The 57,671-nt window shown below is 51.8% G+C and carries 55 protein-coding genes (1 of these 55 running past the window's edge); 32 read left to right on the top strand and 23 right to left on the bottom strand.

The window, feature by feature from the left end:
* The 8 genes from mrdA to lipA all read left to right on the top strand — a co-directional run.
* Positions 1–189: the 3' portion of a peptidoglycan DD-transpeptidase MrdA gene (gene mrdA, locus ACJHXA_RS13790; RefSeq protein ID WP_000776191.1), read on the top strand. Its footprint begins 1,713 nt before the window's first position; 189 of the gene's 1,902 nt are visible here — the last part of the coding sequence; the start codon falls outside the window, past its left edge; the stop codon is at positions 187–189.
* Positions 190–191: 2 nt separating this feature from the next.
* The gene (gene mrdB / locus ACJHXA_RS13785; RefSeq protein WP_000131719.1) at positions 192–1,304 is read left to right on the top strand and encodes a peptidoglycan glycosyltransferase MrdB; all 1,113 of its coding nucleotides are present in this window, start codon (positions 192–194) and stop codon (positions 1,302–1,304) included.
* 10 nt (positions 1,305–1,314) lie between these two features.
* The gene (gene rlpA / locus ACJHXA_RS13780) at positions 1,315–2,403 is read left to right on the top strand and encodes an endolytic peptidoglycan transglycosylase RlpA (protein WP_001231415.1); all 1,089 of its coding nucleotides are present in this window, start codon (positions 1,315–1,317) and stop codon (positions 2,401–2,403) included.
* 139 nt (positions 2,404–2,542) lie between these two features.
* Positions 2,543–3,754, top strand: coding sequence for a D-alanyl-D-alanine carboxypeptidase DacA (gene dacA / locus ACJHXA_RS13775; RefSeq protein ID WP_001092082.1), 1,212 nt, complete (start codon positions 2,543–2,545; stop codon positions 3,752–3,754).
* A gap of 110 nt (positions 3,755–3,864) precedes the next feature.
* On the top strand, positions 3,865–4,128 hold the full coding sequence (ybeD, locus tag ACJHXA_RS13770; protein WP_000850550.1) for a DUF493 family protein YbeD: 264 nt from the start codon (positions 3,865–3,867) through the stop codon (positions 4,126–4,128).
* Positions 4,129–4,228: 100 nt separating this feature from the next.
* A complete protein-coding gene (lipB, locus tag ACJHXA_RS13765; RefSeq protein ID WP_000284027.1) occupies positions 4,229–4,870 on the top strand; it encodes a lipoyl(octanoyl) transferase LipB in 642 nt (213 codons plus the stop codon).
* Between the two features lie 258 nt (positions 4,871–5,128).
* A complete protein-coding gene (locus tag ACJHXA_RS13760; RefSeq protein ID WP_000378026.1) occupies positions 5,129–6,082 on the top strand; it encodes a YbeF family transcriptional regulator in 954 nt (317 codons plus the stop codon).
* Between the two features lie 208 nt (positions 6,083–6,290).
* Positions 6,291–7,256, top strand: a complete 966-nt coding sequence (gene lipA / locus ACJHXA_RS13755) for a lipoyl synthase (RefSeq protein ID WP_000042632.1) — start codon at positions 6,291–6,293, stop codon at positions 7,254–7,256.
* Positions 7,257–7,356: 100 nt separating this feature from the next.
* Here lipA and tatE read toward each other — a convergent pair whose 3' ends face one another.
* Both tatE and ACJHXA_RS13745 read right to left on the bottom strand, forming a co-directional pair.
* On the bottom strand, positions 7,357–7,560 hold the full coding sequence (gene tatE / locus ACJHXA_RS13750) for a twin-arginine translocase subunit TatE (protein ID WP_000503931.1): 204 nt from the start codon (positions 7,558–7,560) through the stop codon (positions 7,357–7,359).
* Between the two features lie 128 nt (positions 7,561–7,688).
* Complete coding sequence (locus ACJHXA_RS13745) at positions 7,689–8,477, bottom strand: deaminated glutathione amidase (RefSeq protein ID WP_000959109.1); 789 nt, start codon at positions 8,475–8,477, stop codon at positions 7,689–7,691.
* Between the two features lie 92 nt (positions 8,478–8,569).
* Here ACJHXA_RS13745 and crcB point away from each other — a divergent pair, with 92 nt between their 5' ends.
* Positions 8,570–8,953: a fluoride efflux transporter CrcB gene (gene crcB / locus ACJHXA_RS13740; RefSeq protein WP_000939738.1), complete on the top strand. Its 384-nt coding sequence runs from the start codon at positions 8,570–8,572 to the stop codon at positions 8,951–8,953.
* A 54-nt stretch (positions 8,954–9,007) separates the two neighbouring features.
* On the opposite strand, the gene cspE is transcribed toward crcB, so the two are convergent.
* Both cspE and pagP read right to left on the bottom strand, forming a co-directional pair.
* Complete coding sequence (cspE, locus tag ACJHXA_RS13735) at positions 9,008–9,217, bottom strand: transcription antiterminator/RNA stability regulator CspE (RefSeq protein ID WP_000034825.1); 210 nt, start codon at positions 9,215–9,217, stop codon at positions 9,008–9,010.
* Positions 9,218–9,391: 174 nt separating this feature from the next.
* Positions 9,392–9,952 carry a lipid IV(A) palmitoyltransferase PagP gene (gene pagP / locus ACJHXA_RS13730; RefSeq protein ID WP_001315328.1) on the bottom strand — a complete coding sequence of 187 codons (561 nt, stop codon included), beginning with the start codon at positions 9,950–9,952 and terminating at the stop codon, positions 9,392–9,394.
* Between the two features lie 587 nt (positions 9,953–10,539).
* Here pagP and dcuC point away from each other — a divergent pair.
* On the top strand, positions 10,540–11,925 hold the full coding sequence (gene dcuC, locus ACJHXA_RS13725; RefSeq protein ID WP_000955063.1) for an anaerobic C4-dicarboxylate transporter DcuC: 1,386 nt from the start codon (positions 10,540–10,542) through the stop codon (positions 11,923–11,925).
* Positions 11,926–11,965: 40 nt separating this feature from the next.
* On the opposite strand, the gene dpiA is transcribed toward dcuC, so the two are convergent.
* A complete protein-coding gene (gene dpiA, locus ACJHXA_RS13720) occupies positions 11,966–12,646 on the bottom strand; it encodes a two-component response regulator DpiA (RefSeq protein ID WP_000126500.1) in 681 nt (226 codons plus the stop codon).
* A complete protein-coding gene (gene dpiB, locus ACJHXA_RS13715; protein WP_001315326.1) occupies positions 12,615–14,273 on the bottom strand; it encodes a sensor histidine kinase DpiB in 1,659 nt (552 codons plus the stop codon). The genes dpiA and dpiB overlap by 32 nt, the downstream gene beginning before the upstream one ends.
* Positions 14,274–14,652: 379 nt before the next feature.
* Between dpiB and citC the strand changes: the two genes are divergently transcribed.
* From citC to yldA, 10 genes are all read left to right on the top strand, one after another.
* The gene (citC, locus tag ACJHXA_RS13710) at positions 14,653–15,711 is read left to right on the top strand and encodes a [citrate (pro-3S)-lyase] ligase (protein ID WP_000467687.1); all 1,059 of its coding nucleotides are present in this window, start codon (positions 14,653–14,655) and stop codon (positions 15,709–15,711) included.
* Positions 15,712–15,725: 14 nt separating this feature from the next.
* Positions 15,726–16,022: a citrate lyase acyl carrier protein gene (gene citD / locus ACJHXA_RS13705; protein WP_000700703.1), complete on the top strand. Its 297-nt coding sequence runs from the start codon at positions 15,726–15,728 to the stop codon at positions 16,020–16,022.
* Entirely contained in the window at positions 16,019–16,927 is a 909-nt protein-coding gene (citE, locus tag ACJHXA_RS13700; RefSeq protein ID WP_000622357.1) for a citrate (pro-3S)-lyase subunit beta, read from the top strand. Before citD ends, citE begins: the two co-directional genes overlap by 4 nt.
* A gap of 10 nt (positions 16,928–16,937) precedes the next feature.
* The gene (gene citF, locus ACJHXA_RS13695) at positions 16,938–18,470 is read left to right on the top strand and encodes a citrate lyase subunit alpha (RefSeq protein ID WP_000192245.1); all 1,533 of its coding nucleotides are present in this window, start codon (positions 16,938–16,940) and stop codon (positions 18,468–18,470) included.
* Between the two features lie 3 nt (positions 18,471–18,473).
* Positions 18,474–19,025 (top strand): citrate lyase holo-[acyl-carrier protein] synthase, encoded by a 552-nt coding sequence (gene citX / locus ACJHXA_RS13690; RefSeq protein WP_000550424.1) that lies wholly within the window; start codon positions 18,474–18,476, stop codon positions 19,023–19,025.
* The gene (gene citG, locus ACJHXA_RS13685; protein ID WP_000062459.1) at positions 19,000–19,878 is read left to right on the top strand and encodes a triphosphoribosyl-dephospho-CoA synthase CitG; all 879 of its coding nucleotides are present in this window, start codon (positions 19,000–19,002) and stop codon (positions 19,876–19,878) included. Before citX ends, citG begins: the two co-directional genes overlap by 26 nt.
* 50 nt (positions 19,879–19,928) lie before the next feature.
* On the top strand, positions 19,929–21,392 hold the full coding sequence (gene citT / locus ACJHXA_RS13680) for a citrate/succinate antiporter CitT (protein ID WP_000050323.1): 1,464 nt from the start codon (positions 19,929–19,931) through the stop codon (positions 21,390–21,392).
* A 113-nt stretch (positions 21,393–21,505) separates the two neighbouring features.
* Positions 21,506–22,312 (top strand): ribonuclease I, encoded by an 807-nt coding sequence (rna, locus tag ACJHXA_RS13675; RefSeq protein ID WP_000643398.1) that lies wholly within the window; start codon positions 21,506–21,508, stop codon positions 22,310–22,312.
* A 229-nt stretch (positions 22,313–22,541) separates the two neighbouring features.
* Entirely contained in the window at positions 22,542–22,952 is a 411-nt protein-coding gene (gene rnk / locus ACJHXA_RS13670; RefSeq protein ID WP_000089731.1) for a nucleoside diphosphate kinase regulator, read from the top strand.
* Positions 22,953–23,089: 137 nt separating this feature from the next.
* On the top strand, positions 23,090–23,179 hold the full coding sequence (gene yldA / locus ACJHXA_RS13665; protein ID WP_000796528.1) for a small membrane protein YldA: 90 nt from the start codon (positions 23,090–23,092) through the stop codon (positions 23,177–23,179).
* Positions 23,180–23,182: 3 nt separating this feature from the next.
* Here the strand turns inward: yldA and ACJHXA_RS13660 are convergent, their stop codons facing one another.
* Entirely contained in the window at positions 23,183–24,421 is a 1,239-nt protein-coding gene (locus tag ACJHXA_RS13660; RefSeq protein ID WP_000646150.1) for a zinc-dependent alcohol dehydrogenase, read from the bottom strand.
* 220 nt (positions 24,422–24,641) lie between these two features.
* Here ACJHXA_RS13660 and uspG point away from each other — a divergent pair, with 220 nt between their 5' ends.
* Complete coding sequence (uspG, locus tag ACJHXA_RS13655) at positions 24,642–25,070, top strand: universal stress protein UspG (protein WP_000278505.1); 429 nt, start codon at positions 24,642–24,644, stop codon at positions 25,068–25,070.
* A 120-nt stretch (positions 25,071–25,190) separates the two neighbouring features.
* Here the strand turns inward: uspG and ahpF are convergent, their stop codons facing one another.
* Together ahpF and ahpC are read right to left on the bottom strand one after the other, a co-directional pair.
* Positions 25,191–26,756: an alkyl hydroperoxide reductase subunit F gene (gene ahpF, locus ACJHXA_RS13650; protein WP_000887629.1), complete on the bottom strand. Its 1,566-nt coding sequence runs from the start codon at positions 26,754–26,756 to the stop codon at positions 25,191–25,193.
* Positions 26,757–26,884: 128 nt separating this feature from the next.
* On the bottom strand, positions 26,885–27,448 hold the full coding sequence (gene ahpC, locus ACJHXA_RS13645; RefSeq protein ID WP_000052796.1) for an alkyl hydroperoxide reductase subunit C: 564 nt from the start codon (positions 27,446–27,448) through the stop codon (positions 26,885–26,887).
* A gap of 371 nt (positions 27,449–27,819) precedes the next feature.
* Between ahpC and dsbG the strand changes: the two genes are divergently transcribed.
* The 4 genes from dsbG to ACJHXA_RS13625 all read left to right on the top strand — a co-directional run bounded on the left by dsbG (position 27,820) and on the right by ACJHXA_RS13625 (position 31,646).
* Positions 27,820–28,566 carry a thiol:disulfide interchange protein DsbG gene (gene dsbG, locus ACJHXA_RS13640; RefSeq protein ID WP_103262054.1) on the top strand — a complete coding sequence of 249 codons (747 nt, stop codon included), beginning with the start codon at positions 27,820–27,822 and terminating at the stop codon, positions 28,564–28,566.
* Positions 28,567–28,774: 208 nt separating this feature from the next.
* Positions 28,775–29,677: a DNA-binding transcriptional repressor CitR gene (gene citR, locus ACJHXA_RS13635; protein ID WP_000002446.1), complete on the top strand. Its 903-nt coding sequence runs from the start codon at positions 28,775–28,777 to the stop codon at positions 29,675–29,677.
* A gap of 146 nt (positions 29,678–29,823) precedes the next feature.
* Positions 29,824–31,044 (top strand): phosphoadenosine phosphosulfate reductase, encoded by a 1,221-nt coding sequence (locus ACJHXA_RS13630; protein ID WP_000029802.1) that lies wholly within the window; start codon positions 29,824–29,826, stop codon positions 31,042–31,044.
* Entirely contained in the window at positions 31,017–31,646 is a 630-nt protein-coding gene (locus ACJHXA_RS13625) for an IbrB-like domain-containing protein (RefSeq protein WP_000502941.1), read from the top strand. The genes ACJHXA_RS13630 and ACJHXA_RS13625 overlap by 28 nt, the downstream gene beginning before the upstream one ends.
* On the opposite strand, the gene ybdL is transcribed toward ACJHXA_RS13625, so the two are convergent.
* Positions 31,647–32,807 (bottom strand): methionine-oxo-acid transaminase, encoded by a 1,161-nt coding sequence (gene ybdL, locus ACJHXA_RS13620; protein ID WP_000183936.1) that lies wholly within the window; start codon positions 32,805–32,807, stop codon positions 31,647–31,649.
* 108 nt (positions 32,808–32,915) lie between these two features.
* On the opposite strand from ybdL, the gene hcxA reads away from it, so the two are divergent.
* Positions 32,916–34,004 carry a hydroxycarboxylate dehydrogenase HcxA gene (gene hcxA, locus ACJHXA_RS13615; protein ID WP_001120461.1) on the top strand — a complete coding sequence of 363 codons (1,089 nt, stop codon included), beginning with the start codon at positions 32,916–32,918 and terminating at the stop codon, positions 34,002–34,004.
* Between the two features lie 9 nt (positions 34,005–34,013).
* On the opposite strand, the gene ACJHXA_RS13610 is transcribed toward hcxA, so the two are convergent.
* From ACJHXA_RS13610 to entC, 7 genes are all read right to left on the bottom strand, one after another.
* Positions 34,014–34,211, bottom strand: a complete 198-nt coding sequence (locus ACJHXA_RS13610; RefSeq protein ID WP_000460431.1) for a YbdD/YjiX family protein — start codon at positions 34,209–34,211, stop codon at positions 34,014–34,016.
* 181 nt (positions 34,212–34,392) lie between these two features.
* Positions 34,393–36,498 carry a pyruvate/proton symporter CstA gene (gene cstA, locus ACJHXA_RS13605; RefSeq protein WP_001043157.1) on the bottom strand — a complete coding sequence of 702 codons (2,106 nt, stop codon included), beginning with the start codon at positions 36,496–36,498 and terminating at the stop codon, positions 34,393–34,395.
* Between the two features lie 180 nt (positions 36,499–36,678).
* A complete protein-coding gene (gene entH, locus ACJHXA_RS13600; protein ID WP_000637953.1) occupies positions 36,679–37,092 on the bottom strand; it encodes a proofreading thioesterase EntH in 414 nt (137 codons plus the stop codon).
* A 2-nt stretch (positions 37,093–37,094) separates the two neighbouring features.
* A complete protein-coding gene (gene entA / locus ACJHXA_RS13595) occupies positions 37,095–37,841 on the bottom strand; it encodes a 2,3-dihydro-2,3-dihydroxybenzoate dehydrogenase EntA (protein ID WP_000347633.1) in 747 nt (248 codons plus the stop codon).
* Entirely contained in the window at positions 37,841–38,698 is an 858-nt protein-coding gene (gene entB / locus ACJHXA_RS13590; RefSeq protein ID WP_001007122.1) for an enterobactin biosynthesis bifunctional isochorismatase/aryl carrier protein EntB, read from the bottom strand. Before entB ends, entA begins: the two co-directional genes overlap by 1 nt.
* Before the next feature lie 13 nt (positions 38,699–38,711).
* A complete protein-coding gene (gene entE / locus ACJHXA_RS13585; protein WP_000026805.1) occupies positions 38,712–40,322 on the bottom strand; it encodes a (2,3-dihydroxybenzoyl)adenylate synthase EntE in 1,611 nt (536 codons plus the stop codon).
* Between the two features lie 9 nt (positions 40,323–40,331).
* Positions 40,332–41,507, bottom strand: coding sequence for an isochorismate synthase EntC (gene entC / locus ACJHXA_RS13580; protein WP_001295313.1), 1,176 nt, complete (start codon positions 41,505–41,507; stop codon positions 40,332–40,334).
* A gap of 374 nt (positions 41,508–41,881) precedes the next feature.
* On the opposite strand from entC, the gene fepB reads away from it, so the two are divergent.
* The gene (fepB, locus tag ACJHXA_RS13575) at positions 41,882–42,838 is read left to right on the top strand and encodes a Fe2+-enterobactin ABC transporter substrate-binding protein (RefSeq protein WP_001234314.1); all 957 of its coding nucleotides are present in this window, start codon (positions 41,882–41,884) and stop codon (positions 42,836–42,838) included.
* 3 nt (positions 42,839–42,841) lie between these two features.
* Here fepB and entS read toward each other — a convergent pair whose 3' ends face one another.
* Positions 42,842–44,092: an enterobactin transporter EntS gene (gene entS / locus ACJHXA_RS13570; RefSeq protein ID WP_001041789.1), complete on the bottom strand. Its 1,251-nt coding sequence runs from the start codon at positions 44,090–44,092 to the stop codon at positions 42,842–42,844.
* 110 nt (positions 44,093–44,202) lie between these two features.
* On the opposite strand from entS, the gene fepD reads away from it, so the two are divergent.
* Genes fepD through fepC form a run of 3 tightly spaced genes read left to right on the top strand, consistent with a single transcriptional unit; the run spans position 44,203 to position 47,008 of the window.
* Positions 44,203–45,207, top strand: a complete 1,005-nt coding sequence (fepD, locus tag ACJHXA_RS13565) for a Fe(3+)-siderophore ABC transporter permease (RefSeq protein WP_001295314.1) — start codon at positions 44,203–44,205, stop codon at positions 45,205–45,207.
* Entirely contained in the window at positions 45,204–46,196 is a 993-nt protein-coding gene (gene fepG / locus ACJHXA_RS13560) for an iron-enterobactin ABC transporter permease (RefSeq protein WP_000640977.1), read from the top strand. The genes fepD and fepG overlap by 4 nt, the downstream gene beginning before the upstream one ends.
* Positions 46,193–47,008, top strand: a complete 816-nt coding sequence (gene fepC / locus ACJHXA_RS13555) for an iron-enterobactin ABC transporter ATP-binding protein (protein WP_000140647.1) — start codon at positions 46,193–46,195, stop codon at positions 47,006–47,008. Before fepG ends, fepC begins: the two co-directional genes overlap by 4 nt.
* On the opposite strand, the gene wzz(fepE) is transcribed toward fepC, so the two are convergent.
* The 4 genes from wzz(fepE) to fes form a co-directional block, all read right to left on the bottom strand.
* A complete protein-coding gene (gene wzz(fepE), locus ACJHXA_RS13550) occupies positions 47,005–48,138 on the bottom strand; it encodes an LPS O-antigen length regulator Wzz(fepE) (protein ID WP_000096702.1) in 1,134 nt (377 codons plus the stop codon). The two genes, fepC and wzz(fepE), sit on opposite strands and share 4 nt — an antisense overlap.
* A 215-nt stretch (positions 48,139–48,353) precedes the next feature.
* Positions 48,354–52,235 carry an enterobactin non-ribosomal peptide synthetase EntF gene (entF, locus tag ACJHXA_RS13545; protein ID WP_000077727.1) on the bottom strand — a complete coding sequence of 1,294 codons (3,882 nt, stop codon included), beginning with the start codon at positions 52,233–52,235 and terminating at the stop codon, positions 48,354–48,356.
* Complete coding sequence (ybdZ, locus tag ACJHXA_RS13540; protein ID WP_000885781.1) at positions 52,232–52,450, bottom strand: enterobactin biosynthesis protein YbdZ; 219 nt, start codon at positions 52,448–52,450, stop codon at positions 52,232–52,234. The genes entF and ybdZ overlap by 4 nt, the downstream gene beginning before the upstream one ends.
* Positions 52,451–52,452: 2 nt before the next feature.
* Positions 52,453–53,655, bottom strand: coding sequence for an enterochelin esterase (gene fes / locus ACJHXA_RS13535; RefSeq protein ID WP_000125810.1), 1,203 nt, complete (start codon positions 53,653–53,655; stop codon positions 52,453–52,455).
* A gap of 242 nt (positions 53,656–53,897) precedes the next feature.
* Here fes and fepA point away from each other — a divergent pair, with 242 nt between their 5' ends.
* Both fepA and entD read left to right on the top strand, forming a co-directional pair.
* Entirely contained in the window at positions 53,898–56,138 is a 2,241-nt protein-coding gene (fepA, locus tag ACJHXA_RS13530; protein ID WP_001034879.1) for a siderophore enterobactin receptor FepA, read from the top strand.
* Between the two features lie 174 nt (positions 56,139–56,312).
* Positions 56,313–56,933 carry an enterobactin synthase subunit EntD gene (gene entD / locus ACJHXA_RS13525; protein WP_001298903.1) on the top strand — a complete coding sequence of 207 codons (621 nt, stop codon included), beginning with the start codon at positions 56,313–56,315 and terminating at the stop codon, positions 56,931–56,933.
* A gap of 121 nt (positions 56,934–57,054) precedes the next feature.
* Here entD and hokE read toward each other — a convergent pair whose 3' ends face one another.
* Positions 57,055–57,207, bottom strand: a complete 153-nt coding sequence (hokE, locus tag ACJHXA_RS13520; RefSeq protein WP_000956465.1) for a type I toxin-antitoxin system toxin HokE — start codon at positions 57,205–57,207, stop codon at positions 57,055–57,057.
* Positions 57,208–57,671: the final 464 nt, after the last annotated feature.

The raw sequence follows: 57,671 nt of genomic DNA, 5'->3' as shown, positions 1-57,671 counted from the left end.
AAACTGATGACCGCCTTTGCGCCATACAACAATCCGCAAGTGGCTGTCGCCATGATTCTGGAGAACGGTGGTGCGGGTCCGGCGGTTGGGACACTGATGCGCCAGATCCTCGACCACATTATGCTGGGTGATAACAACACCGATCTGCCTGCGGAAAATCCAGCGGTTGCCGCAGCGGAGGACCATTAATCATGACGGATAATCCGAATAAAAAAACATTCTGGGATAAAGTCCATCTCGATCCCACAATGCTGCTGATCTTACTGGCATTGCTGGTTTACAGCGCCCTGGTTATCTGGAGCGCCAGCGGTCAGGATATTGGCATGATGGAGCGTAAAATCGGCCAAATCGCGATGGGTCTGGTCATCATGGTGGTGATGGCGCAAATTCCTCCACGCGTTTATGAAGGCTGGGCCCCCTATCTCTATATCATCTGTATTATTTTGCTGGTGGCGGTAGATGCTTTCGGTGCCATCTCTAAAGGTGCTCAACGCTGGCTGGACCTCGGTATTGTTCGTTTTCAGCCGTCGGAAATTGCCAAAATAGCCGTACCACTGATGGTTGCGCGCTTTATCAACCGCGACGTTTGCCCGCCATCGTTGAAGAACACTGGCATCGCGCTGGTGCTGATATTTATGCCCACGCTGCTGGTGGCTGCACAGCCTGACCTGGGAACATCAATCCTCGTTGCGCTTTCCGGTCTGTTTGTACTGTTCCTCTCTGGCCTTAGCTGGCGTCTGATTGGCGTCGCAGTAGTGCTGGTGGCGGCGTTCATTCCGATTCTGTGGTTCTTCCTGATGCATGATTACCAGCGCCAGCGCGTAATGATGCTCCTGGACCCGGAATCAGACCCACTCGGCGCGGGCTATCACATTATTCAGTCTAAAATTGCTATTGGCTCCGGCGGATTACGCGGCAAAGGCTGGCTGCATGGCACTCAGTCACAACTTGAATTTCTACCCGAACGCCATACCGACTTTATCTTCGCGGTACTGGCGGAAGAGCTGGGATTAGTGGGCATTCTGATTCTGCTCGCTCTCTACATTCTGCTGATCATGCGCGGGCTGTGGATAGCCGCCAGAGCGCAAACCACCTTTGGTCGCGTCATGGCTGGCGGCTTAATGCTGATATTATTCGTTTATGTCTTCGTAAATATTGGTATGGTAAGCGGTATTCTGCCGGTTGTAGGGGTTCCGCTCCCACTGGTCAGTTATGGAGGATCAGCGCTAATTGTGCTGATGGCTGGGTTCGGGATTGTAATGTCAATCCACACCCACAGGAAAATGTTGTCGAAAAGCGTGTAAGAGGTGCGCAATGCGTAAGCAGTGGCTCGGGATCTGCATCGCGGCAGGAATGCTCGCGGCATGTACAAGCGATGATGGTCAGCAACAGACGGTAAGTGTACCGCAGCCTGCGGTATGTAACGGCCCCATAGTTGAAATTAGCGGGGCGGACCCGCGTTTCGAACCACTGAACGCGACGGCAAATCAGGATTACCAGCGCGACGGTAAAAGCTACAAAATCGTGCAGGATCCGTCTCGATTTAGCCAGGCGGGACTGGCGGCAATCTATGATGCCGAACCAGGCAGTAACCTGACGGCCTCTGGCGAAGCTTTCGATCCGACACAGTTGACGGCGGCCCATCCAACGCTTCCGATCCCCAGCTACGCCAGAATCACTAACCTGGCTAACGGGCGAATGATCGTGGTGCGCATTAATGATCGCGGCCCCTACGGCAACGACCGCGTAATTTCGCTTTCTCGCGCAGCAGCTGACCGTCTTAACACGTCAAACAACACCAAAGTTCGTATCGATCCGATTATTGTCGCCCAGGATGGTTCGCTTTCTGGTCCTGGTATGGCTTGTACCACAGTCGCCAAACAGACTTACGCCCTGCCTGCACCTCCCGATTTAAGCGGTGGCGCGGGGGCAAGTTCAGTGTCTGGCCCGCAGGGTGACATTCTTCCGGTCAGTAACTCGACGCTAAAAAGCGAAGATCCGACCGGCGCGCCGGTAACCAGTAGCGGTTTCCTCGGCGCTCCAACGACCTTAGCGCCTGGTGTACTGGAAAGCAGCGAACCGACACCTGCACCACAGCCCGTTGTTACAGCTCCGTCGACAACGCCTGCAACCTCGCCTGCAATGGTGACACCGCAAGCCGCCTCGCAAAGCGCCAGCGGCAACTTTATGGTGCAAGTCGGGGCCGTTAGCGATCAGGCTCGTGCGCAACAGTACCAACAGCAACTGGGACAGAAGTTCGGCGTCCCCGGTCGCGTAACTCAAAATGGCGCGGTCTGGCGTATCCAGCTTGGCCCATTCGCCAGTAAAGCCGAAGCCAGTACCTTGCAGCAACGTTTGCAAACCGAAGCCCAATTACAGTCATTTATTACCACCGCGCAGTAGCGTAAAGCAGGCATCTGATGTGTCAATTTCTGTAAATGACGTTAACAAAGTCACGCGGAAAGTCAGATGCCTGCCGGTAGTGCATTTGCTATAGTAGGGCACTTTTTTTAATTCCATCACGGATGTCGTAGTTCAGACCATGAATACCATTTTTTCCGCTCGTATCATGAAGCGCCTGGCGCTCACCACGGCTCTTTGCACAGCCTTTATCTCTGCTGCACATGCCGATGACCTGAATATCAAAACTATGATCCCGGGTGTACCGCAGATCGATGCGGAGTCCTACATCCTGATTGACTATAACTCCGGCAAAGTGCTCGCCGAACAGAACGCAGATGTCCGCCGCGATCCTGCCAGCCTGACCAAAATGATGACCAGTTACGTTATCGGCCAGGCAATGAAAGCCGGTAAATTTAAAGAAACTGATTTAGTCACTATCGGCAACGACGCATGGGCCACCGGTAACCCGGTGTTTAAAGGTTCTTCGCTGATGTTCCTCAAACCGGGCATGCAGGTTCCGGTTTCTCAGCTGATCCGCGGTATTAACCTGCAATCGGGTAACGATGCTTGCGTCGCCATGGCCGATTTTGCCGCTGGTAGCCAGGACGCTTTTGTTGGCTTGATGAACAGCTACGTTAACGCCCTGGGCCTGAAAAACACCCACTTCCAGACGGTACATGGTCTGGATGCTGATGGTCAGTACAGCTCCGCGCGAGATATGGCGCTGATCGGCCAGGCATTGATCCGTGACGTACCGAATGAATACTCGATCTATAAAGAAAAAGAATTTACGTTTAACGGTATTCGCCAGCTGAACCGTAACGGCCTGTTATGGGATAACAGCCTGAATGTCGACGGCATCAAAACCGGACACACTGACAAAGCAGGTTACAACCTTGTTGCTTCTGCGACTGAAGGCCAGATGCGCTTGATTTCTGCGGTGATGGGCGGACGTACTTTTAAAGGCCGTGAAGCCGAAAGTAAAAAACTGCTAACCTGGGGCTTCCGTTTCTTCGAAACCGTTAACCCACTGAAAGTAGGTAAAGAGTTCGCCTCTGAACCGGTTTGGTTTGGTGATTCTGATCGCGCTTCGTTAGGGGTTGATAAAGACGTGTACCTGACCATTCCACGTGGTCGCATGAAAGATCTGAAAGCCAGCTATGTGCTGAACAGCAGTGAATTGCATGCGCCGCTGCAAAAGAATCAGGTCGTCGGAACTATCAACTTCCAGCTTGATGGCAAAACGATCGAGCAACGCCCGCTGGTTGTGTTGCAAGAAATCCCGGAAGGTAACTTCTTCGGCAAAATCATTGATTACATTAAATTAATGTTCCATCACTGGTTTGGTTAAAAATTGAACACTTGAAAGTGTAATTTCCGTCCCCATATACTAAGCATCAGTAAAAAAACTCCCGCCTTCTGGCGGGAGTTGCTATTTAATTACGTTACGCCGGAGCTGACATGAAAACCAAACTTAACGAACTGCTTGAATTCCCTACTCCTTTTACTTACAAAGTTATGGGGCAGGCGTTACCTGAGCTGGTTGATCAGGTGGTTGAAGTGGTACAGCGCCATGCGCCAGGTGACTACACCCCAACGGTAAAACCAAGCAGCAAAGGCAACTACCACTCGGTATCTATCACTATCAACGCCACTCATATCGAGCAGGTTGAAACACTGTATGAAGAACTGGGCAAAATCGATATTGTCCGCATGGTTCTGTAACTCGCTTCTCCGTTACCCGGCTCCTGGTCGGGTAACTCCCCTCTCCTCGCTGTGATATACTTTTCCCCCACTTTTACTCATTCTCCACGGAGATGCCGTTTTGTATCAGGATAAAATTCTTGTCCGCCAGCTCGGTCTTCAGCCTTACGAGCCAATCTCCCAGGCTATGCATGAATTCACCGATACCCGCGATGATAGTACCCTTGATGAAATCTGGCTGGTCGAGCACTATCCGGTATTCACCCAAGGTCAGGCAGGAAAAGCGGAGCACATTTTAATGCCGGGTGATATTCCGGTGATCCAGAGCGATCGCGGTGGGCAGGTGACTTATCACGGGCCGGGACAACAGGTGATGTATGTGTTGCTTAACCTGAAACGCCGTAAACTCGGTGTGCGTGAACTGGTGACCTTGCTTGAGCAAACAGTGGTGAATACCCTGGCTGAACTGGGTATAGAAGCGCATCCTCGGGCTGACGCGCCTGGTGTCTATGTCGGGGAAAAGAAAATTTGCTCACTGGGTTTACGAATTCGACGCGGTTGTTCATTCCACGGTCTGGCATTAAACGTCAATATGGATCTTTCACCATTTTTACGTATTAATCCTTGTGGGTATGCCGGAATGGAAATGGCTAAAATATCACAATGGAAACCCGAAGCGACGACTAATAATATTGCTCCACGTTTACTGGAAAATATTTTAGCGCTACTAAACAATCCGGACTTCGAATATATTACCGCTTAATTCCATACATCAATGGCCCAATTTACACTGGGTCATTACTCATAATACCTGCTAATGCTTTACATCTCCTTCGCGTTTGTATATTTTCTTTATCACTTGCAGAAATGCGGTGCCACGCCTTGCTCCGCAACTCACCCCATTGATTAACCTATTGAAATAGTTGATTATGGTGAGCAAAAGCGTTCCGTTCCAATTAGACATAAGATTATTGTAATTTTTTAAATATTATTTTTCCATGAATAAAATTGGAGTAAGTGCGTGGATAGTAATAATCAAATTGAACCCTGTTTAAGCAGAAAGTCGTCAGAAGGTAAACCACAAATATTTACAACCTTACGAAATATTGATCTTAACCTTCTGACTATTTTTGAAGCTGTATATGTACATAAAGGGATCGTTAATGCAGCGAAAGTGCTTAATCTGACCCCCTCGGCAATCAGTCAGTCTATTCAGAAACTGCGCGTTATATTCCCTGACCCATTGTTTATTCGCAAAGGCCAGGGTGTCACTCCTACCGCATTTGCGATGCATCTACATGAGTATATCAGTCAGGGCCTTGAGTCCATTCTTGGCGCGCTGGATATCGAAGGAAGCTATGATAAGCAACGAACGATAACTATTGCGACCACTCCCTCGGTCGGAGCCCTGGTCCTTCCTGTCATCTATCGGGCGATTAAAACTCACTATCCGCAGCTTTTACTGCGCAACCCGCCCATCAGCGACGCGGAAAACCAACTCAGTCAGTTTCAAACCGATCTCATCATCGATAACATGTTTTGCACCAATCGTACGGTGCAACATCATGTTCTGTTCACCGACAATATGGTGTTAATTTGCCGCGAGGGAAATCCACTACTCTCTTTAGAAGATGACAGAGAGACTATCGACAACGCTGCGCATGTACTTCTGTTACCGGAAGAGCAAAATTTCAGCGGTCTGCGGCAGAGAGTTCAAGAAATGTTTCCGGACCGGCAAATCAATTTCACCAGCTACAACATTTTGACAATCGCTGCACTGGTTGCCAACAGTGACATGTTAGCGATTATTCCCAGCCGTTTTTATAACCTGTTTAGCCGCTGCTGGCCGCTGGAAAAACTGCCTTTTCCGTCCTTAAATGAGGAGCAAATAGATTTCTCTATCCACTACAACAAATTCAGCCTGCGTGATCCCATCCTGCACGGAGTAATAGATGTTATCCGTAATGCATTTTGAAAAAGTATTGTTACAGCCAGATCACAGCGCAGAACGATAAAATGGCACAATCCAACAACAATTTTACATTTTCGCGACCGCTTTGGCTGCTTTCAGGTCCGTTTCAATGATATACTGCCAGTCGTTAATTCAAAAATAGTTGATAATTACAACAATCTATTGAATTGAAACGCTTTCCTTCGTAATTCGCAACTGGAACACGCACGCTATGAGTAAACCCATTGTGATGGAACGCGGTGTTAAATACCGCGATGCCGATAAGATGGCCCTTATCCCGGTTAAAAACGTGGCAACAGAGCGCGAAGCCCTGCTGCGCAAGCCGGAATGGATGAAAATCAAGCTTCCAGCGGACTCTACACGTATCCAGGGCATCAAAGCCGCAATGCGCAAAAATGGCCTGCATTCTGTCTGCGAGGAAGCCTCCTGCCCTAACCTGGCGGAATGCTTCAACCACGGCACAGCAACGTTTATGATCCTCGGCGCTATTTGTACCCGCCGTTGTCCGTTCTGTGATGTTGCCCACGGTCGCCCGGTAGCTCCTGATGCCAATGAACCAGTGAAACTGGCGCAGACCATTGCCGATATGGCGCTGCGTTATGTGGTTATCACCTCCGTTGACCGTGATGACCTGCGCGATGGCGGTGCCCAGCACTTTGCGGATTGCATTACTGCCATTCGGGAAAAAAGCCCGCAAATCAAAATTGAAACTCTGGTGCCGGATTTCCGTGGTCGTATGGATCGTGCTCTGGATATTCTGACTGCAACGCCACCAGATGTGTTCAACCATAACCTGGAAAACGTACCGCGTATTTACCGTCAGGTACGGCCTGGTGCAGATTACAACTGGTCGCTGAAGCTGCTGGAACGCTTTAAAGAAGCGCATCCGGAAATCCCGACCAAGTCTGGTCTGATGGTGGGACTGGGTGAAACCAATGAAGAAATTATTGAGGTAATGCGCGACCTGCGCCGTCATGGTGTGACGATGTTAACGCTGGGGCAATATTTGCAGCCAAGCCGCCATCACCTGCCGGTTCAACGTTACGTTAGCCCGGATGAGTTCGACGAAATGAAAGCCGAAGCGCTGGCGATGGGCTTTACCCATGCTGCATGCGGTCCGTTTGTCCGCTCTTCTTACCACGCCGATTTGCAGGCGAAAGGGATGGAAGTTAAGTAATCCTGTAATAATTACTTACATCTGTCTGATAAAAAACCCGCTTTTTGAAGCGGGTTTTTTGTATCGAACAAGATATTGAGGGAGCGTCCTGCTCGCCACGTCACTCTTTATGAGAGAGCTTTTCAGCCTGAAGATCAACGTCTGCGCCTTTTTTCGCCGCAGCATCGTCATCATTCATCGCCTTCTTGAACCCTTTAATGGCCGCTCCAAGGTCTCCGCCCAGCGTACGTAACTTCTTAGTCCCAAACAGCAGAACGACCAGCGCCGCAACTACTAGCAGTTTGGTAATACTAATCTCACCCATAGATACCTTCTTGACATATAACCGGCAACAGAACGCGCCTTAAAAACCAGAGAATATTAACGGTCATTCGACGCGCGCACACAATAGCAATCTGTAACAAGGTGAATCAAGCGCCGAGTAAAAAAACATCATAATAATTGCGGCGGCGCAAAGCGACGGTTGTTTAAGACGGGCAGTTGCGCGCGCACCTGACGCACACGTTCGGGCGTCACTTCCGCCATAATGAGTGCAGGCATTTCTGACGCTGCCGCAATGGTGACGCCAAAGGGATCTATAATCCGGCTTTGACCGATATTTTTGTTCCCGCACTCCCCCGCCGCCACCATATAACAGGTGGTATCCAGCGCACGAGCGGCAAGCAACGTTGACCAGTGATGCTCTTTGAGCGGCCCGCGAACCCAGGCGGCAGGAAGTACCAGGATTTCAGCTCCCTGTAATGCCTGTGCCAGCGCCAGCTCTGGAAAGCGTAAGTCATAACAGGTCATCAGACCGACCTTCATCCCCTCCACCTCGAGTAACGGAGCGATTTCATTACCAGCATCAACACGGCGTGATTCCTGAATGGCAAATGCATCATAGAGATGCAATTTGGCATAACGGGCGACGATGTTTCCTGCCTGTAGCGCCACCAGCATATTCCATGCGCGCCCCGGCGTTGAAGGAACATGAATCGTCAGAATTGTCGTCATCATGTTACGTTTACTTTCTCGCCGTAAACGTCCGAGGAATTCGCCTTCCAGCAGCTGTGCTGATTTAACCGATAGATCTGCATCATGATCATCGCGCGCCAGCAATGCTTCCGGCAGGACGAACAGCGATACGTCGTTTTCCGCCGCCTGCGCCATCAACGAGGCACAAATCTCAGCGTTCTTTTCCCACACAGATGTAACAGCAAACTGTCCTGCGGCAACCAGCATTGCCACCTCCTGTCAGAGTCGTAAAATTCGCCAACGACGATTATTCGGCGTTACACTTATCACTCATACAAATCAAATAGCAGGATTTTGCAGTGTTACAACTTCTTTTAGCAGTTTTTATTGGCGGTGGTACGGGAAGCGTGGCGAGATGGCTGTTAAGTATGCGATTTAACCCGCTGCATCAGGCGATTCCGTTGGGGACGCTGGCAGCAAACCTGATTGGGGCATTCATCATAGGAATGGGATTCGCATGGTTCAGCAGGATGACGAACATTGATCCAGTGTGGAAAGTATTAATCACCACCGGATTTTGTGGCGGTCTAACAACCTTCTCAACATTTTCGGCAGAAGTGGTGTTTTTGTTACAAGAGGGTCGCTTTGGCTGGGCATTACTGAACGTTTTCGTCAACCTTCTGGGGTCTTTTGCCATGACAGCACTGGCTTTCTGGCTGTTTTCGGCCTCAACCGCACACTAAAGACCAAAAAAAAACCCGCTGATTAAGCGGGTTTTGAATTCTTGCTGACGTATCTTACAGAGCGATTACGTTTGCAGCAGAAGGGCCTTTGGCACCGTTAGTGATTTCGAACTCTACGCGCTGACCTTCAGCAAGAGTTTTAAAACCATTAGTCTGGATTGCAGAGAAGTGTACGAACACGTCTTTGCTGCCGTCTTCCGGAGTAATGAAACCGAATCCTTTGGACTCATTAAACCACTTAACGTTACCTTTAATCTTAGACATCAAAATTACCTTTACATGAAAAATAGACACAAATGCTGTGTCGGTTACCAGTACACCAATTGTGGTACGCTTTGTCCAGTGCAACTTTACTAAAAAGTGATAAAAGTCGCGTTATTTTTGATGTTACTTATTTTAGCTATTGATTTTAAAGAAGTTACTAAAACTTCATTTGTCTCAAAACTGAAAGCGCATCCAGGCAAAGTACACATTGCCATTGTTGTAGGTACCCGGAATGTAGGTCATCTGAAAAGTCACTGGGCCATAACCCACGGAGGCCAATGGCAGTAGAACCGGGAGAGGGATGTAATTCCAGTTATCGCGTGCCGTTACGCCAGCGGTGAATCCCAGACCTAAATGAAAATTTTCATCCGCCAGCGGTCGCCAGGTACTTTCCCATCCGTATCCGGCAATCGGTTCCCATTTGTTCCACGAGTCCTTAAATGCCATGGCATACAGGCCATGCCAGTTTCCTTTTTCATCCCAACGCGACAGGCCAAAACCGCCACCCCACGGTCGCTCGTTATAGCGATCGGTTTTTTCTTTGTCGTAAGCGAAACGTGCATGCCAGGTGATGGCAGGAATATATAAATCATAATGTTCAGGCTGTTGCCAGGTTTGTGCAATATTTTTTCTAAACGTTGTCATCCACTCATCTGCGTTAGCAAAAACTTTACCAACGCTGATTAACTGAATAAAAACAAAGGAAAAGATAGCGACATATTTACTCACGTTCATTTGTGACCATAAAACATTTATCAAAAATCTACTACTAGCATAGCAAAGCTACAATTAACATAACCTTAATAGACCCAACATAAAGAATAATCTGAATAGCTGCTCATTTATTTCCGCTTGTTCAAGTTAAATATTTCCGCGCATCGATTAAAGATGATGCGTCGTTTTCTGCGATGGGAATAGTCAAAAAAGAAAAACCAAGTCTTTTTTGATGACAAAATGCAATCAAGGAAAAATTATTTTATTTTTTAACGAGATACAACAATCATCTTAACGAAGTATATAATATATATCGTCAACCTGTGCTCATATTAGATTATTTTTTGAGCGCACAGCCGCAGCTAACACCATTGCAATTAACAAATTTGCATCAATCCACCATCAATTTGCACACATTATTATGTGATAATTGCCAACCGCTAAATATGCGTTTTGTTATCTATGTATAAAAACAGCAACTTCAATGTCTTAATGGCAGTTTTTCTTGATTTTAATCAGCATTCATCGACAATTTATTGGGCATATTTTTTCCTTAAGCTTTAGGAATTTTTTATTATTTACTTTGGGGCCTGGAGACAGGAAAAATTATGCTGACATTCATTGAACTCCTTATTGGGGTTGTGGTTATTGTGGGTGTAGCTCGCTACATCATTAAAGGGTATTCCGCCACTGGTGTGTTATTTGTCGGTGGCCTGTTATTGCTGATTATCAGTGCCATTATGGGGCACAAAGTGTTACCGTCCAGCCAGGCTTCAACAGGCTACAGCGCCACGGATATCGTTGAATACGTTAAAATATTACTAATGAGCCGCGGCGGCGACCTCGGCATGATGATTATGATGCTGTGTGGATTTGCCGCTTACATGACCCATATCGGCGCGAATGATATGGTGGTCAAGCTGGCGTCAAAACCATTGCAGTATATTAACTCCCCTTACCTGCTGATGATTGCCGCCTATTTTGTCGCCTGTCTGATGTCTCTGGCCGTCTCTTCCGCAACCGGTCTGGGTGTTTTGCTGATGGCAACCCTATTTCCGGTGATGGTAAACGTTGGTATCAGTCGTGGCGCAGCTGCTGCCATTTGTGCCTCCCCGGCGGCGATTATTCTCGCACCGACTTCAGGGGATGTGGTGCTGGCGGCGCAAGCTTCCGAAATGTCGCTGATTGACTTCGCCTTCAAAACGACGCTGCCTATCTCAATTGCTGCAATTATCGGCATGGCGATCGCCCACTTCTTCTGGCAACGTTATCTGGATAAAAAAGAGCACATCTCTCATGAAATGTTAGATGTCAGTGAAATCACCACCACTGCTCCTGCGTTTTATGCCATTTTGCCGTTCACGCCGATCATCGGTGTACTGATTTTTGACGGTAAATGGGGTCCGCAATTACACATCATCACTATTCTGGTGATTTGTATGCTGATTGCCTCCATTCTGGAGTTCCTCCGCAGCTTTAATACCCAGAAAGTTTTCTCTGGTCTGGAAGTGGCTTATCGCGGGATGGCAGATGCGTTTGCTAACGTGGTGATGCTGCTGGTTGCCGCTGGGGTATTCGCTCAGGGGCTTAGCACCATCGGCTTTATTCAAAGTCTGATTTCTATCGCTACCTCGTTTGGTTCAGCGAGTATCATCCTGATGCTGGTATTGGTGATTCTGACCATGCTGGCGGCAGTCACGACCGGTTCAGGCAATGCGCCGTTTTATGCGTTTGTTGAGATGATCCCGAAACTGGCGCACTCTTCCGGCATTAACCCGGCGTATTTGACTATCCCGATGCTGCAGGCGTCAAACCTGGGTCGTACCCTATCACCCGTTTCTGGCGTAGTCGTTGCGGTTGCCGGGATGGCGAAAATCTCACCATTTGAAGTCGTAAAACGCACCTCGGTGCCGGTGCTTGTTGGGCTAGTGATTGTTATCGTTGCTACAGAGCTGATGGTGCCAGGAACGGCAGCAGCGGTCACAGGCAAGTAAATAGTAATGCCGGAGGCAAGTTTCCTCCGGCTTTTTCATGTCACCCACTGTGGTATATACGTTGCGGTCTGCCAACTTTGCCGTGAACAATTTCAGCAATAATCAGATGGCGGCTGGCGCAATATTCAAGATAACGCCTGGCAGTGGTGCGGCTGATGGTCAGTGCCTGCGCCACCGTTTCTGCCGTATGTTGCACACCAGGCTCTTTGAACAGTTTTCGCACCGCGTTTAGCGTCAAAGGGTCAATGCCGGTCGGTAGCTCGTCCTTAGGTTCACCGCGAGCATAAGCATTAAACATCTCATCAATTTGCTTCTGGCTGGCGCTATCAATACTTTCCAGCATATGTTTACGCTGGCGGAAACGGGTTAGCGTTTGCCCCAGCCGTTCATAGGCAATGGGCTTAATGAGATAATCAAATACACCACAACGTACGGCTTCAGACACCGTTTCCATATCGCTGGCTGCAGTGGTAAACACCACGTCGCCGGGATAATGCGCCTGCACCAGTTCATGCAGTAAATTAATCCCTCTACCGTCAGGAAGATAGTTATCGAGCAAGATTAGCCCCGGCTTAAAACGCTCGATCATCATTCGGGCCTGCGCCAGGTTTCCCGCCAGTAATATCTGACTGAATCCGGGAATGTGACGAATATATTCCGCATGCATCTCTGCCAGCGGCGTTTCGTCCTCAACGATCAATAGGGTTAATGGAGCTGTCATTAGGTTTCACTTTCGGAATATAGATTGAAAATAAGGTACCGCAGGGATCATTATCTTCGAGAGTGATAACACCACCGCAGCGCATTACGTAGCTGGCAATCAAGTACAACCCAATGCCATGTTCACCGGGCTCGTCAGCACGCGTACTGACCCCCTGCTCAAATATTTTGTCTCGTAGAGACTCTGGAACGCCGCAGCCCTGATCGGCGACTTCAATCACCACATCATCGCCTTCATCGCTGAGGAATAATTCAACGATCTTGTTTCCTTCATCGCTACGCAGGCTGGCTTCGAAGGCGTTATCAAGTAAATTGCCAACAATGGCGGCAAACTCGGTGCTATCCAGTCCTGGCGGCAGTTGCGAAAGCTGGCTACCGGGGACGATGATCATTTTTAGCCCCAGTTCGCGGGCGCGCTGCACTTTACCAAAAAGCAGCCCCGCCACCTGGCGATCGGCAAACGCCTCGCGCAGGCTGTCAATAAGCTGTTGCTGGGCCTGAGACTCCCCCTGCACCATCGCCAGCACGCGATCATACTCTTTCATCTGCAACAGACCATTGAGCGTCGACATCCAATTGAGATGCTCGTGTCGCAATGTACGAAGGCTCTCAACGTATTGTTTTATTTGCGTCAGTTGCGCATTGAGGGTGGAAATTTCGTCTTTACTACGAAAGCTGATAATGGCCCCCAGCAAATCATCACCTGAACGAATAGCTTCCCGGTTGGCAATAACGCTCAGACCGTTAAAGTTCGCCACCACATCCTGACGTTTTTCATCAATCTGTTCGGTAAAGAAATCGGCGGGCCTGACCACTTCAGCAATGGGTTTACCCAACCATTGCCGTCCAGGGGAACTCAGCCCCAGCATCTTTCTTGCGTTACGATTGATGGCGGTAATGTAACCGTGCGGATCCACCGCAATCAGCCCTTCATAAACCGAACTAAACAGCGCCTCTTGCTGACGGACCACCCGTGCGATTTGCTTTGGCTCCATGCCCATCATCTGCCGACGGATATGCGCGGCCAGGAACCACGACAGCAACATCAGAATCCCTAACAGCACGACAAACACGCCTGCCATCGGTAATAAAAACTCAGCCCGCCAGCTATCGATTTTACTCACCAGGTAGCCAATCGACACCACGCCGATGACTTTTCCATCGTCATCAAAGATTGGCGTTTTGGCGCGCATCGCCATACCCATTGACCCTTTCCCGGTAATGAAGTAGCTCTCCCCTTTCTCCAGCGCGCCCTGTTTGGTGAACTGCATAGGATAACCAATTTTCTCCGGATTAGGATGGTAAAGGCGGATCGAGTGCCGGTCGCCAATCACCACATAATCAAAATCGGTATCTCTTTGTAATTTGTTAGCGATGGTCGCCAGCCGTTTGTAGTCACGCGTTTTCACCGCAGAGATGACACTGTCATTGGAGGCAATAATTTTCGCCTGATTCATTGCCATGTCGCGTACATGAAGCGTTAAATAGTCCTCAAAACTGGCCGTAAAATATTGCGCCAGGGCTGCAATGACAAATATTGAGAACACCAGAATCAGCAAAAAGATACGCAGCGGAAATGCCAGTCTTTGGAAAAATGCAAACTGTTTATTCTCGTTAAGCTGCAACATTGTTTTCCTTGCGGGTTGTCCCGAGCCTCTTTGACGGATGTAATTAAAATGTTGAATCAAAATACATAGATATTAATTATGATCGTGGCAAATTTTATTCATTAAATCAATTAAATCACTTAAACCTGCGAGTCATTTCGTAATTACATTAATTAAAAAACTTAAAACCATTAAATAAATAAAAAACCACTAACTCTATGTGAAATAAATCAAAATTTCACGCCGAAATACTCCTTAGGATGTATAGCGAAAGGAGAAAAAGATATACCTCGATCACCCCCCTTTCTCCCAAGTGAAAATAAAAGGTTATCAGTTTGCAACATTGAACAACATTCGTTGCAAATCGATAACAACATGCACCTTCAGGATACTATTTATTATGTTCGGCAATGATATTTTCACCCGCGTAAAACGTTCAGAAAATAAAAAAATGGCGGAAATCGCCCAATTCCTGCATGAAAATGATTTGAGCGTTGACACCACAGTCGAAGTATTTATTACCGTAACCCGCGATGAAAAGCTTATCGCGTGCGGTGGAATTGCCGGAAATATTATTAAATGCGTTGCTATCAGTGAATCCGTTCGCGGTGAAGGACTGGCGCTGACATTAGCCACTGAACTGATAAACCTCGCCTATGAGCGGCACAGCACGCATCTGTTTATTTATACCAAAACCGAATACGAGGCGCTGTTCCGCCAGTGCGGTTTTTCCACGCTGACCTGCGTACCCGGCGTGATGGTGCTGATGGAAAACAGCGCCACGCGACTGAAACGCTATGCCGAATCGCTGAAAAAATTTCGTCATCCAGGGAACAAGATTGGCTGCATTGTGATGAACGCCAATCCCTTCACGAATGGTCACCGTTATCTGATTCAACAAGCTGCGGCACAGTGCGACTGGTTGCATCTGTTTTTAGTCAAAGAAGATTCTTCACGCTTCCCCTATGAAGACCGGTTGGATCTGGTGTTAAAAGGCACCGCCGATATTCCACGCCTGACTGTGCATCGCGGCTCCGAATACATCATCTCCCGCGCTACGTTCCCTTGCTACTTCATTAAAGAACAGAGCGTCATTAACCATTGTTACACCGAAATTGATCTGAAGATTTTCCGTCAGTACCTCGCTCCCGCGCTGGGTGTAACTCACCGCTTTGTCGGTACTGAACCCTTTTGTCGCGTTACCGCCCAGTACAACCAGGATATGCGCTACTGGCTGGAAACGCCGACTATCTCCGCACCGCCCATCGAACTGGTTGAAATTGAGCGGCTGCGTTACCAGGAGATGCCGATATCCGCTTCCCGGGTACGTCAACTGCTGGCGAAAAACGATCTCACGGCTATCGCGCCGCTGGTCCCTGCAGTCACGCTGCATTATTTGCAGAACCTGCTTGAGCACTCCCGCCAGGACGCGGCAGCTCGTCAAAAGACCCCCGCATGAGAAACAGGTGAAAAATGAAAATAAACCAGCCCGCCGTTGCAGGCACCCTTGAGTCTGGGGATGTGATGATACGCATCGCCCCACTCGATACGCAGGATATCGACCTGCAAATCAATAGCAGCGTTGAGAAACAGTTTGGCGATGCAATTCGCACCACCATTCTGGACGTTCTCGCCCGCTACAACGTGCGCGGCGTACAGCTGAATGTCGATGACAAAGGCGCACTGGACTGCATTTTACGTGCACGACTGGAAGCCCTGCTGGCACGCGCCAGCGGTATCCCGGCTCTGCCATGGGAGGATTGCCAATGATTTCCGCTTCGCTGCAACAACGTAAAACTCGCACCCGCCGCAGCATGTTGTTTGTGCCTGGTGCCAATGCCGCGATGGTCAGCAACTCCTTCATCTACCCGGCTGATGCCCTGATGTTTGACCTCGAAGACTCCGTAGCATTGCGTGAAAAAGACACCGCCCGCCGCATGGTTTACCACGCGCTGCAACATCCGCTGTATCGCGATATTGAAACCATTGTGCGTGTCAACGCGCTGGATTCCGAATGGGGTGTCAACGACCTGGAAGCCGTCGTTCGCGGTGGTGCGGACGTTGTGCGTCTGCCGAAAACCGATACCGCTCAGGATGTTCTGGATATCGAAAAAGAGATCCTGCGTATCGAAAAAGCCTGTGGTCGTGAACCCGGCAGCACCGGCCTGCTGGCGGCGATTGAATCTCCGCTGGGCATTACCCGCGCAGTGGAAATCGCTCACGCTTCCGAGCGTTTGATCGGTATCGCCCTCGGTGCAGAAGACTATGTGCGCAACCTGCGTACAGAACGCTCCCCGGAAGGAACTGAACTGCTGTTCGCACGCTGTTCCATTTTGCAGGCCGCGCGCTCTGCGGGTATTCAGGCGTTCGATACCGTCTATTCCGACGCTAACAACGAAGCCGGATTCCTGCAAGAAGCCGCCCACATCAAACAGCTGGGCTTTGACGGCAAATCGCTGATCAACCCGCGTCAGATTGATCTGTTGCACAACCTCTACGCACCAACCCAGAAAGAAGTGGATCACGCCCGCCGCGTCGTAGAAGCCGCTGAAGCCGCCGCTCGCGAAGGCCTCGGCGTGGTTTCCCTGAACGGCAAGATGGTGGACGGTCCGGTTATCGATCGCGCCCGTCTGGTGCTCTCTCGTGCAGAACTTTCCGGCATCCGCGAAGAATAAGGCAATCAAAATGACGCAGAAAATTGAACAATCTCAACGACAAGAACGGGTAGCGGCCTGGAATCGTCGCGCTGAATGCGATCTTGCCGCTTTCCAGAACTCGCCAAAGCAAACCTACCAGGCTGAAAAAGCGCGCGATCGCAAACTGTGCGCCAACCTGGAAGAAGCGATTCGTCGCTCTGGTTTACAGGACGGCATGACGGTTTCCTTCCATCACGCTTTCCGTGGCGGTGACCTGACCGTCAATATGGTGATGGACGTCATCGCGAAGATGGGCTTTAAAAACCTGACCCTGGCGTCCAGCTCCCTGAGTGATTGCCATGCGCCGCTGGTAGAACACATTCGCCAGGGCGTGGTTACCCGCATTTATACCTCTGGCCTACGTGGTCCACTGGCGGAAGAAATCTCCCGCGGTCTGCTGGCGGAACCGGTGCAAATCCACTCTCACGGCGGTCGTGTGCATCTGGTACAGAGCGGCGAACTGAATATCGATGTGGCTTTCCTCGGCGTCCCGTCCTGTGATGAATTCGGTAATGCCAACGGCTACACCGGTAAAGCCTGCTGCGGCTCCCTCGGCTATGCAATGGTTGATGCCGACAACGCAAAACAGGTTGTGATGCTTACCGAAGAACTGCTGCCTTATCCGCATAATCCGGCAAGCATTGAGCAAGATCAGGTTGATTTAATCGTCAAAGTTGATCGCGTTGGCGATGCTGCAAAAATCGGCGCTGGTGCTACCCGTATGACCACTAACCCGCGCGAACTGCTTATTGCCCGTAGCGCTGCGGATGTGATTGTCAACTCAGGCTACTTCAAAGAAGGTTTCTCCATGCAAACCGGCACCGGCGGCGCATCGCTGGCGGTAACCCGTTTCCTGGAAGACAAAATGCGTAGCCGCGATATTCGCGCCGACTTCGCCCTCGGTGGTATTACCGCGACGATGGTTGATCTGCACGAAAAAGGTCTGATCCGCAAACTGCTGGATGTACAGAGCTTTGACAGCCACGCTGCGCAATCGCTGGCCCGTAACCCCAATCACATCGAAATCAGCGCCAACCAGTACGCTAACTGGGGTTCGAAAGGCGCATCGGTTGATCGTCTCGACGTGGTGGTACTGAGCGCGCTGGAAATTGACACCCAGTTCAACGTTAACGTGCTGACCGGCTCTGACGGCGTACTGCGTGGTGCTTCCGGTGGTCACTGCGATACCGCGATTGCCTCTGCGCTTTCCATCATCGTCGCGCCGCTGGTACGCGGTCGTATTCCGACTCTGGTGGATAACGTGCTGACCTGCATCACCCCGGGCTCCAGTGTCGATATTCTGGTCACAGACCACGGTATCGCAGTTAACCCGGCACGTCCGGAGCTGGCAGAACGTCTGCAGGAAGCGGGCATTAAAGTGGTTTCCATTGAGTGGCTGCGTGAACGTGCGCGTCTGCTGACCGGTGAACCACAGCCGATTGAATTCACCGACCGCGTCGTTGCCGTTGTGCGTTACCGCGATGGCTCGGTGATCGATGTTGTACATCAGGTGAAGGAATAAGCCATGCACCTGCTTCCTGAACTCGCCAGCCACCATGCGGTGTCAATTCCCGAGCTGCTCGTCAGCCGGGATGAAAGGCAAGCACGGCAACACGTCTGGCTCAAGCGTCATCCTGTTCCACTGGTCTCCTTTACCGTGGTTGCGCCTGGGCCGATTAAAGACAGTGAGGTCACACGCCGAATTTTTAATCATGGCGTGACAGCCTTGCGTGCCTTAGCCGCAAAACAGGGCTGGCAAATTCAGGAGCAGGCTGCACTGGTTTCCGCCAGCGGGCCGGAGGGTATGTTGAGCATTGCCGCCCCGGCTCGCGACCTCAAGCTCGCCACCATTGAGCTTGAACATAGTCATCCTCTCGGGCGGTTATGGGATATCGATGTCCTGACGCCCGAAGGCGAAATTCTCTCCCGCCGCGACTATTCACTGCCGCCTCGCAGCTGCCTGTTGTGCGAGCAAAGCGCAGCCGTCTGCGCGCGTGGAAAAACCCATCAACTGACCGATTTACTCAACCGCATGGAGGCACTGCTGAACGATGTCGATGCCTGCAACGTCAACTAAAACCACAAAGCTTGCGACGTCATTAATCGATGAGTACGCCCTGCTGGGCTGGCGCGCCATGCTGACTGAAGTCAATCTGTCACCGAAACCAGGCCTCGTGGATCGGATTAACTGCGGTGCGCATAAAGATATGGCGCTGGAAGATTTCCACCGCAGCGCGCTGGCGATTCAGGGCTGGCTACCCCGTTTCATTGAATTTGGTGCCTGTAGTGCGGAAATGGCACCAGAAGCGGTACTCCACGGATTACGCCCAATTGGTATGGCTTGCGAAGGTGATATGTTCCGCGCCACTGCGGGCGTAAACACGCATAAAGGCAGCATTTTTTCTTTAGGGCTGCTATGTGCGGCAATTGGCCGTTTGCTTCAGCTCAACCAGCCGGTAACGCCAACAACCGTTTGTTCTACGGCGGCAAGTTTCTGCCGTGGTCTGACCGATCGCGAACTGCGTACCAATAATTCACAACTGACGGCAGGTCAACGGTTGTACCAGCAGCTTGGCCTTACCGGCGCACGCGGTGAAGCCGAAGCGGGTTATCCACTAGTGCTCAACCACGCCCTGCCGCATTACCTCACTCTGCTGGATCAGGGGTTAGATCCTGAACTGGCATTGCTCGATACCTTGCTCCTACTGATGGCGATCAACGGCGATACCAACGTTGCATCGCGCGGTGGCGAGGGGGGCCTGCGCTGGCTACAGCGCGAGGCGCAAACATTATTGCAAAAAGGGGGCATTCGAACCCCCGCCGATCTCGATTATCTCCGGCAGTTCGACAGGGAGTGTATCGAACGAAATCTCAGTCCAGGCGGCAGTGCCGACCTGCTGATCCTTACCTGGTTTTTAGCACAGATTTAATTATTTAAGCACTTGATAAATTTGGAAATATTAATTTTCGGAGAACCCGTATGTCTTTAGCAAAAGATAATATATGGAAACTATTGGCCCCACTGGTGGTGATGGGTGTCATGTTTCTTATCCCTGTCCCCGACGGTATGCCGCCGCAGGCATGGCATTACTTCGCTGTGTTTGTGGCAATGATTGTCGGCATGATCCTCGAGCCAATTCCGGCAACAGCGATCAGTTTTATTGCGGTTACTATTTGCGTTATTGGCAGTAATTACCTGCTCTTTGATGCCAAAGAATTAGCTGACCCAGCGTTTAATGCGCAAAAACAGGCGCTGAAATGGGGTCTGGCTGGTTTTTCCAGCACCACGGTATGGCTGGTATTTGGCGCATTTATTTTTGCATTAGGGTATGAAGTTTCCGGGTTAGGTCGTCGCATTGCCCTTTTCCTGGTGAAATTCATGGGCAAACGCACGCTGACGTTGGGTTATGCGATTGTCATTATCGACATTCTGCTGGCACCGTTTACACCGTCCAACACCGCGCGTACCGGGGGTACGGTTTTTCCGGTCATTAAAAACCTGCCGCCGCTGTTTAAATCATTCCCCAACGATCCGTCCGCGCGTCGTATTGGCGGCTATTTGATGTGGATGATGGTCATTAGTACCAGTCTGAGTTCGTCCATGTTTGTCACCGGTGCGGCACCAAACGTGCTGGGTCTGGAGTTCGTCAGCAAAATTGCCGGTATCCAGATTAGCTGGTTGCAGTGGTTCCTCTGCTTCCTGCCGGTTGGGGTTATCTTGCTTATCATTGCGCCGTGGCTTTCCTACGTGCTGTACAAACCGGAAATCACACACAGTGAAGAAGTGGCAACCTGGGCGGGTGATGAACTGAAAACCATGGGTGCGCTGACACGCAGAGAGTGGACACTGATTGGCCTTGTATTGCTCAGCTTAGGTTTGTGGGTTTTTGGCAGTGAAGTCATTAATGCTACTGCAGTTGGTCTGCTGGCAGTTTCGCTAATGCTGGCCCTGCACGTTGTGCCTTGGAAAGATATTACCCGCTATAACAGCGCATGGAACACGCTGGTCAACCTGGCAACTCTGGTTGTGATGGCTAACGGCCTGACTCGTTCTGGTTTTATTGACTGGTTCGCCGGTACCATGAGTACGCACCTGGAAGGATTCTCACCAAACGCAACGGTGATTGTACTGGTTCTGGTGTTCTACTTTGCACACTACCTGTTTGCCAGCCTGTCTGCGCACACCGCAACCATGCTGCCGGTTATTCTGGCCGTTGGTAAAGGTATTCCGGGCGTACCAATGGAACAACTGTGTATCCTGCTGGTGCTGTCTATCGGTATCATGGGCTGTCTGACGCCGTATGCAACCGGTCCTGGGGTGATTATTTACGGCTGTGGCTATGTGAAATCAAAAGATTACTGGCGTCTTGGCGCAATCTTCGGGGTGATTTACATCTCTATGTTGCTGTTGGTTGGCTGGCCGATTCTCGCCATGTGGAACTAATACGTTCGCCAAACGCTGAATAAATCATCACGCCCGCCAGGTAAGCCCACCTGGCGGGCTTTTTTATGATTTAATAGATAGTATTCAGTGTATGTATGAGTTCCACACCCATTATGAAAGCATTCTGGCGTAATGCCGCGTTGCTCGCGGTTTCTCTGCTTCCCTTCTCTTCTGCCAACGCCGTAGCGTTGCAGGCAAAACAGTATGGCGATTTTGATCGCTATGTCCTGGCCCTCTCCTGGCAAACCGGATTTTGCCAGAGTCAACACGATCGAAATCGTAACGAACGAGATGAATGTCGCCTGCAAACCGAAACGACCAACAAAGCTGATTTTCTGACCGTACATGGTCTGTGGCCAGGATTGCCTAAATCGGTTGCTGCCCGTGGTGTTGATGAACGCCGCTGGATGCGCTTCGGTTGCGCTACTCGCCCAATCCCGAATCTACCAGAAGCGCACGCCAGCCGGATGTGTTCATCGCCGGAAACCGGATTATCACTGGAAACGGCCGCTAAACTAAGTGAAGTCATGCCAGGAGCTGGCGGACGTTCCTGCCTGGAACGCTACGAATATGCCAAACACGGTGCCTGCTTTGGTTTTGATCCGGACGCATACTTCGGTACGATGGTACGCCTGAATCAAGAAATTAAAGAGAGCGAAGCCGGAAAATTCCTTGCGGATAATTACGGTAAAACAGTGAGCCGCCGTGACTTTGACGCCGCCTTTGCCAAAAGCTGGGGAAAAGAGAACGTGAAAGCAGTTAAGCTAACGTGCCAGGGTAACCCTGCGTATTTGACTGAAATTCAGATCTCGATCAAAGCTGACGCCATCAACGCTCCGCTTTCTGCAAACTCATTCTTGCCACAACCACACCCAGGCAACTGTGGCAAAACCTTTGTGATTGATAAAGTGGGTTATTAATCATCTGATTTACAAAACACGCTAATTCGTCTTCCATAAACCGTGACGATTAAGAATTATACATAATGCGCTGCATTGAGGAATTCCCTGAATGTGACGCAAATCACTTCAAAGAGTGAGCAACAGTCAGTATCATCATGTGAGTTAAACCCTCGCCGCCTGACGGTGAGGGTTTTCTTTTGGGTATGTTTATCTGCGACACTCGCAGTACCGACGACATGGAGTAAAAATGTCCAGACCAACTATCATCATTAACGACCTGGATGCCGAACGCATCGATATTCTGCTGGAGCAACCCGCCTATGCTGGTTTGCCAATCGCCGACGCGTTAAACGCAGAGTTGGATCGCGCCCAAATGTGTTCGCCAGAAGAGATGCCACACGACGTGGTGACAATGAACAGCCGGGTTAAATTCCGCAATCTTAGCGATGGCGAAGTGCGTGTGCGCACGCTGGTGTATCCGGCAAAAATGACCGATAGCAATACTCAGCTTTCCGTTATGGCTCCGGTAGGTGCCGCACTGCTGGGGCTGCGCGTTGGCGATTCCATTCACTGGGAACTTCCGGGCGGCGTTGCAACCCACCTTGAAGTGCTGGAACTCGAATACCAGCCAGAAGCTGCTGGCGACTACCTGCTTTAATCCCATCTGCACAAGCGATAACTCGCTTTGCCCAGAGGATGCACTCGCATCCTCTTTACGCAAAATCAGCAATTTTTCCTGGTTCTCACTGTTCACTTTTGCTGCAAAATTATTCCGTTTCGTTTGTGGGAATAACCATGGCAGAAGCATTTTACATCCTGATAGGATTTCTGATTATGGCGGCGATTATCGTCATGGCTGTCCTTTACCTCGAAAACCACTCCTGACGATCATATTGTTCCCCCCGGCATCGCATTCACCAGACCTGAAACCGCCTTCTGCGCCGCCTCTGCGCTTTGTGCACCGGGTACCAGAATCACCTTACGGCACTCCTCTTCACGTTTTTCGAAAATCTCATATCCCCGGGCGGCCTCTTCAAACGGCATATAGTGGGTAACAATTTCTTCTGGTTTCAGTAATCCTTTCTCAATTAACGGTAATAATTCTCCCAGCCATGCGTGAACGTGGGTCTGTCCCATTTTAAACGTCAACCCTTTATCAAAGGCGTCGCCAAACAGGAAACCGTGAATAAATCCAGCGTAGACGCCCGGTACGCTAACAATGCCGCCACGCCTGACCGCCGCAATACACTGGCGCAACGCTTTACCGCTGCTGCCCTCCAGTTTCAGGTTAGTCAGCACCGTTTCCGTGGTGCTGCCTTTCGCTTCAAAACCGACGGCGTCTATTACTGCATCCACGCCCCGGTGACCTGCCGTTTGTTCAATAATTGACTGTGCCGGATCGCTATCTTCATCGAAATTAATCGGGATCGCGCCGTAGCGGTCAGCGGCGAAACGCAAGCGGTAGGGATGATGATCAACAACAAAAATCTGTTCCGCACCGAGCAACCGTGCACAGGCGATTGTCAACAATCCCACTGGACCGGCACCATAGACTGCAACGCTTGAACCTTGTTGGATCTGCGCATTTTTTGCTGCCTGCCATGCCGTTGGCAGAATATCAGAAAGGAAAAGGGCTTTATCATCTGAAAGCAAAGGCGGTACTTTAAACGGCCCCACATTCCCTTTAGGGACGCGGACATATTCCGCCTGCCCACCAGGAACGCCGCCATACAGGTGACTATAACCAAACAATGCCGCGGGAGCTGGTATCTGTTTTTTATTGAGCGCAGCGCCTTTACCCGCATTGGTATTTTCGCAGGCGGCATATTGCTGCATTCGACAGAAAAAACAGTCGCCACAAGCAATGACAAACGGAATTACCACCCGGTCGCCTTTTTGCAAATTTTTTACGTCCTTTCCGGTTTCAACGACTTCCCCCATAAATTCATGACCAAAAATATCGCCATGTTTAACCTGGGGTATTTTGCCTCGATAAAGATGGAGGTCAGAGCCACAGATCGCCGTTGCCGTAATACGCAGAATAATATCATCAGCCTGTTCAATGCCCGGATCGGGAACATTTTCTACCTGAACGTGATGTGGGCCGTGATAAGTCAATGCTTTCATGCAACCTCCAGAGACAGTTCAAAAAAGAGTCAGTCTTTAAGGGTAGCTATCACAGCGGGAAAACGGGCGGTACCGCAGGTTTTGGGAGAATTCCTGGTGTTCAGTGAGAATATATTAATCACAGAAACCGTTCGTAAGGAAAAAGAACCAGACAAATATCAGGGATAAATATTATAATCATGGCGAATGATTTGTTCATGATTAACAGGGAGAAAGGGTTATGTATAAGACAATCATTATGCCAGTTGATGTATTTGAAATGGAATTGAGCGACAAAGCTGTTCGCCACGCTGAATTCCTCGCCCAGGATGACGGAGTTATTCATCTACTTCACGTACTACCCGGGTCAGCCAGCCTGAGCCTGCACCGTTTTGCCGCTGATGTGCGTCGTTTTGAAGAGCATCTGCAACATGAAGCAGAAGAACGTCTGCAAACGATGGTCAGCCACTTCACCATCGATCCTTCCCGCATTAAACAACATGTCCGTTTTGGTAGCGTGCGGGATGAAGTCAATGAGTTGGCAGAAGAACTGGGGGCTGATGTTGTAGTTATTGGTTCTCGCAACCCATCGATTTCGACCCATCTGTTAGGTTCTAACGCCTCGAGCGTGATCCGCCACGCCAATCTGCCGGTGCTGGTCGTTCGCTAACAGATAAAAGTATTTATGCCGCCCTGCCTGGAACATCCCGGCAGGGCTTTTTAATGCCATAAAAAAGCCGCCAGGTTTGACCCCGGCGGCTAAGCAATTGCAGGTGAATCTTACTTCTTCTTATGCAGTTTTGGTGCGAATCAGGTAGTCAAAAGCACTCAGAGAGGCTTTGGCACCTTCGCCAGTGGCGATGATGATCTGCTTGTACGGAACCGTCGTACAGTCACCCGCTGCGAACACGCCTTTCACGTTGGTTTCGCATTTCGCATCAATGATAATCTCGCCCATGCGGTTACGTTCGACTGCGCCTTCCAGCCAGTTGGTGTTCGGCAGCAGACCAATCTGCACGAAAATACCGGCCAGTTCGATGTTGTGAATATCGCCGCTGACACGATCTCGATATTCCAGACCAACGACTTTGCTGCCGTCGCCTTTCACTTCCGTGGTTTGCGCATTCAGAATAATGTCGACGTTTTTCAGGCTGCGCAGTTTGTCCTGCAGAACCTGGTCGGCTTTCATTTCTGGCGCAAATTCCAGCAGAGTTACGTGCTCAACGATACCCGCCAGGTCGATTGCCGCTTCCACGCCGGAGTTACCGCCGCCGATAACCGCTACGCGTTTGCCTTTAAACAGCGGGCCGTCGCAGTGCGGGCAGTAGGTCACGCCTTTGGTGCGATACTGATCTTCGCCCGGAACGTTCATGTTGCGCCATTTTGCACCGGTCGCCACGATAATGCTGCGTGCTTTCAGTACCGCGCCAGAAGCTGTTTCAATCTGGTGTAGACCACCTTCAACCGCTGCCGGGATCAGTTTGCTGGCGCTCTGGCTGTCGATCACATCAACGTCGTATTCATCAACGTGAACTTTCAGTGCGCCTGCCAGCTTCTGCCCTTCAGTCTTCGGTACAGAAATGTAGTTTTCGATATCAACGGTATCGAGGATCTGACCACCAAAACGTTCGCCCATCAGACCGGTACGGATGCCTTTACGTGCGGAGTAAATTGCTGCCGCTGCACCCGCCGGGCCGGAACCGACGATTAATACGTCATAAGCATCACGCTTGTTCAGCTCTTCTGCCGCACGTTTTTCCGCGCCAGTATCAATTTTGGCAACGATTTCAGTCAACGTCATGCGGCCCTGACCAAACTCTTTCCCGTTTACGAACACTGCCGGAACGCCCATCACGTTGCGATCGGTGATTTCGTTCTGGAAGGTGCCGCCGTCAATTGCAGTGTGCTTGATGCGCGGGTTCAGTACGCTCATCAGGTTCAGCGCCTGCACCACGTCCGGGCAGTTGTGGCAAGAGAGCGAGTAATAGGTTTCGAATTCAAAATCACCGTCAATATGGCGAATCTGCTCCAGCAGAGACTGCGCTTCTTTCGACGGATGACCACCGGTCCACAGCAACGCCAGTACCAGCGAGGTGAACTCGTGGCCCAGCGGGGAGCCTGCAAAACGTGGCCCCTGGTTGGAACCTGGGTTGGTGATCAGGAAAGACGGCTTACGCACCGGCAAGCTGTTATCTTCTTTAAAGGTGACTTTGTCTGACAGTTCTGCGATTTCAGCCAACAGTTCCTTGATTTCTGCCGATTTAGCGCTGTCATCCAGCGTGGCAATTAACTCAACAGGCTTGGTCAATTTCTCAAGGTAAGCCTTGAGTTGAGTTTTCATATTTGTGTCGAGCATGTTTATCTCCTGGGCTTTAAACATCATCATGCAAGCGGCCTCTGCGGCTACCTGGATGCAGCTTGCATCATGGTGCGGGGAAGAAAATCGGGTGCCGCAGCACCCGATTAATTACGCGATTGCGGAACTTAGATTTTACCAACCAGGTCCAGAGACGGAGCCAGAGTTGCTTCACCTTCTTTCCATTTAGCCGGGCAAACTTCACCTGGGTGAGAAGCTACGTACTGTGCTGCTTTGATTTTACGCAGCAGGTCAGACGCGTCACGGCCAATGCCTTCAGCGGTAACTTCGATTGCCTGGATGATACCCTGCGGGTCAACAACGAAGGTCGCACGATCAGCCAGACCTTCATCTTCACGCATGTTGTCGAAGTTACGGGTCAGGGCGCCAGTCGGGTCGCCGATCATCGCATATTTGATTTTAGCGATGGTTTCAGAGCTGCTGTGCCATGCTTTGTGGGTGAAGTGAGTATCGGTAGATACTGCGTATACGTCTACGCCCAGTTTCTGCAGTTCTTCGTAGTGGTCAGCAACGTCACCCAGTTCGGTCGGGCATACGAAAGTAAAGTCAGCCGGGTAGAAGAAGAAGACGCTCCAGCGGCCTTCGGTATCTTTTTCGGTGATTTCGATGAATTCGCCGTTTTTGAATGCCTGGTTTTTAAAAGGTTTAATTTTGGTGTTAATCAAGGACATCTATACTTCCTCCGTGTTTTCGATGAGATGTAAGGTAACCAATTTTTGCCGATTCGGCTAATGCGTTTCCATTATCAAATCGATAAGTTTTACCTTACAACCTTCGTAAGACAACTTTGTGAACTTTGCACCGCCAGCGGCGATAAAAAGTAAAATGGCCCCCTTTCCAGGTGACCGTGTAATCTGAACTACCCTTTGGTATCTTCAGCGCCTGCCTGCAGGCTGAGGTGTTGCCCTTACAAATGCAACAACGACATGGATTACAACACCCTCATAAACAAAGGGCAATCACCTGATCTAAGCTCTTACCTATGACAGTGATAGGTTATGCCTTTTACTCGACTTTTGCACTGACTGAAAAGGACAAATTAATGTTAAAAAAGATACTTTTACTGGCTCTGCTTCCTGCAATCGCCTTCGCAGAGGAACTTCCTTCCCCAGTAAAAGCGATTGAAAAACAGGGCATTACAATCATCAAAACGTTCGATGCCCCCGGAGGAATGAAAGGTTATCTCGGAAAGTATCAGGATATGGGCGTCACCATCTACCTGACTCCCGATGGTAAGCACGCTATCTCTGGTTACATGTACAACGAGAAAGGTGAAAACCTGAGTAACACACTTATCGAAAAAGAAATTTACGCACCAGCCGGACGCGAAATGTGGCAACGGATGGAACAATCCCACTGGCTCCTCGACGGTAAAAAAGATGCGCCGGTCATTGTCTACGTGTTCGCCGATCCGTTCTGCCCATATTGTAAACAGTTCTGGCAGCAGGCGCGCCCGTGGGTAGATTCTGGCAAAGTGCAATTAAGAACATTGTTGGTTGGGGTTATCAAGCCAGAAAGCCCGGCGACAGCAGCGGCAATTCTTGCCTCCAAAGATCCCGCAAAAACCTGGCAAGAATATGAATCCTCTGGTGGCAAGCTTAAGCTAAACGTGCCTGCAAACGTAAGTATAGAACAAATGAAAGTGTTAAGCGCCAACGAGAAACTCATGGACGATCTGGGGGCAAATGTCACACCAGCGATCTATTACATGAGTAAGGAAAATACGCTGCAACAGGCCGTGGGGTTGCCCGATCAGAAAACGCTTAATATCATTATGGGGAATAAATAAAAGATAATTCATGGATGGTTGAAATACATCCCTGCTTTTCAACCATCCTAAAAAAGCATGAATTGCTCGCTCTGCCCTAAGTGGCTATGCTATTTTAGAAAAACTTAATCCTGAGTTAAGCAAAAAAATATAATCAATAAAAATATATACGCAAAAAACATTGATTAAGTGAATATACCATGGAAGAAAAATATAACCGGAGTAGTGTATGGCCAATCTCTACGACTTGAAAAAGTTCGACTTAAACCTTCTTGTCATATTTGAGTGTATTTACCAGCATTTAAGCATTAGCAAAGCTGCTGAATCACTATATATCACCCCATCAGCCGTGAGCCAGTCGTTACAACGCTTACGTGCGCAATTTAATGACCCTTTATTCATTCGCTCAGGAAAAGGTATCGCGCCGACGACAACAGGGTTGAATCTGCATCACCATCTTGAGAAAAACCTCAAAGGCCTTGAACAAACAATTAATATAGTCAATAAGTCCGAACTAAAGAAAAACTTTATTATTTACGGCCCTCAGCTCATTTCTTGCTCTAATAATAGTATGCTGATCCGCTGCCTACGGCAAGATGCCTCTGTCGAGATTGAGTGCCATGATATCCTCATGTCAGCAGAGAATGCTGAAGAACTGTTGGTTCACCGCAAAGCCGATCTGGTGATCACCCAAATGCCAGTGATCAGCCGTTCCGTCATTTGCATGCCATTGCATACAATTCGCAATACTCTAATTTGTAGTAATAAGCATCCGCGAATTACTGACAATAGCACTTATGAACAAATTATGGCAGAAGAGTTCACCCAATTAATATCCAAATCAGCAGGAGTTGATGATATTCAAATGGAAATAGACGAGAAGTTTATGAATCGCAAAATTTCATTTCGTGGTTCCTCTTTGCTGACAATCATTAATAGCATTGCAGTTACAGATTTACTGGGAATAGTCCCCTATGAACTTTATAATTCCTACCGTGACTTTCTTAATTTAAAAGAGATAAAACTAGAACATCCGTTACCTTCAATAAAGCTTTACATTTCCTATAATAAATCTTCTTTAAATAATTTGGTGTTCTCCCGATTTATTGACCGTCTAAATGAGAGTTTTTGATATATAACTACAGACAGCTACTATAACTTTCATCTATTTATTCACAGCGCGAATGAAAAATAAAACACTCTGCTTTGCAGTGTTTACTTTATAATTAACAGACTTATCTCACTGATCACCCTGTAACGTTCAGAGAGCGTCTTCAGATGTCTATTTATAAAATTCCTCTTCCGCTCAATATTCTGGAAGCTGCACGAGAGCGTATTACCTGGACACTCAACACCCTACCCCGCGTTTGTGTCTCATTTTCTGGCGGCAAAGACTCTGGTTTAATGCTGCATCTGACAGCCGAACTTGCCCGACAAATGGGCAAAAAAATCTGCGTTTTGTTTATCGACTGGGAGGCGCAATTCTCTTGCACCATTAACTATGTTCAGTCCCTGCGCGAGTTGTACACCGATGTCATCGAAGAGTTTTACTGGGTTGCGCTCCCGCTTACGACGCAAAATTCCCTTTCACAATTCCAACCCGAATGGCAGTGCTGGGAACCTGATGTCGAATGGGTGCGTCAGCCCCCGCAAGATGCGATAACCGATCCTGACTTTTTCTGCTTTTACCAGCCTGGCATGACCTTCGAACAATTTGTACGTGAGTTTGCCGAATGGTTTTCACAAAAACGTCCGGCGGCGATGATGATCGGCATCCGTGCGGATGAGTCCTACAACCGTTTTGTCGCCATCGCCAGTTTAAATAAACAACGTTTTGCCGACGATAAACCATGGACTACGGCCGCACCAGGCGGTCATAGCTGGTACATTTACCCCATTTACGACTGGAAAGTGGCTGATATCTGGACCTGGTATGCAAATCATCAAAGTCTCTGCAACCCACTGTATAACCTAATGTATCAGGCAGGCGTTCCTCTGCGTCATATGCGAATTTGCGAACCTTTTGGCCCGGAGCAACGACAAGGATTATGGCTCTATCACGTTATCGAACCGGATCGCTGGGCAGCTATGTGCGCACGAGTCAGCGGGGTAAAAAGTGGCGGCATTTACGCCGGACATGACAATCATTTCTATGGGCATCGGAAAATCCTCAAGCCAGAACATTTAGACTGGCAAGAATATGCATTATTGCTGCTCAATAGCATGCCGGAAAAAACAGCTGAGCATTACCGCAATAAAATCGCCATTTATTTGCACTGGTATCAGAAAAAAGGCATCGAGGTTCCACAAACCCAGCAAGGGGACATTGGCGCGAAAGATATCCCCTCCTGGCGGCGGATATGCAAAGTTTTACTCAATAACGATTACTGGTGTCGAGCATTATCATTTAGTCCTACGAAAGCGAAGAACTATCAGCGTTATAACGAACGGATAAAAGGAAAACGTCAGGAATGGGGGATACTATGCAACAACGATTAACGCAGGATTTAACGCAATTTCTCGCCAGCTTGCCGGAAGATGATCGCATCAAAGCGATTAATGAAATCCGCATGGCGATCCATCAGGTTAGCCCCTTTCGTGAAGAGCCAGTGGATTGCGTTCTGTGGGTTAAAAACAGCCAACTTATGCCTAATGATTACAACCCAAACAACGTGGCACCACCCGAAAAAAAACTGCTGAAAAAATCCATTGAAATAGATGGTTTTACCCAACCCATTGTGGTCACGCATACGGATAAAAATGCCCTGGAAATCGTGGATGGTTTTCACCGCCATGAAATTGGTAAAGGCTCATCATCATTAAAATTACGCTTAAAAGGTTATTTGCCGGTGACCTGTCTGGAAGGTACGCGTAATCAACGCATCGCCGCGACTATTCGTCATAATCGCGCTCGTGGACGCCATCAAATCACCGCCATGTCGGAAATCGTCCGTGAACTTAGCCAGTTGGGATGGGACGATAATAAAATTGGCAAAGAGCTGGGAATGGACAGCGACGAAGTGCTGCGCCTGAAGCAAATTAACGGCCTGCAAGAGCTGTTTGCCGACCGTCAATATTCCCGCGCCTGGACGGTTAAATAACTAAAGCTGGCGCAGGCGTTCAGCTGCTGCCAGCAACGTCGATTCCTTCTTGGCAAAACAGAGACGAATCAGTTTATGTGGGAAGGGATCGGCGCAAAACACCGACAGCGGAATCGCCGCTACGCCGTGCTCCTGCGTCAGCCACTGGCAAAACTCAACATCATCCAGGGTAGAAACCTCGCTGTAATCCACCAGCAAAAAGTATGTACCTTCACACGGTAAAATCTCCAGCCGGCTTTCATTTAAAGCATTCACCAGAATATCGCGCTTCTGGCGATAAAAGTCCGGTAACGCAAGATAATGCTCAGGTTCTGCACGTAGCATATCAGCAAGCGCCAGCTGTGCCGGGGTATTCACCGAAAAGGTCAGATACTGATGTACCTTGCGAATTTCGGCGCTGATGGGCGCTGGCGCAACACAATAACCCACTTTCCAGCCGGTCATATGATAGGTCTTGCCAAATGAAGAAACCGCCACTGCCCGCTCACGCAGCTGCGGATGCGCCAGCACACTGGCATGGCCCTGTTGTGAAAAGTTGATGTGCTCGTAGACTTCATCGCTAATGACAAAAATCTCGTGCCCGGCGATCGCCTGCCACAAAGCGGCGAAATCAGCCTGCTGCCAGATAGTTGCACTGGGGTTATGCGGAGTGTTGAGGATCACCAGTCTGGTGCGCTCGCTTAATAATGCGGCAAATTCCTGCCAGTCAACGCGAAAATGCGGTGGTTGCAGTGCCATACGCTTCACTATTCCCCCAGAAAGCGCGATGGCGGGGGAGTAACTGTCATAGCTGGGATCAAAACAAATCACTTCATCGCCATTGCGCACCAGTGCGGTAATCGCCGCGTATAACGCTTCCGTCGCCCCTGCCGTTACGGTGATATCGCTATCGGCATCTGGTTGATAGCCATACAAACGTTCCGTTTTCTGAGCAATCGCCTCGCGCAAGGCCTGCACGCCGGTCATGGGCGCGTATTGGTTTGCCCCCTGGGCAACGTGGTACGCCAGCCGCTCCTGTAAATAGCGCGGACCATCAAAATCAGGAAAGCCTTGCGACAGGTTAATCGCCTGGTGTTGCTGCGCCAGCGCGCTCATCTGGGTGAAAATAGTGGTGCCAAGTTGTGGAAGTTTGCTTTGTGGAATCAGAGGGTTATTTGTCATTTTTATTGTACCTGACGAAGTTGCGTGTTGAAGGCACTATAACACGATGCTAGTATTTGGCAATCAAGACGTTTAGATGTCTAAATAAAACAATAAGGACAACACAACATGCCTCACAATCCTATCCGCGTGGTCGTCGGCCCGGCTAACTACTTTTCACATCCAGGAAGTTTCAATCACCTGAACGATTTTTTCACTGATGAACAACTTTCTCGCGCGGTGTGGATCTACGGCAAACGCGCCATTGCTGCGGCGCAAACCAAACTTCCGCCAGCGTTTGGACTTCCAGGGGCAAAGCATATTTTGTTTCGTGGTCATTGCAGCGAAAGCGATGTACAGCAACTGGCGGCTGAGTCCGGTGACGATCGCAGCGTGGTGATTGGCGTCGGCGGCGGCGCACTGCTCGACACCGCGAAAGCCCTCGCCCGCCGTCTCGGTCTGCCATTTGTTGCCGCTCCGACGATCGCCGCCACCTGCGCAGCCTGGACACCGCTCTCCGTCTGGTATAACGATGCCGGACAGGCGCTGCATTATGAGATTTTCGACGACGCCAATTTTATGGTGCTGGTGGAACCGGAGATTATCCTCAATGCACCGCAACAATATCTGCTGGCGGGGATCGGTGACACGCTGGCGAAATGGTATGAAGCGGTGGTGCTGGCTCCGCAACCAGAAACGTTGCCGCTAACCGTGCGGCTGGGGATCAATAATGCGCAGGCCATTCGCGACGTCTTGTTAAACAGTAGCGAACAGGCACTTGCCGATCAGCAAAATCAGCAGTTAACGCAATCATTTTGCGATGTGGTGGATGCGATTATCGCCGGGGGTGGAATGGTCGGTGGTCTGGGCGATCGTTTTACGCGTGTGGCTGCGGCCCATGCCGTGCATAACGGTCTGACTGTCCTGCCGCAAACCGAGAAATTTCTCCACGGCACCAAAGTCGCTTACGGAATTCTGGTGCAAAGCGCCTTGCTGGGTCAGGATGATGTGCTGGCGCAATTAACCGGGGCGTATCAGCGTTTTCATCTGCCGACTACGCTGGCGGAGCTGGAAGTGGATATCAATAATCAGGCGGAGATCGACAAAGTGATTGCCCACACCTTGCGCCCGGTGGAGTCCATTCATTACCTGCCAGTCACGCTGACACCAGATACGTTGCGTGCAGCGTTCGAAAAAGTGGAATCGTTTAAAGCCTGACGTGCAAATTTAGCAGCAGCGCGCGCCGCCTTTTCCACCGTAGCGCGCGTCCTGCCGCTCACGGAAAAACTCCTCGTAGGTCATCGGCGTTTGATCGGGATGGTTAACCCGCATATGTTCGACATAGTTGTCGTAATCAGGCATACCAATCATCAGCTTCGCCGCCTGACCTAAATATTTTCCGGCTTTTGCCAGTGAATCAAACATCTTGGCCTCCGCTAACCATGTTGCTGAAAGAGTGCCGGATGCGGCGTGAACGCTTTATCCGGCCTACAAATGCTATCAACGCACTCGGTCAGTCCCCTCGCCCCATCGGGGAGAGGGTTAGGGTGAGGGGGAACCCTCGGCACTATGCCAACATTCGCCAACATCCCCCCTCACTCTGACTTTAGTGCGCACCTTTCGCCTGCGCTACGATCTCCTCAACATTTTCCGGCATTGGCTCATACGGCGTTTCTTTCGCCGTTGGCTTCGGCTCTTTCAATGCCGCAAGTGCCGTCTTAATCGAGAACAGTGCCAGAACCACCACGACCACCATAAAGAAGATGGTTAACCCGGCATCCAGACGGTTGTTGAACACCAGTTGCGCCAGCTGTGACTCAGTATACTGCGACGGAATATTGCCGCTGTCGATCATTGCCTGGAACTTGTTAGCAATGGCCAGGAAGCCGACTTTCGCATCCGGGCTAAACGCTTTCTGCCAGCCTGCGGTCAGGGTACAAATCAGTAGCCAGGCCGTTGGTACCAGCGCCACCCAGGCGTAACGTTGACGTTTCATCTTGAACAACACCACGGCACAGAGCATCAGCGCCATCCCTGCCAGCATCTGGTTGGCAATACCAAACAGCGGCCACAGAGTGTTAATACCGCCCAGCGGATCGACCACGCCCTGATGGAGGAAGTAGCCCCACGCCAGTACGCACAGCGCCGTTGCCAGCAGGTTAGCAGGCAGTGAATCGGTCCGCTTCAGGCCAGGAGACACCACGCCCAGCAGATCCTGCAACATAAAGCGCGCAGCACGCGTACCCGCATCTACCGCCGTCAGAATAAACAGAGCTTCAAACAGAATGGCGAAGTGATACCAGAACGCCACATCCATCATACCACCCAGCGCACCGTGCAGGATGTAAGCCATCCCCACCGCCAACGTCGGCGCACCGCCCGCACGGGAAATGATCGACTGTTCACCCACTTCGCTGGCAATCTGGTTGAGCGTATCTGGTGTAATGCTAAAGCCCCAGCTACTCACCACCTGCGCGGCAGAAGCGACCACATCCGCCGTCCCTGCCGGAGCCAGCACCGCCATTGGGCTGTTCATGGCAAAGTAAACGCCCGGATCGATGATACAGGCGGAAACCAGCGCCATAATCGCCACGAAGGATTCCATCAACATTCCACCGTAGCCGATAAAACAAGCCTGCCCTTCGTTCGCCAGCATCTTCGGCGTGGTGCCGGAAGAGATCAGCGCATGGAAGCCAGACACCGCGCCACAGGCGATGGTGATAAACAGGAACGGGAACAGGTTACCGGTCCATACCGGGCCAGTGCCATCGACAAATTTGGTCAGCGCAGGCATGGTCAGCGTCGGGCGCATAATCAAAATGCCTACCGCCAGACCGACGATCGTCCCGATTTTCAGGAAGGTAGAGAGGTAGTCACGCGGGGCCAGCAGCAACCACACCGGCAGCACCGCCGCCACAAAACCGTAACCCACCAGCATCCAGGTCAGCTGCACGCCGGTAAAGTCAAAGTACGGTGCCCAGGTCGGACTTTCTGCCACCCAGCCGCCAGAGATAATGGCGAAAATCAGGAATACCAGACCGATGACCGACACTTCACCAATACGCCCCGGACGCAGATAGCGCAGGTAGATCCCCATAAACAGCGCCAGCGGAATGGTGAACGCAACGGTATACGTTCCCCACGGGCTATGAGTCAGGGCTTTCACCACGATCATCGCCAGTACTGCAAGGATAATGACCATGATCATAAAGCAGGCCACCAGCGCTATCACCCCGGCGGTTGGCCCCATCTCTTCTTTGACCAGCTCACCCAGCGATCGACCGTCACGGCGCGTAGAAACAAACAGCACCATGAAATCCTGCACCGCACCGGCGAGAACCACCCCGGCGAGCAGCCAGATCATCCCTGGCAGGTAACCCATTTGCGCCGCCAGTACCGGCCCAACCAACGGACCTGCTCCGGCAATGGCCGCAAAATGGTGACCAAACAGCACTTTCTTGTCCGTCGGCACATAGTCCAGCCCGTCGTTATGGCGCACCGCTGGCGTCATACGCGTCGGGTCAACCGCCAGCACATTTTTGGCGATATACAGCCCATAAAAACGGTAAGCGATCAGATAGATACAGACCGACGCCACCACAATCCACAGCGCGTTGATCTGTTCCCCACGATTTAAAGCAATGTATCCCAGAGCAAATGCTCCCATTACAGAGAGCACTGTCCAGACGAGGTATTTCCCTGATTTGTTCATAGTTGTTATCCGTGTGCGTGTCCATAGATATGTTACATTTTGTTTCTATAACATCTTTGTACGATTTAACAACACGGTAACCATGTAAATCGGAGTTGAAACCAATATTTAACTTAACAATGTTAACTCGATCACTCCGTTAACCGAGTTTTCCTGCAATCTCATTTAATTCTGTCGGGCTCATCCCAAAACTGCCGTACCCAGCCGACAAGTGCAGCAACGCCGCCCCTGTTCATCGAAAACGACGATTTCCCAGCTCTGATTTTGCCGCCCAAGATGCAGCGGCTGGCAGACGCCGCGTACCTTGCCTTCAGACACCGGGCGATGATGGGTGGCGTTAAGTTCCGTACCCACCACACACTGCCCGTCACGGGTCATCATAAATCCGGCCATCGATCCCAGCGTTTCAGCCAGCGCCGCTGACGCGCCGCCATGCAGCAGGCCAAACGGCTGATGAGTACGGGTATCAACCGGCATTTCGGCTTCCAGCACATCATCTCCCAGACGGGTATACACAATTCCCAGATGCGCCACCATTGTGTTATCGCTGGTGGCGTTCAGTTCGTCGAGCGTTAAATGGCGTTTCCAGATCATGCTTATGCCCCCAGCGTTGAGCCGCCATCGACCACAATATCCTGTAGGGTGATATGGCTGGCGAGGTCAGAGGCGAGGAACAAAATCGTGTTGGCGATCTCTTGTGGACGGGCGATTTTCCCCAGCGGAATGCCGAGTTTAAACTGCTCGCCAAAGCCGCGAATACGCTGTTCTTCGGCGTCATCGCTCACCCACAGCGTGCGTTGCATATCGGTGTCGGTGGAGCCAGGCGAAACCACATTACAGCGCACGCCGCTACCCGCCAGTTCCAGCCCGACGCTCAACGCCAGGCTTTTCAGCGCCGCTTTCGATGCGCCATAAGCACTCATGCCAATACGCGGCGTGTGCGCGGCGTCGGACGCCACAGTGACAATCGCCCCGCCCCGCTGACGGCGAAACTGGTTCATGGTTTGCTGGAACAGGTTAAACGCACCGCCGACGTTAACCGCAAAAGTCTGCTGCCAGTCCTCTTTACTGAGCTGATCGGTCGCGCCCATGCGCAAAATTCCCGCCGCATTGACCAGCACGTCCAGTCGCTCCGTTTCAGCTAACAGTCGCTGACATACCTGCGCGACCTGCGCAGCATCGGCAACATCCATCACTTCGGTCGCAAAGGGATATTGCTCCTGAGCGAACGCTTGATCAAAACCGGTAACTTTCGCTCCCGCCTCAACAAACGCCAGCGCCGTGGCGTAGCCGATACCTTTACCTGCGCCGGTTACCCAGACATTTTTACCGCTGAAATCCATTATTTCACCTCGCGGGAGAGTAGCTTCCACCAGGCGTCGATGGTCGGGTTTTTCGCCAGCATGACAAAGTCGATATCACCATGCACTTTGCGCCAGCGCGCCGCCAGCGCCATCATGCGCACCGAATCCAGACCGTAGTCGATCAGGTTGTCGTCATCGAACGGTTCATCGGACTCGTCCAGCAACGGCAGGATAACCTCACGCAGCGCCGCTTTGCTGGCGGGGACAGGTGCTGGCAGTAATTCTTCAGTCATCACCACCCGGCCAGACCGCCCGGCCACATATTTCAGCGACATCAAATGCTCGTCACGGCTGAAATCGGCCAGCGCATCCGCCACCATAAACGGTTTAATATCGCGCATAAATGCGTCGGTTGCGGTGGTCATACAGCCAATGTGGGCATATACCCCGGTAATAATCAGCTGGTTACGTCCACTCTCTTTGAGCATTTGCTCCAGCGGAGAACGATGAAACGCGCTGTAGCGCCACTTCACCAGCACCGTGTCGTCGGCATCTGGCGTCAGGCGATCCACCACCTTTTGCTGTTCCGGCGAACGGGTCAGGCCCGGCCCCCACATATCATTCAACAGCGCCCGATCTTCATCGCTCTGCTCTTTCGGCTGGGCGGTGTAATAAACCGGAATATTGTGCTGTTTGCAGTAGTCGCGCAGCGCAGCAATATTCGCGATCACCTGCTCCATCATCGGGCAGTTCTCGCCCCAGAAGCTGACAAAATAGTCCTGCATATCATGGATTAACAACGCGGCACGTTGCGGTTCAAAGGCCCAGTCAACTTTATTCTTAGGGATATCGTGAGACTCCGGCAGTGCGTAAGCCTGTAATTTTGGAATAGCCATCGTGTTCTCTCCTTCAGGCTGATGCGCGTGACGCCAGCCACTGACGTAATTGTTTTTTATCGACTTTCCCGACCGCCGTCAGCGGAAGTGAATCTACACACTCCACGCGATCCGGTAATTTAAATTCGGCAATACCCTGTTCACGCAGGAAACGACGCACCTGCACCGCGCGCAGCGGCTCTTTTACCACCAGATAAGCGCAGCTTTTTTCGCCCATCAGCTCATCTTCCATGCTCACCAGTGCGGCGTAGATCACCGCCGGGTGGCGCAGCAGCAGGTTTTCGATCTCTTCGGCAGCGATCTTCTCACCGCCACGGTTGATCTGATCTTTCTCGCGCCCCTGCACGGTGATGTACCCCTCTGGATCAATAGAGATCAGATCGCCGGAACAGTAAAAACCGTTGGCATCAAAGGCACTGGCATTGTGCTGCGGACTTTTGTAATAACCGCGGAAGGTGTACGGCCCGCGCGTCATCAGGCGTCCAACTTCCCCTTGCGGCAGTGGATTTCCTTCGGCATCGGCAACCCACACTTCATCGTCCGGACACATTGGGTAACCCTGGGTATGGATAATTTTCTCCGCGCTATCATCAAGACGGGTGTAGTTCACCAGCCCTTCCGCCATGCCAAACACCTGCTGCAACTGGCAGCCAATCTCAGCGGGAATACGCGCCGCAAGGGTGGCAGAAAGACGTGCGCCGCCGACCTGTAACAGTTTCAGCGAGGCAAGCTGCGCCCGGCTTTCACCTTCGGTCAGCGCCTGCAACCACAGGCTGACTGCCGGTGGCACCAGCGCGGTGACGTTCACCTGATGTTTTTCAATCAATGGGAAGCAAAGCGTGGCGCTGGGATCGGCCGCCAGAACAACCGTTCCTCCGGCAAGAAAGACGCCCAGCGATCCCGGCGAACTCATGGCGTAGTTATGAGCCGCCGGGATCGCGCACAGGTAGCGTGTCTGTTGTGTGAACTGACAAATCTCGACGCTACGACGCACGCTGTAGTAGTAGTCGTTATGAGTGCGCGGGATCAGTTTCGGTGTGCCGGTGGTGCCGCCGGAAAGCTGGAAATAGGCCACTTCATCAGCAGGTGATGGCGTGGCAGTAAAATCCTCAGCCGGATGGTTAATCGCATCCTGCAAGTTATGCTCACCGCTGTCGTTGTGCAGTTGCACCACGCGAATGGAGGAATGTTCTGTGACGAAAGTATTGAGGAAATCATCCCCGCTAAACAGCGCATGTTGGCGATCGGCAATCAGCAATGCGGGTTCAATCTGGCTGGCATAGGCGTTCAGTTCACTACGCTGATGGCTGAACAGCGCCAGCACCGGCGCAACGCCCAGTTTCAGCAGCGCGAAAAAGGTAATATACAATTCAGCGACGTTACCCAGTTGTACCAGCGCGGTTTCACCAGGTTTAATGCCCTGACGGCGTAAACTACACGCGAGGTTATCCGCCGCCTGATTCAGCTCCCGGTAACTCAACTGTCGCTCGCCGTCGATAACCGCGATGCTGTCACTCGCAGCGTGGCGAGTCAGAATGTCGGTCAGCGGCAAATCCTGCCAGTAGCCTTTTTCCCGATAGCGACGGGCAAACTCTTCCGGCCAGCGGGTGAATGGAATGCTCATCCTCGCTCCTTAATGCAATCCAAAAACGTTCAACATGGTAGAAAGTTTGACGCCTGTTTCGCGCCACTCACCCAACGGTGACGACGCAGGCACAATCCCCGCTCCGGCAAACAGACGCACCTGATTTTCCCGCAGCTTCGCGCAGCGGATGGTCACCACCCATTCGCCGTTACCTTCGCTGTCACACCAACCCACAATGCCGCCAAACAGTTCGCGGTCGAATGGCTCCAGTTCAGCAATAACCTGGGTCGCGGCCTGATGCGGGAAACCGCTCAGCGCGGGGGTTGGATGCAGCAGACAGGCCAGAGTCAGTGCGTTTTCTTGCGAATTCGCTTTACCTTCAAAGGGAGTTGCGAGATGCCACAGCGTCGGCGTGGTAATCAATTGTGGAGAGGAGGGAACGTGTAACTCACTACTGCGTTCGCGCAGTACCTCTTTCATCGCCTGAGTCACCAGTTCATGTTCATGGCGATCTTTTTCTGACGCCAGCAGACGATTACCCGCTTCGCGATCGAGCACTTCATCCGGCTGACGACGCGCGGAACCGGCTAACGGAATGGAGCTAAAACGCTCGCCGTCTTTACGTAGCAGCAGTTCCGGGCTGGCCCCCAGCAGGACGCCACCATCAGCCAGCGGGACATGGAAGTTGTAACTAACCGGGTTTTGCGCAATCAACCGTTCCAGCAATACGCCACTATCAATGGCGGCGTCAGTGGTGATATCAATCAATCGTGACAACACCACTTTGTCGACCTGCGGCGTGGCGGTAAGTGCGGCGGCGCGGGCAACCATCTGTTCAAACGTGGTTTGTTCAGGAATTGCCTGGCGTTCCACCACGTTCAGCGACTGGCTGCGGGTAAAACGGCGGGCTGAGGTCTGTTTTTCCTGGCGGGAGAACGACTGCCAGGATTCGGGAATATACAGCGACGAAGGCTGACGTGGATCGAAGGGAATCGCCCCGACCATCACCGGATTTTTGATGCCCTGCGCTTTGGCATCGGCAAACAGCGCGGCGAGTTTTTGCTGGAAGGGACTGTCGGGCGAATCCCCGTTCACAGCCGGTTCATCGAAGCGGGCGAAACATCCTGACGTCGTAAAACTGCGGTACGGCGACATAAAGAAAAAGCGATTGGGCGCAAGTGTTGCCATGGTCTGCTGTACTTCCTCAGCCAGTGACGTATCCATATCATCCTCCACAAAATGATAAAGGCTTTAATAATGATTATCATTTATATTTTCGGTCGCTAACCTAAAAGCAAACGCGCACTATGTCAACTCTTGAGGTAACGCAATCTGCAACTCGGGGTTGCATCTGGTTGTGGTTACAATGAAAATGAGAAGCATTATTGATGGATTCGCATAAGCGCAATGTGATGTCCTGCGCCGTTCTGCCCCCTCTCCCTTCCAGGGTGAGGGCTGGGGTGAGGGTTAATGTTCGCACCAGTGCTGGCTGTTCCCCTCACCCTAACCCTCTCCCCAAAGGGGCGAGGGGACGGATTGTGCGCTTTGTCGAATTTGTCATTACGCCCTTAACCTTATTAATAACAGGAAGCTGATTTGTGAGACTCGCCCCGCTCTACCGCAACGCCCTTCTATTAACAGGACTTTTACTTTCAGGAATAGCCGCAGTTCAGGCCGCTGACTGGCCGCGTCAGATTACTGACAGCCGTGGCACACATACACTGGAAAGCCAGCCGCAGCGTATTGTTTCCACCAGCGTCACCCTGACCGGCTCACTGCTGGCGATTGATGCTCCGGTGATCGCCAGCGGCGCGACCACGCCGAATAACCGCGTCGCGGATGACCAGGGCTTTTTACGCCAGTGGAGCAAGGTGGCGAAAGAACGCAAACTGCAACGGCTCTATATCGGCGAACCGAGCGCCGAAGCCGTTGCCGCGCAAATGCCGGATCTGATTTTAATTAGCGCAACCGGCGGGGATTCGGCGCTGGCACTGTATGATCAGCTTTCCACCATCGCCCCGACATTAATCATCAATTACGACGACAAAAGCTGGCAGTCGCTGTTAACGCAGCTTGGCGAAATTACCGGGCATGAGAAACAAGCGGCAGAGCGGATTGCACAGTTTGATAAGCAACTGGCAGCGGCGAAAGAGCAAATCAAATTACCGCCGCAGCCGGTCACTGCCATTGTCTATACCGCCGCTGCACACAGTGCCAATCTCTGGACGCCGGAATCAGCACAAGGGCAGATGCTGGAACAACTCGGCTTTACGCTGGCGAAGTTGCCCGCAGGGTTAAACGCCAGCCAAAGCCAGGGCAAACGCCATGACATCATTCAGCTTGGTGGGGAAAATCTGGCTGCTGGGTTAAATGGCGAGTCACTATTCCTGTTCGCCGGTGATCAGAAAGATGCCGATGCGATTTATGCCAATCCACTGCTCGCGCACCTTCCCGCAGTACAAAACAAGCAGGTTTATGCGCTGGGAACCGAGACGTTCCGTCTGGATTACTACAGCGCCACGCAAGTGCTGGAACGACTTAAGGCGCTGTTTTAAGCATTAACTGTCAGACGCTGTCACCTGCGGCGGCGTCTGGCGAAAACGTCGCAACTCCACCAGCACCAGCAATAACAACACGCCGATAATCAACAAACCAAAACCGCTTGCGCTTGCGGAAGCAACCGGTGTCATCATCGCGCCCAAACCACCCAGCAGCGCCGCGCCTATGGCATCGCCCGTCACGTTCTGCGCCGTCCACAAACCGTTAATCCGCCCTAACATCGCTTCCGGGGTTTGCGTTTGCAGCATTGTATATTGCAGCAACGAACTAACCGCGCTCAGCCAGCCGAACAGCGCCAGACAAACCACGCCTAAAATCCACATCGGCATCAGGCCAAACAGACCAATGGCGAGGAACGATCCCAGCGTGGAGAGCAGCATCAATAACCCTGGTCGCGCACTATGTGCCAGCTTCCCGCTGGTTAACGCACCAATAGCCGCGCCGAGCGGGATCGCCGCGTAGAGAAAACCAATCTGTGCCGCTGACATCTGCCAGTTGTCAGCCAGCGCCGGATACAGTACCCGCACCGCGCTCGCCATCGTCAATAAACCACCCAGCAGCGCAATCCCGCCCACCAGCGGGCTGGCAAGCAGAAAACGAAATCCTGCCAGTAATGATTTCAACGGATGCTCACGCGGCTGCGGTGGCGGTGGCAACGCCGGAAGGCTTAACAACGGTAGCAAGGTAATAAACGTGCCCGCCGCCGCCAGCCCGTAGTTCCAGGCTACGCCACCGGTCGCTAGCAATAAACCGCCAATCATGGGCGAAATCACCGACCCCAGACGCACGGTCAACATGGTGATCGCCCCGGCCTGCATTAAGTTTTCACGCCCTACCAGTGCTGGTGTCGCCGCCAATAGCGCCGTAACGCCAAGCGATGCGAAAAAACCATCCCATAAACCAAGTAAATAGATTGCCAGCAATGACGGCTCCGGCAGCAGTGCATTAAGGCACAGTCCAATGAAGCCAATGCCACAGGTGCCGCGCGCCAGCAAAATCACTTTTTTGCGCTCATAGCGATCCGCCAGCACACCGCCAACCATCAGGCCAACAAACATCGCGCCGCCGGTCAGCGTCACCGAAAGCCCCACCTGCCAGGTAGAATGCGTCATCATCTGGATCTGCACCGGCACCGCGACGCCGAGCAAACCCAGAGACACAATTGAGATAAAACGAGCGAGGAATACTGCGCGAAACGCCGGGTGCGTTTTCAACAGGCTGAGGTTAAGCAGCCAGGATTGTTTATTCATTACAATGCCTTGCCATCAAATATTTTAAATACCTATTCTTAGGCTGCACATGCTAACATATCCAAATAAGATCGATAACGATAATTAATTTCATTATCATGGAAGTTCGTATGTCTGGTTCTGTTGCCGTGACACGCGCCATTGCCGTGCCCGGATTGCTGTTATTACTGATTATCGCGACGGCATTAAGCCTGCTCATTGGGGCAAAATCACTCCCCGCTTCCGTAGTGCTGGAGGCCCTCTCCGGCACCTGCCAGAGCGCCGACTGCACCATCGTGCTCGACGCGCGACTGCCGCGCACCCTTGCCGGTTTACTTGCAGGCGGCGCGCTTGGCCTTGCCGGGGCGTTGATGCAAACCCTCACCCGAAATCCACTTGCCGACCCCGGCTTGCTTGGCGTGAATGCCGGAGCCAGCTTTGCCATTGTGCTGGGTGCGGCGCTGTTTGGTTACTCATCCGCGCAGGAACAACTGGCGATGGCCTTCGCCGGGGCGCTGGTGGCCTCATTGATTGTTGCCTTTACCGGCAGTCAGGGCGGCGGGCAGTTAAGTCCGGTGCGTTTAACCCTGGCGGGCGTGGCGCTGGCGGCGGTGCTGGAAGGACTGACCAGCGGCATCGCCCTGCTTAATCCTGACGTCTACGATCAACTGCGTTTCTGGCAAGCCGGTTCGCTGGATATTCGCAATCTACATACCTTAAAAGTGGTGCTGATCCCGGTTCTGATCGCCGGAGCAACTGCGCTATTACTGAGTCGCGCGCTGAACAGTTTGAGCCTCGGCAGTGACACCGCGACGGCGCTGGGCAGTCGCGTGGCGCGCACACAGTTAATTGGTCTGCTGGCGATTACCGTGCTTTGTGGTAGTGCGACAGCGGTAGTTGGCCCGATTGCCTTTATTGGCCTGATGATGCCGCATATGGCGCGTTGGCTGGTGGGTGCCGATCATCGCTGGTCGCTGCCCGTCACGCTACTCGCCACCCCTGCCCTGCTGCTGTTTGCCGATATCATCGGGCGGGTGATTGTGCCCGGCGAGTTGCGCGTTTCTGTGGTCAGTGCGTTTATTGGTGCACCGGTGCTGATCTTCCTCGTGCGACGTAAAACGCGAGGTGGTGCATGATTTACGTCTCTCGCCGATTACTCATCACCTGTTTGCTGCTTATTTCCGCCTGTGTGGTTGCAGGTATCTGGGGATTACGCAGCGGTGCCGTCACGCTGGAAACCTCGCAGGTATTCGCCGCGCTGATGGGCGATGCGCCGCGCAGTATGACGATGGTGGTCACCGAATGGCGTTTACCACGCGTGCTGATGGCGCTGTTGATTGGCGCGGCACTGGGCGTCAGCGGTGCGATTTTTCAGTCGCTGATGCGTAACCCGCTCGGCAGCCCTGACGTAATGGGCTTTAACACCGGGGCGTGGAGCGGCGTGCTGGTGGCGATGGTGCTGTTTGGTCAGGACCTGACGGCTATCGCGCTGTCAGCAATGGTGGGCGGCATTGTCACTTCGCTTCTGGTCTGGCTGCTCGCCTGGCGTAACGGCATCGACACCTTTCGGTTGATTATTATCGGTATCGGTGTTCGCGCCATGCTGGTGGCCTTTAATACCTGGCTGTTGCTGAAAGCGTCTTTAGAAACGGCGCTAACAGCGGGTTTGTGGAATGCCGGATCGCTCAACGGCCTGACGTGGGCAAAAACCTCGCCTTCCGCACCCATCATTATATTGATGCTCATTGCCGCCACCTTGCTGGTGCGGCGAATGCGCTTGCTGGAGATGGGCGATGATACCGCCTGCGCGCTGGGCGTCAGCGTCGAACGTTCGCGTCTGTTAATGATGCTGGTTGCAGTGGTGCTTACCGCTGCGGCAACGGCGCTTGCCGGGCCGATTTCCTTTATTGCTTTAGTCGCGCCGCACATTGCCCGACGCATTAGCGGCACCGCTCGCTGGGGGCTGACCCAGGCGGCGCTGTGCGGAGCGCTGTTACTGCTGGCGGCCGATCTCTGCGCCCAACAACTGTTTATGCCGTATCAACTTCCGGTTGGCGTCGTTACCGTCAGCCTCGGCGGTATTTACCTTATCGTCTTGTTAATTCAGGAGTCTCGCAAAAAATGACCGAATCAGTAGCCCGTTTGCGCGGCGAACAGTTAACCCTGGGATATGGCAAATATACCGTTGCGGAAAATCTGACTGTAGAAATTCCTGATGGTCACTTCACGGCAATTATCGGACCAAATGGCTGTGGTAAATCCACGTTACTGCGTACCTTAAGCCGCCTGATGACGCCTGCTCACGGGCATGTCTGGCTGGATGGCGAGCACATTCAACATTACGCCAGTAAAGAAGTTGCACGCCGGATTGGTCTGTTGGCGCAAAATGCTACCACGCCGGGCGATATCACCGTGCAGGAGCTGGTGGCGCGTGGACGTTATCCGCATCAACCGCTGTTTACCCGCTGGCGCAAAGAGGATGAAGAAGCGGTAACGAAAGCGATGCAGGCCACGGGAATAACTCATCTGGCAGATCAAAGCGTGGATACCCTTTCTGGCGGACAACGCCAGCGCGCGTGGATCGCGATGGTGCTGGCCCAGGAAACGGCAATTATGCTGCTCGACGAACCCACGACCTGGCTGGATATCAGTCATCAGATTGATCTACTGGAACTGTTAAGCGAACTGAACCGCGAGAAAGGCTATACCCTGGCGGCGGTGCTGCACGATCTTAATCAGGCCTGTCGTTACGCCAGCCATTTGATTGCATTGCGGGAAGGGAAAATTGTTGCTCAGGGAGCGCCGAAGGAGATTGTCACTGCTGAACTGATTGAGCGCATTTATGGTCTGCGATGCATGATCATTGACGATCCGGTAGCCGGAACGCCGCTTGTGGTGCCGCTCGGACGAACGGCACCTTCAACCGCAAATAGTTAAACTAAGTGGTCTGCCATCATGGCATCCTGTTTTCTGGATGCCATCGCATAGCGCAATAACACGCTACCACAAGCCACCATCCCGCCGATCAGCGCGGAAAGGATCACAATAATCGCCTTACCCGGACCGTCTTTTTTCACTGGCAATGACGGGCTTAACTGATATTTAAACGGCGTAAAATTCACATCGTTGATATTTGCTTTTGTTAACTGCTCAACAAGATACTGACGATTACGTAATTCACCGTTCAGTTCCGCAACGTCAGTGACCGCTTTTTCAATTTCCAGTTTGCGTTCAATACCGTCTGCGCCGAGAGAAATAGAGAAATCGGGGTCATCTTTAACGGCCTGACCATTACTGTATACGGGCTTTTTAATTCCCGCCGCGTTGGCAATGTCGAGTGAATAATTGAGGCGCTGAATGTTTGCATCAAGTTGATTTTTCGTTTTAATGCGATCCTGAGCCAGTTTTTCTTTTTCAAACTGGGTTTTGATCTCCAGTTTATTACGGACGTTTTCTATCGACTCTTTCACCACCAACGCAGAGATATAATCGATATACCCGCTCAAAACGGTCTGCGCCTCTTTACTGGTTGGCGCGGTAAAACTTAGCGTCCAGGAGGTATACAGTGACGGTTCATCTTTTTTCTTACTGGCATTGTCATCAACCGCTTTCATTTTTTCGCTCAATGCAACAATAGCGCGATGCAAATCCAGTTCATCGATTTTCGCCTCTTTTAATTGGTCCATCACATAAGGTGATGAACGCAGGTACTCTTCCAGCAAGCTAACCGACTGAAACTTCTTGATAAACAGGTTAAATGCTTCTGTACGATCAATTTTGATATCCAGATCCAGCACACGAAGCTTAGTGAATGTTTTCTCCAACTCTTGCCACTGAACAGGTTCTGGAGGCGTGACAACCGCCGCGCTGGTCCATTTTTGCGGCAGGATGAAAGAGATCAGCAAGCCTGCGCAGGCAAACGCAAAAACGACCGCCATGACCGTTTTTTTGGCCCGCCATAAAACTGAGATTAGATTAAGTAAATCAATTTCATTATTACTGGGCGACGCCAGAGGATAATCGGGAAAATGAGCGTCACTTCCCTGTTTAATATTCAGTGATGACATGGGGTATAACCTGAAAATGAGTCCAATAGGGGGAAATCTCCACGGCGCTCACTTTACCAGTTGGTGAGAATTATCCGAAGCTGAAGTTTGTAAATTCCTTCCAATGAATGCAACATTCACTCTATTTAAGAGAAATAACCAGCAAACTTATAAATTAAACAAATGATTAACCCATAATTATTTCCTGTAATTATGGGTTAATAGATAATGTTAATTTACCTGTTTAGCGTTGCGCGAATAATCGGCCCAATTTTTTCAAACGCCCCTGGAGAGATAATATCCACATGCGCACAATCCTGACGATAGATATCCAGCTCCGCTATCCACGGCGACCAGGCGCGTTCGGGACTCATACCTTCCTGAAGTGTGCGTTCAGCAACAAACAGCGTCGCTTTACCGTCAAACGGTACGCTATGAGCAGTCGTCAGCAGGCGCACAGCATCAGCGTAGTTGCCTTCAATGGTGGTAAACAACTCCGTTGAAGTACTTCCCTGCTGTGCTGCCAGGAAGGCCTCGCGTTCGCGGTTAATCTCCGCCAGCACTTCCGGGTCCAGACCATTAGCTTCTTTTTCCTGCCAGTTTTGCGTTTCTGGCGGCCAGGTATCCAGCAAGCCAAGAAATGCCACCTGTTCGCCACGGGCACGCAGTCGCGCCGCAATACCCTGCGCCAGCGTACCGCCAAGGGAATACCCCAGCAGGTAATAAGGGCCGTGCGGTTGTTGCTCAAGTAACGTTGCCAGATGCGCTTCGCAGACTTCATCCAGGTTTGTCGCTGTCTGCATGGGTCCATGAGGGCGCGGCGACTGAATGCCAATAATCGACCATTGTGGATCGAGATAACGCGAGAGCACGCTAAACTGCCAGGCAAAACCGGACGCCGGATGGAAACAAAACAGCGTCGGGCCATTACCTTCACGCAACGGCAGAATGGTTTCGAATCCCATGCGCCGGGAGCTGTCCTCTTCACCATCAATAATCGTTGCCAGTTTGGCGACGGTTGACGCGACCATCACCTGCCCCGGCGTCACCTGACGAGCAAACTGTCGACTTAACTGCGCTGCTAGTTTCATTGCCAGTAGCGAATGACCGCCCAGCGCAAAGAAATCAGCATCGGCATCCTGCACGTCACAACCCAGCAACGACGCGAATGCCGCGGCGATAATCGTTTCACTGCCCGCTTTCGGTGCACGTCCCGACGCTTGTGTCTTCAGTTCAGGCAACGGTAAGGCTTTGCGATCCAGCTTGCCGTTGGCGCTAAGCGGCAACTGCGGAAGTTGCAGCAGAACGACCGGCACCATATGCGGCGGCAATGTTTCGCGAAGCTGTGCCTGTAATGCGCTGGTATCCAACGGCAGTCCCGATTGCGACACCAGATAGCCCACCAACTGACGCGCATCACCACCGGTGGCTGCCGCCTGGTTAATCACACAGGCGTGGGTAACTGCCTGTTCGACATCCGGCAGCGCCTGCATCACGCGATCGATTTCGCCCAGTTCGATACGCTGCCCGCGAATTTTTAGCTGATCGTCACTGCGCCCGAGGTACTCCACCGCGCCGTTATCCAGCCAGCGGGCGACGTCTCCGGTACGATACATCCGTTCACCTGGGGCAAAAGGATCGGCAATAAAACGGCTGGCGGTCAGATCGGGTCGTCCAAGATACCCCTGCGCCAGTTGGATGCCGGTGAGATAGAGATCACCCGCCACACCCGGCGGCACCGGATGCATCATCGCATCAAGAATACGCAGACCCGTATTCCATACCGGATAACCAATCGGCACACTGCTGCCGCGCACCTGTGCCAGTTCCTCGCCAAAAGCCGGATACCAGCTGACATCTACCGCCGCTTCCGTCGGGCCATATAGATTATGCAACGGCGCGCCAGTTAACTGTTGCCATTCGCGGCATAAATCAGCCGGTAAGGCCTCACCACTACAGAAAACCTGTTTCAACGTCGCGCAACTCTGGCGAGCGGTTTGCGGCGTCAGCGAGGCAACAAATGCCGCCAGCATCGACGGCACAAAGTGCGTGGTCGTTACGCCATATTCGGCAAAGAATTGCTGCATAGCGAGCGGGTCGCGGTGCGCTTCCGGTTCAGCCATCACCAGTTTCGCCCCGGCAATAAACGGCCAGAAAAACTCCCACACCGAGACATCAAAACTGCACGGCGTTTTTTGGGCAACGACATCTTCGCCTGTAAGCGGGTAATGGTTTTGCATCCAAAGCAAGCGGTTAACGATAGCCGTCTGCCCGACCATTACCCCTTTCGGCCTGCCGGTGGAGCCAGAGGTAAAGATGATATAAGCCGTGTGGTGCGGTTGTGAAAGTTGCAGCGGCGCACTGCCCTGGGGGGTAAGCGGGGCGTTATAGCAAAGGCTTGTTAAATTGGGAACATCGCTAAAGCGCGGCAGTTGATCGTCGGTGGTAATTAACAGCGACGGACGCGCATCTTCCAGCATCATTTTCAGGCGATCGTCCGGATAGCCGGTATCCAGCGGTAGCCAGGCCGCGCCAGCTTCAACTATTGCATGGAGTGCCAGGGTCAAAAAGACCGAGCGCGGTAGTGCCACCGCCACGCTGTCCCCTGGTTTAACGCCGCGCTCACGCAGCAGATTCGCCAGCGCCACCACCTGCTCGCGCATTTCCCGATAGCTGAACAGGTAACGCGCATCTGCCAGCGCCGGAGCATCCGGTGTTTTTGCCGCTTGTTCTGCCACCAGCGCGCTCAGCGTGGTTTCTGGAATCTCAACCTGAGTGGCGTTGATCTGCGCCAGCTGCGCATACTCACCTGGCAGCATAATATCGACATCGCCGCACAACAGCGCCGGATCCGCGGCGAACTGGGCAATCAGCATTTTCAGGCGTTCAGCATGCTGGATTAACGTTGGCTCATCGTAACGCTGTTTATTGGCGAGGATCTCAATACTCAAATCACCGTGTTCATCCGGGAACAGGGCCAGTTCAAGGTCATTAACCGGACCGGTTGCCAGGGTATGGGTTTGCGTCTGAACACCAGGAATATCCAGTTGGTAATCAAATACCTTGATATTGAGTACCGGACCGAACAGCGGTTCCTCTCCTGCCGCTCGCCCGCTGTCACGGACAATTTGTTCGGCATCGTAACGTTGATGACGACGCATTTTTTTCAGTTGTGCTGCCAGTCGGGTTGCCAGTTCCGGCAGCGTTTCTTGCGCCGCAATGTGAATACCCAACGGTAAAACGTTGAGCACGGGTCCGCTAGCCGTCAGCGCCGCCGAGCCCAGTCGACGCATAAAGATAAATCCGGCGGCATAGTCCATGCGATTGCACAATCGCCCCAGCCACAAGGCTGCCAGCGCAAGGGCTAAATCGGTACGCTGCACACCTGAAAGTTGCGTAGCCAGCTGGCGGAATTCCCCGTCGGTAAATTCCAGTTTCAGGCGCAGAATATCTGCCGAAGCGCTGCGCCCCGCTAAAGGTGCCGGAGAAAGTGACGCGGGCGGCGGCAGTTGACGACGCTGTTCTGCCCAGAATGCCGCATCACGCTGCCAGGCTTCGCTTTCGCGGTATTGCTGGTACTCTTCCACTACATCAGCGAAAGGCGTAAACGGCGAAGCAGGCGTTGGTTCGCCACGCAGCCATGTGCAGTAAATATTGGCGATCTGGCGAGTAATGGCCGGGAAACTGAAGCCATCGACCAGCAAATGGTGATAACGCTGATACCAGTACCAGCGGTTATCCGCAACATGTATCAGCTGATGAAAGACCAGTGGTTTACCGCTATCGACGCGCAAATCTTGTTGCAAATCCGCCAGCATTAATACCTGCGCAGTACCGTGCGGATCAATATTGGTTCGCAGGTCGATAATTTCTGGCAGTTCGAATATCAGCGCATCATCGACCCACTGCCAGACTTCGCCGTTATCTTCCGTAAAACGCATCCGCAACGTATCTGCTTGCGCTAGTCCGACAACCACCGCGCGGGCCAGTAATGGCGCATCAACATCTCCAGTTAACTCAACGTAATGCGCCACGCTCCAGGCGGAGGGTAAATCCGACAGTTTTTCTGCCATCCAGATGCCGGGCTGTGCGGCGACCAAAGGTAAATGCTGGCTCATTGTGCCTCCTGCAACTGGGTGAAATTGGCCGGTGTCAGAGTACGCCAGTGGACTTCCAGCCACTGCTGGCAGGACGCCTGTGACTGCGGCTGACACACAATGTCCCAGCCTGCCGGTAAGGCGCATTGTTGCGGCCACAGACTGAATTGCCCCTGCGCATTGCGCAAAATGTAAAACGCTCCCTGTGGATCATCGAAGGGATTACTGAATGCCATATTCAACTCCTGTCATGGAAAAGTGGTTGCCAGAGGTCGATTAGCCCCTGCATCAAGCCACCGCGCCAACAAAGCGCATCATGTCCGCCGTCAACCTGACGCCAGAAAATGGATTCTTTTATGGGGTGTAATTGCGCATACAGCGCCTGATTGGCCCGCATAATCATCGGCTCGCGAATACCCGCTTCCAGCACAATGCGCAGACCTTCGGCGCTAACTTCACCAGCTTTAAGCTTTTCAAGTAACACGCCCTCTTGCTGCCCGCCCCGATGCGGCCACCAGTACGATCCTGACTGGCTTAATACACAGCCAAAGCGTTCAGGCCAGTGCAGTCCGGCATACAGCGCGGACAGCCCACCAAAACTCTGCCCGGCGACCACGGTGCGATCGGCGCGATCGCTAAAAGGGGCAATAGCTTTCACCAGGGGTAATAACTCTTGCTGTACTGCCAGCCAGAAATCCGCATTACACGGCAGTTCGTGGGCGCGGTGCGTGGTGTCGATAGCGTCGATCAACACATACACGGCGGGAGGAAGTTGCTGACGATGGGTCAGCGAAGTCAGCACAGGCCAGACGGGCATACTTTGCGCCCAAAATTCGCCATCGAGCAAAACTGCCAGCGGACGTTCTTCTGCTGTTGCATCGCCGGTGGTAAAAATCCATACACGACGTGAATTTTTCAACCGTTCACTTTTCCAGATAATTTCTTTGGCTGCTATTTCTGGCGCTTGCGGACAATCCCATCCCGGTTGCAGAGGCGCTTGCGGCATTTCGAGTGCAGAAACAGCGTGCCCTCGCCCGCCTTTCCAGCTTTGTGGATTCAGCGGATCGGCTATTGCCTGGGGTAATAGTTTTCGCCAGCCTTCACGTAATTCGAGGCGATCGGGGGATGGTGCAGAAAAAATGTCATCGCGTTCGGTGGGAATAAAGCAGTAGCTGCCGCGCCAGTTGGCATTGAGTTGTGTCGTCCACTGCCAGACATCAGTACCTGCAATTCGCTGCATCGACTGGGGCTGGCTGTTCTGATGATGATCGGTCACACCAGTGATGTAGATCCATACGCGCTTTATCGTCGAGTATTCTTCAGAACCTTGGGGATCACGCCACCAGAAAGTGACCTCAAACATTTCGTCATTCAGACGCTGCCATTCCGGGCCATGTTTCGACTGCCACCAGCTCTCACTTCCTACTTTTAACGCCGTCACACCATAACCCCATGTTTACTGTGCAATTTTTCATTGATTGCAGAAATATATTGATAATATTATTGATAACTATTTGCATTTGCAATAGCGTAATGGCGCGCCGTGGGAAGCGCGGACATTTATTAACCAACTGCACTGCGTGTCTTTCAGGATCAAAGGTTTTCGCGGTAGCGGGATGCGTCGTGTTGAGGACGACCATGCCCGACAGTTGCAATTCGTGGCAAAAATGCAGGAATAAAACAATGAACAAGAAGATTCATTCCCTGGCCTTGTTGGTCAATCTGGGGATTTATGGGGTAGCGCAGGCACAAGAGCCGACCGATACTCCTGTTTCACATGACGATACCATTGTCGTTACCGCCGCCGAGCAGAACTTACAGGCGCCTGGCGTTTCGACCATCACCGCAGATGAAATCCGCAAAAACCCCGTTGCCCGCGATGTGTCGGAGATCATCCGTACCATGCCAGGCGTTAACCTGACCGGTAACTCCACCAGTGGTCAGCGTGGGAATAACCGACAGATTGATATTCGCGGTATGGGTCCGGAAAACACGCTGATTTTGATTGACGGCAAGCCGGTAAGCAGCCGTAACTCGGTGCGTCAGGGCTGGCGTGGCGAGCGCGATACCCGTGGTGATACCTCCTGGGTGCCACCTGAAATGATTGAACGTATTGAAGTTCTGCGTGGTCCGGCAGCTGCGCGTTATGGCAACGGCGCGGCGGGCGGCGTGGTTAACATCATTACCAAAAAAGGCAGCGGTGAGTGGCACGGCTCCTGGGACGCTTATTTCAATGCACCAGAACATAAAGAGGAAGGTGCCACTAAACGCACCAACTTCAGCCTGACCGGTCCGCTGGGCGACGAATTCAGCTTCCGCTTGTATGGCAACCTCGACAAAACCCAGGCTGACGCGTGGGATATCAACCAGGGCCATCAGTCCGCGCGTGCCGGAACGTATGCCACGACGTTACCAGCCGGGCGCGAAGGGGTGATCAATAAAGATATTAACGGCGTGGTGCGCTGGGACTTCGCACCATTGCAATCGCTGGAACTGGAAGCGGGTTACAGCCGCCAGGGTAACCTGTATGCGGGCGATACCCAGAACACCAACTCTGACGCTTACACTCGCTCGAAATATGGCGATGAAACCAACCGCCTGTATCGCCAGAACTACGCGCTGACCTGGAACGGTGGCTGGGATAACGGCGTGACCACCAGCAACTGGGTGCAGTATGAACACACCCGTAACTCGCGTATTCCGGAAGGTCTGGCGGGCGGTACCGAAGGGAAATTTAACGAAAAAGCGACACAGGATTTCGTCGATATCGATCTCGATGACGTGATGCTGCACAGCGAAGTTAACCTGCCGATTGATTTCCTCGTTAACCAGACGCTGACGCTGGGTACGGAGTGGAATCAGCAACGGATGAAGGACTTGAGTTCCAATACCCAGGCGCTGACCGGGGCGAACACCGGCGGCGCTATTGATGGTGTGAGTGCCACCGACCGTAGCCCGTATTCAAAAGCAGAAATTTTCTCGCTGTTTGCCGAAAACAACATGGAGCTGACTGACAGCACCATCGTAACGCCGGGGCTGCGTTTCGATCATCACAGTATTGTCGGCAATAACTGGAGCCCGGCGCTGAACATATCGCAAGGTTTAGGCGATGACTTCACGCTCAAAATGGGCATTGCCCGTGCTTATAAAGCACCGAGCCTGTACCAGACTAACCCGAACTACATTCTCTACAGTAAAGGTCAGGGCTGCTATGCCAGCGCGGGCGGCTGCTATCTGCAAGGTAACGATGACCTGAAAGCAGAAACCAGCATCAACAAAGAGATTGGTCTGGAGTTCAAACGCGACGGCTGGCTGGCGGGCGTCACCTGGTTCCGTAACGATTATCGCAATAAGATTGAAGCGGGCTATGTGGCTGTAGGGCAAAACGCAGTCGGCACCGATCTCTATCAGTGGGATAACGTGCCGAAAGCAGTGGTTGAAGGTCTGGAAGGATCGTTAAACGTACCAGTTAGCGAAACGGTGATGTGGACCAATAACATCACTTATATGCTGAAGAGTGAAAACAAAACCACGGGCGACCGTTTGTCGATCATCCCGGAGTACACGTTGAACTCAACGCTGAGCTGGCAGGCGCGGGAAGATTTGTCGATGCAAACGACCTTCACCTGGTACGGTAAGCAGCAGCCGAAAAAATACAACTACAAAGGTCAGCCAGCGGTTGGCCCGGAAACCAAAGAAATCAGTCCTTACAGCATTGTGGGTCTGAGCGCGACCTGGGATGTGACGAAGAATGTCAGTCTGACCGGCGGCGTGGACAACCTGTTCGACAAACGTTTGTGGCGTGCGGGTAATGCCCAGACCACGGGCGATCTGGCAGGGGCCAACTATATCGCGGGTGCCGGGGCGTATACCTATAACGAGCCGGGACGTACGTGGTACATGAGCGTAAACACTCACTTCTGATGCTAACGTCAGATTGTTGACAAAGTGCGCGTCGTTCATGCCGGATGCGGCGTGAACGCCTTATCCGGCCTACAAAAATCTTGCCAATTCAATATATTGCAGGACCATGTAGGCCTGATAAGCGTAGCGCATCAGGCAGTTTAGCGTTTGTCATCAGTCTCTAATATGGTCGACATGAAAACTACGCATACCTCCCTCCCCTTTGCCGGACATACGCTGCATTTTGTTGAGTTCGATCCGGCGAATTTTTGTGAGCAGGATTTACTCTGGCTGCCGCATTACGCGCAACTGCAACACGCTGGACGGAAGCGCAAAGCCGAACATTTAGCCGGGCGGATCGCTGCAATTTATGCGCTGCGGGAATATGGCTATAAATGTGTGCCCGCAATCGGCGAGCTACGCCAACCGGTGTGGCCTGCGGAGGTATACGGCAGTATTAGCCACTGCGGGGCTACGGCATTGGCCGTGGTTTCCCGTCAACCGATTGGCGTTGATATCGAAGAAATTTTTTCTGCGCAAACAGCGACCGAATTGACAGACAACATTATTACACCAGCAGAACACGAGCGACTCGCAGACTGCGGTTTAGCCTTTTCTCTGGCGCTGACACTGGCATTTTCCGCCAAAGAGAGCGCATTTAAGGCAAGTGAGATCCAAACTGATGCAGGTTTTCTGGACTATCAGATAATTAGCTGGAATAAACAGCAGGTCATCATTCATCGTGAGAATGAGATGTTTGCTGTGCACTGGCAGATAAAAGAAAAAATAGTCATAACTCTGTGCCAACACGATTAATTGACAACATCTGGTACGATTCGCCCGCAGCCATCACTGACCGCGGGCGAAAGTGTAAAGCAGGTGCCTTACCACTCTGACCTGACAACCGGATATGCGGGGATTGCTCCCCGCACAACGGCTACTTCTTCGGTTCGTAAGCGAGAACAGCCTTAAACTCAATATTACGTTCCTTTACGGTGAACTCACACAGCGAGTCTCCGACCAGAAGCGTAAATCCCAGTACCGTCAAACACAGCACTATGACTGCCACAAGGGCATATTTCGTCAGCATGTTTATATTGCCTCCATGCGAAGAAGGGACTACCATCCGAGTTGTTGAGGCTCGGAGTGGCAGCCCCAGGATTGATAGAAATATCTCCTGGGGCTTCATCTTTCCAGACCTCAGAGTTAACCTGAAACCGGAAAGCTTCAGGCACCCGCCGTTATCTTACCCTTCCTCAACAAAATAGCTGTTTATTTATACAGTGAATCCTGTTTCGGACTTCTGTCGGCAAAACTCATCATTGCTCTTAAAACGAAATCGCCCGCAGCCATCACTGACCGCGGGCGAAAGTGTAAAGCAGGTGCCTTACCATCCTGACCTGACAACCGGATATGCGGGGATTGCTCCCATAAGCGCTAACTTAAGGGTTGAACCATCTGAAGAATGCGACGCCTCGGTGCCTCGTTAAGACGATGCCTCGCGTTCTTCAATTGCGTTTTGTAGGCTGTCAGGGATACTGTCCCACGAATGGC

Source organism: Escherichia sp. WS33, from assembly GCF_046486385.1.
Lineage (GTDB): Bacteria > Pseudomonadota > Gammaproteobacteria > Enterobacterales > Enterobacteriaceae > ECMA0423.
This window is presented reverse-complemented; position numbering and strand designations above follow the sequence as displayed.

What these genes read in the sequence shown, in the direction of transcription:
- entE (WP_000026805.1), bottom strand. Translation starts at nt 40,322, where the DNA reads ATGAGCATTCCATTCACCCGCTGGCCGGAAGAGTTTGCCCGTCGCTAT.
- dpiB (WP_001315326.1), bottom strand. Translation starts at nt 14,273, where the DNA reads ATGTTGCAGCTTAACGAGAATAAACAGTTTGCATTTTTCCAAAGACTG.
- rlpA (WP_001231415.1), top strand. Translation starts at nt 1,315, where the DNA reads ATGCGTAAGCAGTGGCTCGGGATCTGCATCGCGGCAGGAATGCTCGCG.
- entD (WP_001298903.1), top strand. Translation starts at nt 56,313, where the DNA reads ATGAAAACTACGCATACCTCCCTCCCCTTTGCCGGACATACGCTGCAT.
- yldA (WP_000796528.1), top strand. Translation starts at nt 23,090, where the DNA reads ATGGCAGAAGCATTTTACATCCTGATAGGATTTCTGATTATGGCGGCG.
- hcxA (WP_001120461.1), top strand. Translation starts at nt 32,916, where the DNA reads ATGCCTCACAATCCTATCCGCGTGGTCGTCGGCCCGGCTAACTACTTT.
- lipA (WP_000042632.1), top strand. Translation starts at nt 6,291, where the DNA reads ATGAGTAAACCCATTGTGATGGAACGCGGTGTTAAATACCGCGATGCC.
- entA (WP_000347633.1), bottom strand. Translation starts at nt 37,841, where the DNA reads ATGGATTTCAGCGGTAAAAATGTCTGGGTAACCGGCGCAGGTAAAGGT.
- citX (WP_000550424.1), top strand. Translation starts at nt 18,474, where the DNA reads ATGCACCTGCTTCCTGAACTCGCCAGCCACCATGCGGTGTCAATTCCC.
- dpiA (WP_000126500.1), bottom strand. Translation starts at nt 12,646, where the DNA reads ATGACAGCTCCATTAACCCTATTGATCGTTGAGGACGAAACGCCGCTG.
- dcuC (WP_000955063.1), top strand. Translation starts at nt 10,540, where the DNA reads ATGCTGACATTCATTGAACTCCTTATTGGGGTTGTGGTTATTGTGGGT.
- citD (WP_000700703.1), top strand. Translation starts at nt 15,726, where the DNA reads ATGAAAATAAACCAGCCCGCCGTTGCAGGCACCCTTGAGTCTGGGGAT.
- citF (WP_000192245.1), top strand. Translation starts at nt 16,938, where the DNA reads ATGACGCAGAAAATTGAACAATCTCAACGACAAGAACGGGTAGCGGCC.
- uspG (WP_000278505.1), top strand. Translation starts at nt 24,642, where the DNA reads ATGTATAAGACAATCATTATGCCAGTTGATGTATTTGAAATGGAATTG.
- entS (WP_001041789.1), bottom strand. Translation starts at nt 44,092, where the DNA reads ATGAATAAACAATCCTGGCTGCTTAACCTCAGCCTGTTGAAAACGCAC.
- ybeD (WP_000850550.1), top strand. Translation starts at nt 3,865, where the DNA reads ATGAAAACCAAACTTAACGAACTGCTTGAATTCCCTACTCCTTTTACT.
- ahpC (WP_000052796.1), bottom strand. Translation starts at nt 27,448, where the DNA reads ATGTCCTTGATTAACACCAAAATTAAACCTTTTAAAAACCAGGCATTC.
- pagP (WP_001315328.1), bottom strand. Translation starts at nt 9,952, where the DNA reads ATGAACGTGAGTAAATATGTCGCTATCTTTTCCTTTGTTTTTATTCAG.
- rna (WP_000643398.1), top strand. Translation starts at nt 21,506, where the DNA reads ATGAAAGCATTCTGGCGTAATGCCGCGTTGCTCGCGGTTTCTCTGCTT.
- hokE (WP_000956465.1), bottom strand. Translation starts at nt 57,207, where the DNA reads ATGCTGACGAAATATGCCCTTGTGGCAGTCATAGTGCTGTGTTTGACG.
- ACJHXA_RS13610 (WP_000460431.1), bottom strand. Translation starts at nt 34,211, where the DNA reads ATGTTTGATTCACTGGCAAAAGCCGGAAAATATTTAGGTCAGGCGGCG.
- entB (WP_001007122.1), bottom strand. Translation starts at nt 38,698, where the DNA reads ATGGCTATTCCAAAATTACAGGCTTACGCACTGCCGGAGTCTCACGAT.
- tatE (WP_000503931.1), bottom strand. Translation starts at nt 7,560, where the DNA reads ATGGGTGAGATTAGTATTACCAAACTGCTAGTAGTTGCGGCGCTGGTC.
- rnk (WP_000089731.1), top strand. Translation starts at nt 22,542, where the DNA reads ATGTCCAGACCAACTATCATCATTAACGACCTGGATGCCGAACGCATC.
- dsbG (WP_103262054.1), top strand. Translation starts at nt 27,820, where the DNA reads ATGTTAAAAAAGATACTTTTACTGGCTCTGCTTCCTGCAATCGCCTTC.
- citR (WP_000002446.1), top strand. Translation starts at nt 28,775, where the DNA reads ATGGCCAATCTCTACGACTTGAAAAAGTTCGACTTAAACCTTCTTGTC.
- ACJHXA_RS13745 (WP_000959109.1), bottom strand. Translation starts at nt 8,477, where the DNA reads ATGCTGGTTGCCGCAGGACAGTTTGCTGTTACATCTGTGTGGGAAAAG.
- citG (WP_000062459.1), top strand. Translation starts at nt 19,000, where the DNA reads ATGTCGATGCCTGCAACGTCAACTAAAACCACAAAGCTTGCGACGTCA.
- fepD (WP_001295314.1), top strand. Translation starts at nt 44,203, where the DNA reads ATGTCTGGTTCTGTTGCCGTGACACGCGCCATTGCCGTGCCCGGATTG.
- fepC (WP_000140647.1), top strand. Translation starts at nt 46,193, where the DNA reads ATGACCGAATCAGTAGCCCGTTTGCGCGGCGAACAGTTAACCCTGGGA.
- citC (WP_000467687.1), top strand. Translation starts at nt 14,653, where the DNA reads ATGTTCGGCAATGATATTTTCACCCGCGTAAAACGTTCAGAAAATAAA.
- dacA (WP_001092082.1), top strand. Translation starts at nt 2,543, where the DNA reads ATGAATACCATTTTTTCCGCTCGTATCATGAAGCGCCTGGCGCTCACC.
- ybdZ (WP_000885781.1), bottom strand. Translation starts at nt 52,450, where the DNA reads ATGGCATTCAGTAATCCCTTCGATGATCCACAGGGAGCGTTTTACATT.
- ahpF (WP_000887629.1), bottom strand. Translation starts at nt 26,756, where the DNA reads ATGCTCGACACAAATATGAAAACTCAACTCAAGGCTTACCTTGAGAAA.
- entC (WP_001295313.1), bottom strand. Translation starts at nt 41,507, where the DNA reads ATGGATACGTCACTGGCTGAGGAAGTACAGCAGACCATGGCAACACTT.
- ybdL (WP_000183936.1), bottom strand. Translation starts at nt 32,807, where the DNA reads ATGACAAATAACCCTCTGATTCCACAAAGCAAACTTCCACAACTTGGC.
- ACJHXA_RS13630 (WP_000029802.1), top strand. Translation starts at nt 29,824, where the DNA reads ATGTCTATTTATAAAATTCCTCTTCCGCTCAATATTCTGGAAGCTGCA.
- entH (WP_000637953.1), bottom strand. Translation starts at nt 37,092, where the DNA reads ATGATCTGGAAACGCCATTTAACGCTCGACGAACTGAACGCCACCAGC.
- citT (WP_000050323.1), top strand. Translation starts at nt 19,929, where the DNA reads ATGTCTTTAGCAAAAGATAATATATGGAAACTATTGGCCCCACTGGTG.
- entF (WP_000077727.1), bottom strand. Translation starts at nt 52,235, where the DNA reads ATGAGCCAGCATTTACCTTTGGTCGCCGCACAGCCCGGCATCTGGATG.
- fepG (WP_000640977.1), top strand. Translation starts at nt 45,204, where the DNA reads ATGATTTACGTCTCTCGCCGATTACTCATCACCTGTTTGCTGCTTATT.
- cspE (WP_000034825.1), bottom strand. Translation starts at nt 9,217, where the DNA reads ATGTCTAAGATTAAAGGTAACGTTAAGTGGTTTAATGAGTCCAAAGGA.
- fepA (WP_001034879.1), top strand. Translation starts at nt 53,898, where the DNA reads ATGAACAAGAAGATTCATTCCCTGGCCTTGTTGGTCAATCTGGGGATT.
- mrdB (WP_000131719.1), top strand. Translation starts at nt 192, where the DNA reads ATGACGGATAATCCGAATAAAAAAACATTCTGGGATAAAGTCCATCTC.
- ACJHXA_RS13625 (WP_000502941.1), top strand. Translation starts at nt 31,017, where the DNA reads ATGGGGGATACTATGCAACAACGATTAACGCAGGATTTAACGCAATTT.
- ACJHXA_RS13660 (WP_000646150.1), bottom strand. Translation starts at nt 24,421, where the DNA reads ATGAAAGCATTGACTTATCACGGCCCACATCACGTTCAGGTAGAAAAT.
- citE (WP_000622357.1), top strand. Translation starts at nt 16,019, where the DNA reads ATGATTTCCGCTTCGCTGCAACAACGTAAAACTCGCACCCGCCGCAGC.
- cstA (WP_001043157.1), bottom strand. Translation starts at nt 36,498, where the DNA reads ATGAACAAATCAGGGAAATACCTCGTCTGGACAGTGCTCTCTGTAATG.